General features: G+C 51.9%; 56 protein-coding genes, 3 pseudogenes and 1 other annotated feature (2 of these 60 cut by a window edge). Of the genes and pseudogenes, 40 read left to right on the forward strand and 19 right to left on the reverse strand.

All coding sequences use genetic code 11. The features are described from left to right. The 4 genes and pseudogenes from ACQ29O_RS09550 to ACQ29O_RS09565 all read left to right on the forward strand — a co-directional run. On the forward strand, positions 1–54 hold the 3' end of the coding sequence (locus ACQ29O_RS09550) for a sugar kinase (protein ID WP_000343334.1). The gene continues 894 nt to the left of window position 1, outside the view; the window shows 54 of its 948 coding nt (coding positions 895–948); the start codon falls outside the window, past its left edge; it ends in the stop codon at positions 52–54. A gap of 9 nt (positions 55–63) precedes the next feature. After that, positions 64–1,047, forward strand: coding sequence for an NADH-dependent methylglyoxal reductase (ydjG, locus tag ACQ29O_RS09555; protein WP_000782139.1), 984 nt, complete (start codon positions 64–66; stop codon positions 1,045–1,047). 129 nt (positions 1,048–1,176) lie between these two features. Further along, positions 1,177–1,935, forward strand: coding sequence for a DeoR/GlpR family DNA-binding transcription regulator (locus ACQ29O_RS09560; RefSeq protein WP_000719104.1), 759 nt, complete (start codon positions 1,177–1,179; stop codon positions 1,933–1,935). Between the two features lie 135 nt (positions 1,936–2,070). Then, positions 2,071–3,429 (forward strand): annotated as a pseudogene (locus tag ACQ29O_RS09565) (MFS transporter). A 102-nt stretch (positions 3,430–3,531) separates the two neighbouring features. Here the strand turns inward: ACQ29O_RS09565 and pncA are convergent. The 3 genes from pncA to sppA form a co-directional block, all read right to left on the reverse strand. Then, entirely contained in the window at positions 3,532–4,188 is a 657-nt protein-coding gene (pncA, locus tag ACQ29O_RS09570) for a bifunctional nicotinamidase/pyrazinamidase (RefSeq protein ID WP_000184702.1), read from the reverse strand. Between the two features lie 26 nt (positions 4,189–4,214). After that, positions 4,215–5,231, reverse strand: a complete 1,017-nt coding sequence (ansA, locus tag ACQ29O_RS09575; RefSeq protein WP_001170138.1) for an asparaginase — start codon at positions 5,229–5,231, stop codon at positions 4,215–4,217. A 95-nt stretch (positions 5,232–5,326) separates the two neighbouring features. Beyond that, positions 5,327–7,183: a signal peptide peptidase SppA gene (gene sppA, locus ACQ29O_RS09580; protein ID WP_001259874.1), complete on the reverse strand. Its 1,857-nt coding sequence runs from the start codon at positions 7,181–7,183 to the stop codon at positions 5,327–5,329. Positions 7,184–7,356: 173 nt separating this feature from the next. On the opposite strand from sppA, the gene ACQ29O_RS09585 reads away from it, so the two are divergent. The 3 genes from ACQ29O_RS09585 (at position 7,357) to topB (ending at position 11,023) form a co-directional block, all read left to right on the forward strand. Continuing rightward, positions 7,357–7,908: an NAD(P)H nitroreductase gene (locus ACQ29O_RS09585; RefSeq protein WP_000339319.1), complete on the forward strand. Its 552-nt coding sequence runs from the start codon at positions 7,357–7,359 to the stop codon at positions 7,906–7,908. Positions 7,909–8,025: 117 nt separating this feature from the next. Beyond that, positions 8,026–9,069: a selenide, water dikinase SelD gene (selD, locus tag ACQ29O_RS09590; RefSeq protein ID WP_001294900.1), complete on the forward strand. Its 1,044-nt coding sequence runs from the start codon at positions 8,026–8,028 to the stop codon at positions 9,067–9,069. Between the two features lie 4 nt (positions 9,070–9,073). Next, positions 9,074–11,023 (forward strand): DNA topoisomerase III, encoded by a 1,950-nt coding sequence (topB, locus tag ACQ29O_RS09595; RefSeq protein ID WP_001235873.1) that lies wholly within the window; start codon positions 9,074–9,076, stop codon positions 11,021–11,023. Between the two features lie 29 nt (positions 11,024–11,052). Here topB and gdhA read toward each other — a convergent pair whose 3' ends face one another. Next, entirely contained in the window at positions 11,053–12,396 is a 1,344-nt protein-coding gene (gene gdhA, locus ACQ29O_RS09600; protein WP_000372865.1) for an NADP-specific glutamate dehydrogenase, read from the reverse strand. A 240-nt stretch (positions 12,397–12,636) separates the two neighbouring features. Here gdhA and ACQ29O_RS09605 point away from each other — a divergent pair, with 240 nt between their 5' ends. Further along, complete coding sequence (locus ACQ29O_RS09605) at positions 12,637–12,900, forward strand: YnjH family protein (protein WP_014341063.1); 264 nt, start codon at positions 12,637–12,639, stop codon at positions 12,898–12,900. Here ACQ29O_RS09605 and ACQ29O_RS09610 read toward each other — a convergent pair. Both ACQ29O_RS09610 and xthA read right to left on the reverse strand, forming a co-directional pair. Continuing rightward, positions 12,860–13,276 carry a pyrimidine (deoxy)nucleoside triphosphate diphosphatase gene (locus tag ACQ29O_RS09610; RefSeq protein WP_000592133.1) on the reverse strand — a complete coding sequence of 139 codons (417 nt, stop codon included), beginning with the start codon at positions 13,274–13,276 and terminating at the stop codon, positions 12,860–12,862. The genes ACQ29O_RS09605 and ACQ29O_RS09610 overlap by 41 nt on opposite strands. Before the next feature lie 72 nt (positions 13,277–13,348). After that, positions 13,349–14,155, reverse strand: coding sequence for an exodeoxyribonuclease III (xthA, locus tag ACQ29O_RS09615; protein WP_253336033.1), 807 nt, complete (start codon positions 14,153–14,155; stop codon positions 13,349–13,351). A 445-nt stretch (positions 14,156–14,600) separates the two neighbouring features. Here xthA and astC point away from each other — a divergent pair, with 445 nt between their 5' ends. From astC to spy, 6 genes and pseudogenes are all read left to right on the forward strand, one after another. Continuing rightward, the gene (astC, locus tag ACQ29O_RS09620) at positions 14,601–15,827 is read left to right on the forward strand and encodes a succinylornithine/acetylornithine transaminase (RefSeq protein WP_000059502.1); all 1,227 of its coding nucleotides are present in this window, start codon (positions 14,601–14,603) and stop codon (positions 15,825–15,827) included. An 11-nt stretch (positions 15,828–15,838) separates the two neighbouring features. Then, positions 15,839–16,279, forward strand: a pseudogene (locus ACQ29O_RS09625) (arginine N-succinyltransferase); the annotation flags it as partial. Then, a complete protein-coding gene (gene astD / locus ACQ29O_RS09630; protein ID WP_020936948.1) occupies positions 16,276–17,754 on the forward strand; it encodes a succinylglutamate-semialdehyde dehydrogenase in 1,479 nt (492 codons plus the stop codon). The pseudogene ACQ29O_RS09625 and the gene astD, both read left to right, overlap by 4 nt. Beyond that, a complete protein-coding gene (astB, locus tag ACQ29O_RS09635) occupies positions 17,751–19,094 on the forward strand; it encodes an N-succinylarginine dihydrolase (protein WP_000123939.1) in 1,344 nt (447 codons plus the stop codon). Before astD ends, astB begins: the two co-directional genes overlap by 4 nt. Next, complete coding sequence (gene astE / locus ACQ29O_RS09640; protein ID WP_000368441.1) at positions 19,087–20,055, forward strand: succinylglutamate desuccinylase; 969 nt, start codon at positions 19,087–19,089, stop codon at positions 20,053–20,055. Before astB ends, astE begins: the two co-directional genes overlap by 8 nt. 335 nt (positions 20,056–20,390) lie before the next feature. Beyond that, positions 20,391–20,876 carry an ATP-independent periplasmic protein-refolding chaperone Spy gene (gene spy / locus ACQ29O_RS09645; RefSeq protein ID WP_001229004.1) on the forward strand — a complete coding sequence of 162 codons (486 nt, stop codon included), beginning with the start codon at positions 20,391–20,393 and terminating at the stop codon, positions 20,874–20,876. A 74-nt stretch (positions 20,877–20,950) separates the two neighbouring features. Here spy and cho read toward each other — a convergent pair whose 3' ends face one another. Continuing rightward, positions 20,951–21,832 carry an excinuclease Cho gene (gene cho / locus ACQ29O_RS09650; RefSeq protein ID WP_014341065.1) on the reverse strand — a complete coding sequence of 294 codons (882 nt, stop codon included), beginning with the start codon at positions 21,830–21,832 and terminating at the stop codon, positions 20,951–20,953. 120 nt (positions 21,833–21,952) lie between these two features. Then, positions 21,953–22,780 (reverse strand): ammonia-dependent NAD(+) synthetase, encoded by an 828-nt coding sequence (gene nadE, locus ACQ29O_RS09655; RefSeq protein WP_000174981.1) that lies wholly within the window; start codon positions 22,778–22,780, stop codon positions 21,953–21,955. A gap of 218 nt (positions 22,781–22,998) precedes the next feature. Between nadE and osmE the strand changes: the two genes are divergently transcribed. From osmE to chbG, 7 genes are all read left to right on the forward strand, one after another. Continuing rightward, positions 22,999–23,340: an osmotically-inducible lipoprotein OsmE gene (gene osmE / locus ACQ29O_RS09660; protein WP_001039301.1), complete on the forward strand. Its 342-nt coding sequence runs from the start codon at positions 22,999–23,001 to the stop codon at positions 23,338–23,340. Between the two features lie 300 nt (positions 23,341–23,640). Continuing rightward, a complete protein-coding gene (gene chbB, locus ACQ29O_RS09665; RefSeq protein ID WP_000412161.1) occupies positions 23,641–23,961 on the forward strand; it encodes a PTS N,N'-diacetylchitobiose transporter subunit IIB in 321 nt (106 codons plus the stop codon). A gap of 82 nt (positions 23,962–24,043) precedes the next feature. Beyond that, positions 24,044–25,402, forward strand: coding sequence for a PTS N,N'-diacetylchitobiose transporter subunit IIC (gene chbC / locus ACQ29O_RS09670; protein WP_000073069.1), 1,359 nt, complete (start codon positions 24,044–24,046; stop codon positions 25,400–25,402). A gap of 50 nt (positions 25,403–25,452) precedes the next feature. Continuing rightward, positions 25,453–25,800, forward strand: a complete 348-nt coding sequence (chbA, locus tag ACQ29O_RS09675; protein WP_000459883.1) for a PTS N,N'-diacetylchitobiose transporter subunit IIA — start codon at positions 25,453–25,455, stop codon at positions 25,798–25,800. A 10-nt stretch (positions 25,801–25,810) separates the two neighbouring features. Further along, positions 25,811–26,653 carry a transcriptional regulator ChbR gene (gene chbR / locus ACQ29O_RS09680; protein ID WP_000983393.1) on the forward strand — a complete coding sequence of 281 codons (843 nt, stop codon included), beginning with the start codon at positions 25,811–25,813 and terminating at the stop codon, positions 26,651–26,653. 124 nt (positions 26,654–26,777) lie between these two features. After that, the gene (locus ACQ29O_RS09685) at positions 26,778–28,133 is read left to right on the forward strand and encodes a 6-phospho-beta-glucosidase (protein WP_000078780.1); all 1,356 of its coding nucleotides are present in this window, start codon (positions 26,778–26,780) and stop codon (positions 28,131–28,133) included. A gap of 12 nt (positions 28,134–28,145) precedes the next feature. Further along, positions 28,146–28,904, forward strand: a complete 759-nt coding sequence (gene chbG / locus ACQ29O_RS09690; RefSeq protein WP_000442726.1) for a chitin disaccharide deacetylase — start codon at positions 28,146–28,148, stop codon at positions 28,902–28,904. 43 nt (positions 28,905–28,947) lie between these two features. Here the strand turns inward: chbG and katE are convergent, their stop codons facing one another. After that, positions 28,948–31,200 (reverse strand): catalase HPII, encoded by a 2,253-nt coding sequence (gene katE / locus ACQ29O_RS09695; protein ID WP_000019111.1) that lies wholly within the window; start codon positions 31,198–31,200, stop codon positions 28,948–28,950. 364 nt (positions 31,201–31,564) lie between these two features. Here katE and cedA point away from each other — a divergent pair, with 364 nt between their 5' ends. Next, positions 31,565–31,807 carry a cell division activator CedA gene (gene cedA / locus ACQ29O_RS09700; protein WP_000977510.1) on the forward strand — a complete coding sequence of 81 codons (243 nt, stop codon included), beginning with the start codon at positions 31,565–31,567 and terminating at the stop codon, positions 31,805–31,807. A 102-nt stretch (positions 31,808–31,909) separates the two neighbouring features. On the opposite strand, the gene tcyP is transcribed toward cedA, so the two are convergent. From tcyP to hxpB, 3 genes are all read right to left on the reverse strand, one after another. After that, on the reverse strand, positions 31,910–33,301 hold the full coding sequence (tcyP, locus tag ACQ29O_RS09705) for a cystine/sulfocysteine:cation symporter (protein ID WP_001010660.1): 1,392 nt from the start codon (positions 33,299–33,301) through the stop codon (positions 31,910–31,912). 136 nt (positions 33,302–33,437) lie between these two features. Then, entirely contained in the window at positions 33,438–34,037 is a 600-nt protein-coding gene (locus ACQ29O_RS09710) for a metal-dependent hydrolase (protein ID WP_000505804.1), read from the reverse strand. 137 nt (positions 34,038–34,174) lie between these two features. Next, positions 34,175–34,843 carry a hexitol phosphatase HxpB gene (gene hxpB, locus ACQ29O_RS09715; RefSeq protein ID WP_000106845.1) on the reverse strand — a complete coding sequence of 223 codons (669 nt, stop codon included), beginning with the start codon at positions 34,841–34,843 and terminating at the stop codon, positions 34,175–34,177. 148 nt (positions 34,844–34,991) lie between these two features. On the opposite strand from hxpB, the gene ACQ29O_RS09720 reads away from it, so the two are divergent. After that, positions 34,992–35,528, forward strand: coding sequence for a YniB family protein (locus tag ACQ29O_RS09720; RefSeq protein ID WP_000222154.1), 537 nt, complete (start codon positions 34,992–34,994; stop codon positions 35,526–35,528). Positions 35,529–35,570: 42 nt separating this feature from the next. Here the strand turns inward: ACQ29O_RS09720 and ACQ29O_RS09725 are convergent, their stop codons facing one another. The 3 genes from ACQ29O_RS09725 to pfkB form a co-directional block, all read right to left on the reverse strand. Next, positions 35,571–36,431: a fructosamine kinase family protein gene (locus ACQ29O_RS09725; protein WP_000267688.1), complete on the reverse strand. Its 861-nt coding sequence runs from the start codon at positions 36,429–36,431 to the stop codon at positions 35,571–35,573. A gap of 106 nt (positions 36,432–36,537) precedes the next feature. Further along, entirely contained in the window at positions 36,538–36,828 is a 291-nt protein-coding gene (gene ghoS, locus ACQ29O_RS09730; protein ID WP_020936950.1) for a type V toxin-antitoxin system endoribonuclease antitoxin GhoS, read from the reverse strand. Positions 36,829–36,923: 95 nt separating this feature from the next. Then, positions 36,924–37,856, reverse strand: a complete 933-nt coding sequence (gene pfkB, locus ACQ29O_RS09735) for a 6-phosphofructokinase II (RefSeq protein WP_000251707.1) — start codon at positions 37,854–37,856, stop codon at positions 36,924–36,926. Positions 37,857–38,144: 288 nt separating this feature from the next. On the opposite strand from pfkB, the gene ACQ29O_RS09740 reads away from it, so the two are divergent. Continuing rightward, positions 38,145–38,903, forward strand: a complete 759-nt coding sequence (locus ACQ29O_RS09740; RefSeq protein ID WP_000770981.1) for a DUF481 domain-containing protein — start codon at positions 38,145–38,147, stop codon at positions 38,901–38,903. Between the two features lie 48 nt (positions 38,904–38,951). On the opposite strand, the gene ACQ29O_RS09745 is transcribed toward ACQ29O_RS09740, so the two are convergent. Next, the gene (locus ACQ29O_RS09745) at positions 38,952–39,911 is read right to left on the reverse strand and encodes a lipid A deacylase LpxR family protein (protein ID WP_001046438.1); all 960 of its coding nucleotides are present in this window, start codon (positions 39,909–39,911) and stop codon (positions 38,952–38,954) included. 142 nt (positions 39,912–40,053) lie between these two features. Here ACQ29O_RS09745 and ACQ29O_RS09750 point away from each other — a divergent pair. The 16 genes and pseudogenes from ACQ29O_RS09750 to selO all read left to right on the forward strand — a co-directional run bounded on the left by ACQ29O_RS09750 (position 40,054) and on the right by selO (position 54,291). Next, positions 40,054–40,343: pseudogene (locus tag ACQ29O_RS09750) on the forward strand (hypothetical protein). A 20-nt stretch (positions 40,344–40,363) separates the two neighbouring features. Continuing rightward, entirely contained in the window at positions 40,364–41,218 is an 855-nt protein-coding gene (locus tag ACQ29O_RS09755; RefSeq protein WP_001044085.1) for a DNA/RNA non-specific endonuclease, read from the forward strand. Between the two features lie 259 nt (positions 41,219–41,477). Next, positions 41,478–43,406: a threonine--tRNA ligase gene (thrS, locus tag ACQ29O_RS09760; RefSeq protein ID WP_001144217.1), complete on the forward strand. Its 1,929-nt coding sequence runs from the start codon at positions 41,478–41,480 to the stop codon at positions 43,404–43,406. Positions 43,407–43,409: 3 nt separating this feature from the next. Then, on the forward strand, positions 43,410–43,952 hold the full coding sequence (gene infC / locus ACQ29O_RS09765; protein WP_031606433.1) for a translation initiation factor IF-3: 543 nt from the start codon (positions 43,410–43,412) through the stop codon (positions 43,950–43,952). 95 nt (positions 43,953–44,047) lie between these two features. Next, positions 44,048–44,245 (forward strand): 50S ribosomal protein L35, encoded by a 198-nt coding sequence (rpmI, locus tag ACQ29O_RS09770; RefSeq protein ID WP_001124225.1) that lies wholly within the window; start codon positions 44,048–44,050, stop codon positions 44,243–44,245. Between the two features lie 50 nt (positions 44,246–44,295). Then, entirely contained in the window at positions 44,296–44,652 is a 357-nt protein-coding gene (gene rplT, locus ACQ29O_RS09775) for a 50S ribosomal protein L20 (protein ID WP_000124850.1), read from the forward strand. 115 nt (positions 44,653–44,767) lie between these two features. Further along, positions 44,768–44,891 (forward strand) — a sequence feature (Phe leader region). Further along, entirely contained in the window at positions 44,773–44,817 is a 45-nt protein-coding gene (gene pheM, locus ACQ29O_RS09780) for a pheST operon leader peptide PheM (protein WP_001386830.1), read from the forward strand. Its footprint overlaps the feature before it by 45 nt. 62 nt (positions 44,892–44,953) lie before the next feature. Next, the gene (pheS, locus tag ACQ29O_RS09785; protein ID WP_000018570.1) at positions 44,954–45,937 is read left to right on the forward strand and encodes a phenylalanine--tRNA ligase subunit alpha; all 984 of its coding nucleotides are present in this window, start codon (positions 44,954–44,956) and stop codon (positions 45,935–45,937) included. A 15-nt stretch (positions 45,938–45,952) separates the two neighbouring features. Next, positions 45,953–48,340: a phenylalanine--tRNA ligase subunit beta gene (pheT, locus tag ACQ29O_RS09790; RefSeq protein WP_000777153.1), complete on the forward strand. Its 2,388-nt coding sequence runs from the start codon at positions 45,953–45,955 to the stop codon at positions 48,338–48,340. Positions 48,341–48,344: 4 nt separating this feature from the next. Next, on the forward strand, positions 48,345–48,644 hold the full coding sequence (gene ihfA / locus ACQ29O_RS09795; RefSeq protein WP_001229266.1) for an integration host factor subunit alpha: 300 nt from the start codon (positions 48,345–48,347) through the stop codon (positions 48,642–48,644). A gap of 202 nt (positions 48,645–48,846) precedes the next feature. Next, positions 48,847–49,827 (forward strand): vitamin B12 ABC transporter permease BtuC, encoded by a 981-nt coding sequence (btuC, locus tag ACQ29O_RS09800; protein ID WP_000954982.1) that lies wholly within the window; start codon positions 48,847–48,849, stop codon positions 49,825–49,827. A 91-nt stretch (positions 49,828–49,918) separates the two neighbouring features. Beyond that, positions 49,919–50,470: a glutathione peroxidase gene (locus ACQ29O_RS09805; protein WP_001181567.1), complete on the forward strand. Its 552-nt coding sequence runs from the start codon at positions 49,919–49,921 to the stop codon at positions 50,468–50,470. Next, the gene (btuD, locus tag ACQ29O_RS09810; RefSeq protein ID WP_000080608.1) at positions 50,470–51,219 is read left to right on the forward strand and encodes a vitamin B12 ABC transporter ATP-binding protein BtuD; all 750 of its coding nucleotides are present in this window, start codon (positions 50,470–50,472) and stop codon (positions 51,217–51,219) included. Before ACQ29O_RS09805 ends, btuD begins: the two co-directional genes overlap by 1 nt. Before the next feature lie 76 nt (positions 51,220–51,295). Then, complete coding sequence (locus tag ACQ29O_RS09815) at positions 51,296–51,760, forward strand: C40 family peptidase (RefSeq protein ID WP_001213256.1); 465 nt, start codon at positions 51,296–51,298, stop codon at positions 51,758–51,760. Between the two features lie 313 nt (positions 51,761–52,073). Further along, complete coding sequence (gene ydiV / locus ACQ29O_RS09820) at positions 52,074–52,787, forward strand: anti-FlhDC factor YdiV (RefSeq protein WP_000561990.1); 714 nt, start codon at positions 52,074–52,076, stop codon at positions 52,785–52,787. A gap of 61 nt (positions 52,788–52,848) precedes the next feature. After that, a complete protein-coding gene (selO, locus tag ACQ29O_RS09825) occupies positions 52,849–54,291 on the forward strand; it encodes a protein adenylyltransferase SelO (protein WP_000175681.1) in 1,443 nt (480 codons plus the stop codon). Positions 54,292–54,325: 34 nt separating this feature from the next. Here selO and hemP read toward each other — a convergent pair whose 3' ends face one another. From hemP to ppsR, 3 genes are all read right to left on the reverse strand, one after another. Continuing rightward, a complete protein-coding gene (gene hemP, locus ACQ29O_RS09830; RefSeq protein WP_000089115.1) occupies positions 54,326–54,517 on the reverse strand; it encodes a hemin uptake protein HemP in 192 nt (63 codons plus the stop codon). Positions 54,518–54,673: 156 nt separating this feature from the next. Next, entirely contained in the window at positions 54,674–55,720 is a 1,047-nt protein-coding gene (gene aroH, locus ACQ29O_RS09835; RefSeq protein ID WP_001082196.1) for a 3-deoxy-7-phosphoheptulonate synthase AroH, read from the reverse strand. A gap of 155 nt (positions 55,721–55,875) precedes the next feature. Next, positions 55,876–56,666, reverse strand: the 3' portion of a protein-coding gene (ppsR, locus tag ACQ29O_RS09840) for a posphoenolpyruvate synthetase regulatory kinase/phosphorylase PpsR (protein ID WP_000370991.1). Its footprint extends 43 nt past the window's final position; 791 of the gene's 834 nt are visible here — the last part of the coding sequence; its start codon lies beyond the right edge, outside the window; its stop codon occupies positions 55,876–55,878.

Below are 56,666 nucleotides of genomic sequence, written 5' to 3' on the forward strand. Positions count from 1 at the left end.
GGCGTGAAAAACAGAATGCTAGTGGAACAACTCCTGAATGAATACGAAGGGTAATAGCGGCAGATGAAAATGATACCTTTAGGTAATACAGATATAGCGCTTTCCCGTATGGGACTCGGCACCTGGGCTATCGGCGGCGGTCCGGCATGGAATGGCAACCTCGATATGCAGGTCTGCATCGATACTATCGTTGAGGCGCACCGTTGTGGTATTAACCTGATTGATACGGCGCCGGGCTATAACTTTGGCAATAGCGAAGTGATTGTCGGCCAGGCGCTGAAAAAATTACCGCGTAACGAGATGGTGGTGGAGACCAAATGCGGGATCGTCTGGGAGCGGGAAGGGAGTCTGTTCAATAAAGTCGGCGATCGCCAGCTCTATAAAAATCTTTCTCCGGACTCTATTCGTAAAGAAGTCGATGCCAGTCTCCAGCGACTAGGGATTGATTATATCGATATCTATATGACCCACTGGCAGTCGGTACCGCCGTTTTTTACGCCGATTGCGGAAACCGTTGGCGTGCTCAATGCTCTGAAAGCAGAGGGGAAAATCCGTTCTATCGGGGCGGCGAATGTAGATGTCAGCCATATCCGCGAATACCTTAAACATGGCGAGCTGGACATCATACAGGCGAAATACAGCATTCTTGACCGGGCGCTGGAAACGGAGCTGCTGCCGCTATGCCGCGAGCACGGCATCGTGGTACAGGTTTATTCGCCACTGGAGCAGGGATTGTTAACCGGCACCATTACCCGTGACTATGTTCCCGGTGGGGCGCGCGCGAATAAACTCTGGTTCCAGCGTGAGAATATGTTGCGGGTTATTGATATGCTGGAGCAGTGGCAGCCATTGTGCGACAAATACCATTGCGCCGTCCCGACGCTGGCGCTGGCGTGGATATTGCGACAAAGCGAGCTGATTTCGATACTGAGCGGCGCCACGTCGCCGGAGCAGGTACGAGAGAATATCGCTGCGCTGTCCATCACCTTAACGGATGACGATGCGTTATTGATGAGACAAATGGCGGAAGCGCTGGACAATCCATAAGCAATACATTACACCTCTTTTTTGGCGAAATGCAGATAAAATCTGTTATTCAAACGGCTTATTTTGAAAGTAAACATAGTCTGTGAGATACTCAACGTTTATCATGACGTCGAAAACAGAGGTGTAATCGTGGCGGCGAAAGACAGGATTCAGGCGATCAAACAAATGGTCGCTAATGATAAAAAAGTAACAGTCTCTAACTTGAGTTCAATTTTTCAGGTAACCGAAGAGACAATTCGACGCGATCTGGAAAAACTCGAAGATGAAGGCTTTTTGACTCGAACTTATGGCGGTGCGGTATTAAATTCGGCGGTGCTGGCTGACAATATCCATTTTTATAAGCGTGCAAAATCGTTCTATGAAGAGAAGCAAATTATAGCCCGTAATACGCTTCCGTTTATTAAAAACAAAACAACGATGGCCGCCGACTCCAGCAGTACGGTAATGGAATTGCTAAAACTCCTGAAAGACCGAAACGATCTTACTTTGTTAACTAACTCAGCGGAAGCTTTCCATGAACTGGCGCAATCGGACATTAATCTTGTTTCTACGGGCGGTGAGTTAAATAAAAATACGCTATCGCTGCAGGGGCGTATCACTAAAGAAATAATCAGCCGTTATCATGTTGATATTATGGTAATGAGTTGTAAAGGGCTGGATATGGCGAGCGGGGCGCTTGATTCTAACGAGGCGGAAGCTGAAATCAAAAAAACGATGATTCGCCAGGCCACAGAGGTGGCGTTATTGGTGGACCACTCAAAATTTGATCGTAAAGCGTTCGTGCGGTTGGTCGATTTTAGTCATATCCATTACCTGATAACGAATAAAACGCCAGGTGATGAATGGATCGCATTTTGCGATAAAAATAATATCCAGCTTGTCTATTAATCGATAGATTATCCTTGCCTGGATTGTTTTCGCCTGGATTATGCCAAAAAAAACGGCAGATGATAGCAAGTGCGGCAAATACCCCTTTGCCGCGAGACAATAATTTATTATTTTGCTGCGTTAGAGGCCATCCAGATGGAAGACAATGATCATATCGGCGCCAGACTAGACCGCTTACCGTTATCCCGGTTTCATTTTCGTATTTTTGGAATAATTAGTTTTGGCCTGCTATTAACGGGGTTTTTGAGTTATTCAGGAAATGTGGTTCTGGCCAAATTGATAAACAATGGCTGGTCGAATAATTATCTTAATGCCGCGTTCACATCGGCACTGATGCTTGGCTATTTTATTGGTTCGCTTACCGGCGGTTTTATTGGGGATTACCTGGGGCGTCGAAAAGCGTTTCGCATTAATTTGTTGCTTGTGGGCATCTCCGCAACGGCTGCCGCATTTGTTCCCAATATGTACTGGCTGATTTTCTTTCGTTGTCTGATGGGGACAGGCATGGGGGCATTGATTATGGTTGGATATGCTTCTTTTACCGAGTTTATCCCTCCCATTGTACGAGGAAAATGGTCCGCGCGTCTCTCTTTTGTAGGGAACTGGTCACCGATGCTGTCTGCGGGAATTGGCGTAGTGGTCATTGCGTTTTTAAGCTGGCGGATGATGTTTCTTCTTGGTGGGATAGGGATGCTGCTGGCGTGGTCTCTTTAGGGGAAGTACTTTATCGAATCGCCCAGGTGGTTAGCAGGTAAAGGGCGGCAACGCGAGGCTGAACAGCAGCTTCTCATGATTGAATCGCAAATAGAAAAAGAAAAAAGTATTGTTTTGCCGCCGCATCAGGAAAGCAATAAATCCACGGAATCGCGCTTTGAAAACGGTACATTCTGGCTCTTATTCAAAGGACAAATGTTGCGGCGCACGTTAGTGGCGATCACTGTATTGATTGCGATGAACATTTCGCTTTATACCATTACGGTATGGATCCCGACAATTTTTGTTAATTCAGGAATTGATGTTACAAAATCCATTTTCATGACCGCCATCATTATGATTGGTGCGCCGGTGGGCATATTTATCGCCGCGCTCATTATTGATCATTTCCCCAGACGGTTATTTGGTTCGCTGTTGCTTATCGTTATTGCGGTAGTAGGATATTTTTACTCAATACAGACTGAGGAATGGGCCATTCTGGTTTATGGACTAGTCATGATTTCCTTTCTGTATATGTACGTCTGCTTCGCCTCGGCGGTTTACGTTCCCGAATTATGGCCTACGCACCTTAGACTACGTGGATCGGGTTTTGTGAATGCGGTAGGGCGGATCGTCGCTGTCTTTACCCCCTACGGCGTGGCGGTTTTACTGACCCGGTATGGATCTGTCGCCGTTTTTGTTGTGCTGGGTATGCTGCTGGCGGCGTGCGCGCTGATATTATTTTGTTTTGGCATTGAAACGAGAAGAGTTTCGTTAGAAGCGCTCTCCAGCCTGCGTTGAGCTTTGCCTGGTAGCGGCGCTGACGTGACGTATCCGGCCCAAAGATCTATGCAATGGTCTCACCGTTGCGTGATGTATTGACCGGATACGATACCTGCTCCGCTACCTGGCGACAGCTTGGCCCTGCGTCTCTTCCCAGTCTGCCAGCGTATACAGCGTCGCGCCTGCCGACGCCATCTCCATAAACGCGTGTGCGCTATCCTGCGGGTGAATATTCACGCCGCGACAGCCATCGGTGATAACGTTAACGGCATAGCCCAACTCTAGCGCATCCAGCACCGTAAATTTTACGCAGTAATCGGTCGCCAACCCCATCACGATAAGCTCGGTAACGTCATGCTCGCGAAGCCAGGTATCAAGGGTAGTTTTCTGCCGATGTTCGTTGTCAAAAAACGCGCTGTAGCTATCAATCAGCGGGTTCTCACCCTTATAGATGCAGGCGTCAATCGCATGTTGGTTAAGCAGGGGATGTAACGCCGCGCCGTCGGTATGTTGAACGCAGTGATCCGGCCAGAGCGTTTGCGGCAGCCCGTCCAGCTCTCCCTGACTATAGGGTTCCGCCTGATGCTGGCTGGCGAAGCTGCCATGCTGCGCGGGATGCCAGTCCTGGCTGGCCAGCACCGGAATCTGCCGGGGCTGGCACCAGTCAATAAGAGCGTTGGCGATGTCGATGGTACTGTCGCCTTCCGCTACAGCCAGCGCGCCGCCGGCGCAAAAGTCATTTTGCAAGTCGACCAGTAATAAGGCCCGGTTTGTCATTATCTTCTCCTTGTCGTCGGGATTTTTTAATCATCCGGCGTCAATTCACCACGCAAGTTTTGCGCCATCGCGCTACGAATCGCCTGAGTGTCCAGACCCTGGCTTAACAAATAATGCAGTTTGGTTAAGGTAGCTTCGACGGTCATATCGGCACCGCCAATCACGCCAGCGTGCGCCAGCGCATTACCGGTAGCGTACCCGCCCATATTGACTCTCCCTGACATGCATTGCGTCAGGTTAACCACCACGATGCCGCGCGAACTGGCCTCTTTCAGCTCCTGTAAAAACGCTTTATTTTGCGGCGCGTTGCCTACGCCATAAGAGCGCAGAATCAGCGCTTTTACCGGCTGACGCAGAAAGTTACGTACTACCTCGGCGGAAATCCCCGGATAAATCGTCACTACGCCTATCGGCTGCGGCGTAATAGGGTGAACGATTAATTCACCAGAACCGTAGGGCGCGGGAGGCGTATTTAAACGGCGAATGTGAATTCCTGCTTCCAGCAAGGGCGGCAGATTAGGAGAGGCAAAAGCGTCAAAACCATCCGCATGTGCTTTGGTCGTGCGATTGCCGCGGAACAGACGATTATTAAAAAACAGCGTTACTTCATTAACAGGGTAGTTGGCGGCGACATAAAGCGCATTCAGCAAATTAATTTGCCCGTCGGAGCGCAGCTCAGCCAGCGGAATTTGTGACCCTGTCACAATAACCGGTTTACCCAGATTTTCCAGCATGAAAGAGAGCGCCGATGCGGTATACGCCATCGTGTCGGTGCCGTGCAGAATAACAAAACCGTCATACTCATCGTAGTGCGCTTTGATATCTGCAGCGATATGCTGCCAGTCTTCCGGCGTCATATCTGATGAATCCATCAGCGGGGCATATTCATGGATGGTAAAATCCGGCATCTCCGGGCGGTGGAATTCCGGCATCAGCGCCAGCTGGCGCTGAAGGTGCCCGGACACCGGGATATACCCTTTATCTGAGCGCTGCATACCGATAGTACCGCCGGTATAGGCAACGTAAATTGATTTCTTTTGCATGATAATGTTCAGTCGTGTCGCGAAGGACGTATTAATGATTATCGGATGGCGGCTATGAGCAGACGCCGCCATCCGGTATGGCTATTGATGAAGCATTAGCGAACGTTCGCGCAAGTCAAACAGAACGCATAACGGTTTTGGGGATCGTTAAATGCCGCCAGTTTATCCCCCTCGGCCTTCACCGTGTTGGCGGCGGAAACGAGCGGCGCCGGGAGCATAGCCTGAATGGCCTCCGGCAGCATGGCGCGTACTGATCCGGTCATACTGTCCATGACCATATCAAGGACCGTCGGTTCGTCCTGATAGTAATCAAGATGCCACTGTTTCAGTTTCGCCAGCTCCGCCGCTTTGGCGACGGCGTCGTCAAAGTCGCCGAGACTGTCCACCAGACCATTGGCTTTCGCGTCTTCTCCGGTCCAGACATGGCCTTGTGCGATTTTATCAATTTGCTCCGGCGTACGCTTACGCGCGTCTGCCACCAGCGTGATAAAGCGTTTGTAGCCGTACTCAATACTGAGTTGCATCATCTGCTGCACTTCCGGTGACAGTGCTTTGGTCATCGAAATATCCGCCAGCGGCGAGGTGGAAACGCCGTCGCTGTGTACGCCAATCGACGACAGGCTGTTTTCTACCGTATTGATGACGCCGAAGATGCCAATTGAACCCGTCAGCGTGCTGGGGCTGGCCACGATATAGTTTGCCGGCGTAGAGATCCAGTAACCGCCGGAGGCCGCCATGCCGCCCATTGAGACCACCACCGGTTTGCCAGCCGCTCTTGCTGCCGCCAGTTCGGCGCGGATAACTTCGGAGGCGTTGACGCTCCCGCCTGGGCTATTGACGCGCAGCACAATCGCTTTCACTTTAGGATCAAGGCGTGCGTCGCGGATCTGCGATGCCGTAGTGTCGCCGCCGACATTCCCTGGCGTTTCTTCGCCATCCATAATCGCGCCATTGGCGAAAATAACCGCAATAGTACCGCCGGTATCCGCAGGCGTTTTCAGCGAATAATCGTAATAGCTGATCGCGCGATAGTTATTTTCGGTTTTGCTCCAGCCAAACTGCTTCGTCAGCGCTTTTTCAACATCTGCGCTGGAGGCGAGGGCGTCCACCAGTTTATGGTCGAGCGCATATTTGGCGGTGTCGCCGCCCACGCTGGTTAACCCGTCGATAATAGCCTGCGCGCCGGGGAACAGTTGTTGCGGCGAAATCTGGCGATTGGCAGAAACGGTATGCAGGTAGTTCTGCCACAGTTCGCCTATCCAGCGGCTGTCGGCCTCGCGGGCGGCGGGCGACATATCGTCGCGGATAAACGGCTCGACGGCGGATTTATAGGTGCCGACCCGGAAAACGTGGGTAGAGACTTTCAGTTTATCCAGCAGCGTTTTGTAGTACAGGCCATTCGTAGCGAAGCCGTGAAGATCTACCTGACCCTGTGGGGAAAGCCAAATTTTATTGGCGAAACTGGCGAGGTAATACTGACCCTGGCTGTAGTTTTCACCCACGGCGAAAACCGGTTTGCCGCTATCGCGGAATTCGCGCAGCGCTTTACCGATATAGCGCATTGACGGCTGATCGGCACCGGTGAAGTTTTTCAGATCCAGAACGATACCCGTGATGTTACGGTCATCTTTCGCCTGACGAATAGCGTTGACGATGTCAAACAGGGAGTTTTCCTGCAGACGGTCGGAGCTGGCGCCAAATAACTGGCGACCCAGCGCGCCCAGACGATGATTGGTGGAGGGTTTATCCACAATGACGCCGGAAATATCCAGCAGCAGAGCGCCGCGCGCCGTTTGTTCACTGTTGCTGCCGTTACCGATCTGCATCCAGATCCCAACGCCCACCAGGACCAGAAAAATAAAGAACAGGTTGAGTACCATTTCACGGACGAAGTTCAACACTCGCCACGTCCATTTAAAAAATCCGGCAATAAATCGCCACAGGGTTCGCATGTATTCTCCCTATCTGAGTAACAACGCTTATACCTTGGTGAGGATAAAGCATTAAGATGTGGCTATCGTAATGACCCATCAGGCAGTTGTCAGCAGGAATCACTGCCTGCGCTGTAACAAAATCCGCTCCCGTGTTAATTTTGTGAATAAATATCATTGCTGGAGTTAATCAAATGGATGCACTAGAACTGCTGGTCAACCGTCGTAGCGCCTCTCGTCTCGCAGAACCGGCGCCTGTCGGAGAGCAATTACAGAACATTCTGCGGGCGGGAATGCGTGTTCCCGATCATAAATCTCTACAGCCGTGGCGTTTTTTTGTGATTGAAGGAGAGGGGCGCGACCGCTTCAGCGCCGTGCTTGAACGAGGCGCTGTCGCTGCCGGAGGCGATGAGAAAGCGATCGAAAAAGCGCGTAATTCGCCGTTTCGCGCGCCGCTGATCATTACCGTGGTGGCGAAATGCGAAGAAAACCATAAGGTTCCCGTGTGGGAGCAGGAGATGTCTGCCGGATGCGCGGTGATGGCGATGCAAATGGCGGCGATTGCGCAAGGGTTTAATGGTATCTGGCGTAGCGGCGCATTAACGGAGAGCGGTATCGTGCGGGAAGCCTTTGAGTGCCGCCCGCAGGATAAAATTGTTGGTTTTCTCTATCTCGGCACGCCGCAGCTCAAAGCGTCAACGACGATCAGTACCCCCGACCCCACGCCGTTTGTGCGTTATTTCTGACGCTGAGGGATAAAACTGTCTGGATTCTGAGCAAAGGCGCGGTAATTCAGACAGTGATACTTACCACATCAGGGAATGAGCGCTACCATAGCGCGAATGCAATGACAGGAGATGTCCATGAGCGAGCAAGCCATTCGTTTAACGCAATACAGCCACGGCGCTGGTTGCGGTTGTAAAATTTCCCCTAAAGTGCTGGAGACTATCCTGCATAGCGAGCAGGCGAAGTTCGTCGACCCGAACCTGCTGGTGGGTAATGAAACCCGCGATGATGCGGCGGTTTACGATCTGGGTAATGGCACCAGTATTATCAGCACCACCGACTTCTTTATGCCGATAGTCGACAACCCGTTTGATTTTGGCCGCATTGCGGCAACAAACGCCATCAGCGATATTTTTGCGATGGGCGGCAAACCGATTATGGCGATCGCGATCCTTGGCTGGCCGATTAATACCCTGTCGCCCGATATTGCGCGTGAAGTGACCGAGGGGGGGCGTTTTGCCTGCCGTCAGGCCGGTATCGCGCTGGCGGGCGGACACTCTATTGACGCCCCGGAGCCGATCTTTGGTCTCGCGGTCACAGGCGTAGTGCCGACCGAACGGGTGAAGAAAAACAGTACCGCGCAGGCGGGATGCAAACTCTTTCTGACCAAACCGTTGGGGATTGGCGTGTTGACCACCGCCGAGAAAAAATCGCTGCTTAAACCTGAACATCAGGGGCTGGCGACGGAAGTCATGTGTCGGATGAACGTTGCTGGCGCGGCGTTTGCCAATATCGACGGCGTAAAAGCCATGACTGACGTTACCGGTTTTGGCCTGCTGGGGCACCTGAGCGAGATGTGCCAGGGCGCAGGCGTGCAGGCGCTGCTTTGCTATCAGGACATCCCTAAACTGCCGGGCGTGGAAGAGTATATTGCTCTGGGCGCCGTACCGGGCGGCACAGAGCGCAACTTCGCCAGCTATGGTCATCTGATGGGCGACATGTCGCGTGAAGTTCGTAGCCTGCTGTGCGATCCGCAAACGTCAGGCGGTCTGCTGTTGGCGGTAACGCCGGACGCCGAAGACGATGTTAAAGCCACCGCGGCGGAATTTGGTATCGATCTGACCGCGATTGGCGAACTGGTCGAGGCCCGCGGCGGTCGCGCTATGGTTGAGATTCGTTAACCTGATGCGGTTGTTTATTGCCGAAAAACCGAGTCTGGGGCGCGCCATTGCGGATGTGCTGCCAAAACCGCACCGTAAAGGCGATGGTTTTATTGAGTGCGGAAACGGGCAGGTCGTCACCTGGTGTATTGGTCATTTGCTGGAACAGGCGCAGCCGGATGCGTATGACAGCCGTTATGCGCGCTGGAATCTGGCTGACCTGCCTATCGTGCCGGAAAAATGGCAGCTTCAGCCTCGTCCTTCCGTCACCAAACAGCTCAATGTGATTAAGCGCTTTTTGCATCAAGCCGGTGAAATTATTCACGCCGGCGACCCGGATCGCGAAGGACAGCTTCTGGTTGATGAAGTGCTGGATTATCTCCAGCTTCCTGCCGAAAAGCGCCAGCAGGTGCGGCGTTGTCTGATAAACGACCTTAACCCGCAGGCGGTCGAGCGTGCTATTGACAGGCTGCGGGCGAACAGCGACTTCGTGCCGCTGTGCGTCTCCGCTCTGGCGCGAGCGCGAGCGGACTGGCTGTATGGCATTAATATGACCCGTGCTTACACGATCCTGGGCCGTAATGCCGGCTATCAGGGCGTGTTATCCGTGGGACGCGTGCAGACGCCTGTACTGGGGCTGGTGGTGCGGCGAGACGAAGAGATTGAGAACTTCGTCGCCAAAGACTTCTTTGAAGTAAAGGCGCACATCGTTACGCCTGCCGACGAGCGTTTTACCGCTATCTGGCAGCCGAGCGAGGCGTGCGAACCTTATCAGGATGAAGAGGGGCGCTTGCTTCATCGTCCGCTGGCGGAGCATGTAGTGAACCGAATCAACGGTCAGCCCGCGCTGGTAACCAGTTATAATGATAAACGGGAATCAGAATCCGCGCCGCTGCCGTTTTCGCTCTCGACGCTACAGATTGAAGCCGCCAAACGCTTTGGCCTGAGCGCGCAAAACGTGCTTGATATTTGTCAGAAGCTATATGAAACCCACAAACTGATTACCTATCCGCGTTCCGACTGCCGTTATCTGCCGGAAGAACACTTTGCCGGACGGCAGGCGGTCATGAACGCGATTAGCGTCCACGCCCCGGATTTACTGCCGCAGTCTGTGGTTAATCCTGACACGCGCAATCGCTGCTGGGATGACAAAAAAGTGGATGCGCACCACGCGATTATCCCGACGGCGCGCAGTTCTTCTGTCCATTTGACGGAAAACGAAGCGAAAGTGTACACCCTGATTGCGCGTCAGTATCTGATGCAGTTCTGCCCGGACGCGGTGTTTCGTAAATGTGTTATTGAACTGGAAATCGCCAAAGGAAAATTTGTCGCCAAAGCGCGTTTTCTGGCGGAGGCCGGTTGGCGGACGTTACTGGGCAGTAAAGAGCGCGACGAGGAAAACGACGGTACGCCGCTGCCGGTTGTCGCCAAAGGTGATGAGTTGCTGTGTGAAAAGGGGGAAGTGGTCGAGCGCCAAACCCAGCCGCCGCGTCATTTCACCGATGCGACATTGCTTTCCGCGATGACCGGAATTGCCCGCTTCGTGCAGGATAAAGATCTGAAAAAGATCCTGCGCGCGACCGATGGGCTGGGGACGGAAGCCACGCGCGCCGGGATTATCGAGCTGCTGTTCAAACGTAGCTTTCTGACCAAAAAAGGGCGCTACATTCATTCTACCGATGCTGGTAAAGCGTTAATACATTCGCTGCCGGAAATGGCGGCCCGTCCAGATATGACCGCGCACTGGGAATCTGTTTTGACGCAAATCAGCGAAAAGCAGTGCCGTTACCAGGATTTTATGCAACCGCTGGTCGGCACGTTATATCAGCTGATCGATCAGGCTAAGCGCACGCCGGTGAAGCGTTTCAGAGGGATAGTCGCGCCAGGCGGTGGAGAAAAGAAAAAGAGCGCGCCGCGTAAGCGAGCGGGCAAAAAAAGCCCGCCTGCTGAGGAGACAGGCCGTCAGACCGAATAAGCGCAAAGCTATCTGGCCTGACGACGGGATTAAATGACGCCCTGCGCCAGCATGGCGTCGGCGACTTTCACGAAACCGGCGATGTTGGCGCCCTGAACGTAGTTGGTATGCTTATTATCGCCGCCGTACTCGACACAGGCGTGGTGGATATCCAGCATAATGTGATGCAGACGGGCGTCCACTTTCTCGGCTTTCCAGCTCAACCGCGCGGCGTTCTGCGCCATTTCCAGCCCTGATGTCGCCACGCCGCCCGCGTTGGCGGCTTTACCCGGCGCAAACAGTACGCCCGCTTCAAGGAAGAGATCGGTCGCTTCAATCGTGGTTGGCATATTTGCCCCTTCCGCCACGGCTTTCACGCCATTGGCAATCAGTACGCGCGCGGCGTCAACGTCCAGTTCGTTCTGCGTCGCGCATGGCAGGGCGATATCCACCGGTACGCTCCAGGGCTGCTGGCCTTCCAGATAGGTTAAGCCAAACTCACGGGCGTAGTCAGCGACGCGACCGTCACGGCTGGCTTTAATTTCACACAGACGCGCCAGCTTCTCTGGCGTGAAGCCACTTTCATCGACCACCGTCCCGCTCGAATCCGACGCGGTAACCACGCGCGCGCCAAAGGCCATCGCTTTCTCAATGGCGTATTGCGCTACGTTGCCGGAGCCGGACACGGCGACGCGCATCCCTTCAAAACCGAGACCATGACGTTTAAGCATCGCTTCGGTGAAGTAGACCAGGCCATAGCCCGTCGCCTCCGGACGAATCAGGCTGCCGCCGAAGGAAAGCCCTTTGCCGGTGAAGACGCAGGCGCTGTTATTGGAAAGCTTGCGCATCATTCCCGCCATAAAGCCCACTTCGCGCCCGCCCACGCCGATATCCCCGGCAGGCACGTCGGTATCCGGCCCTAAATGGCGATACAGTTCAGTCATCAGCGCCTGGCAGAAACGCATCACTTCGCCTTCGCTTTTCCCTTTCGGATCGAAATCGCTGCCGCCTTTACCGCCGCCCATCGGCAACGTGGTGAGGGCATTTTTAAAGGTTTGCTCAAAGCCGAGGAACTTAAGGATGGAAAGGTTTACCGAAGGATGGAAGCGCATACCGCCTTTATAGGGGCCGATAGCAGAGTTGAACTGCACGCGCCAGGCGCGATTTACCTGCACCTGGTTTTTGTCGTCCAGCCACACTACGCGAAACTGAATTACGCGCTCTGGTTCAACCAAACGTTCCAGTAAAGACATGTGGCGGTAACGGGGGTTTTGTTCAAGAAACGGCCACAGGGTGGTCATGACTTCACGGACGGCTTGCGCGAACTCGGTTTGATGCGGGTCGCGCTTTTGTACATGGTTGAGGAACGATTCCAGAGAACATGTCTGATCCATAGATATAAAAACCTCTTATATATTAATGTGGTTGTATTTGCGTTTTATCAGAATATGTATTTGCAGTTTTCGACTATACCATCAGCAATGTGACGGTAAGCAAGAAAAAAATGACGCTGCTAAGTAAATTCATAACGGGGCGAGGGTCATAACTAAAAGCGATGACAAAAGAGGATTAAAGTTTTCACGGCGGCTTACCGTTATACTGAGAATATACTTAGAAAAATAAGGAACTCCTATGTGCCGAAGCCTCGTGGTCGCCGTGATGGCGATAATGCGCTGGCAAACCAGAACAGTCGTCCTGATATTCAGGTGAATGTCCCGCCGGAAGTTTTCAGCACGCGCGGTCAGTCGTCCCAGCCCTGCATTCAGTGCTGCGTTTACCAGGATCAGAATTACTCCGAAGGCGCGGTAATAAAAGTGGAAGGCGTCGTGCTCCAGTGCCAGCGTGACGAAAAAACCATCAGCACGAATCCGTTAGTCTGGCGTCGCGTAAAGCCATAAACGCCTGCAATAGCGGAATATCCGCCGGGGCGAGGGGGTATTCCAGCGCCTCTTCCGGCGTACACCAGGCTAATGCCTGATGTTCCAGCGCACGTATCAGACCGTTAAACGCAGGCACATGCCAGGCGTGCAAATGAATCCGTCGGCCAGACACGTCGCGTTGATGGCTGGCGATATAGACGCCGGGCGTGGCGTCAATCCCTAACTCTTCGCGTAGCTCGCGGATAAGCGCCTGCGGTTGGGTTTCGCCGGGTTCGACTTTACCGCCGGCAAACTCCCATAAACCGGCTTGATCCGCATGAGCTGGGCGCTGGGCCAGCAGAATTTTGCCGTCGCATTCAATGATGGCGGCAACAACATCGAGTTTTTTTATCATTGTCGTTAAGGTCGTTATTCCTGCCGGGAAGCGTCGCGCTATCCCGGCCTTACGGTTAATCAGATAGCGGAATCAAACACGAAACGTCGCCCAGACCGGCGCATGGTCGGAGGGTTTTTCCATACTGCGAATGTCGTAGTCTATACCGGTTTCTGCGCAACGTTCCGCCAGCGGAGCGCTTGCCAGCAAGAGGTCAATGCGCAGTCCGCGATTATCCACGAAACCTTTTGAGCGGTAATCAAACCACGAAAATTTATCCATCGTTTGCGGATTCGCCTGACGGAACGTGTCCACTAATCCCCACTTCAGTAACCGTGACATCCATTCACGCTCCTCCGGCAGGAAGGAGCATTTACCGGTACGCAGCCAGCGTTTGCGGTTCTCTTCGCCGATGCCAATATCCAGATCGGTCGGGCTGATATTCATGTCGCCCATAATTAATACCGGATTATCGCACTTGAGTTCCGTTTCAAGATAGTTTTGCAAGTTCTGGTAAAACTGCGCTTTCGCGGGGAACTTCAACGGATGATCCCGGTTTTCCCCCTGCGGGAAATAGCCGTTAATGACGGTGATATTACCCAGCGGCGAGGGGATTTCCGCCATGATAATGCGGCGTTGCGCCTCTTCGCCATCATCCGGGAAACCGCGTCTGACGGAAATGGGCGTGGCTTTTGTTAGCAGCGCGACGCCGTAATGGCCCTTTTGTCCATGATAGAAAACGTTATAGCCCAGCTTCGCGAGCTCTTCGAGCGGGAACATTTCGTCGTGGACTTTTGTCTCCTGTAGACCGATCACATCGGGCTGGTGTTTTTCGACAATCGCTTCAAGCTGATGGGGACGGGCGCGCAGGCCGTTGATATTAAAAGAGACAAATTTCATAGTCACTGCCACTTTGCAAGGTGAATCGTGTTGGGATGGTAACAGAAATTTTACCGGGTAACTGCCACTCATCGTCAGATTCGGCCAATGGAAGCGTATGGTGTTTTCTATAGCGCGAAAATGGCACGGTTTGCGTGCAGATGCGCCAGAACGGGGCGGTAATTTCCAGTAAATTTCGTATAAGATCACAATTCCAGAATTATATTTGGCAACTGAATAATATTTCGCTTTTTCCTCTTTTTAGCCACCGATTATGCGGAAATATTCACTTTTCATGCAGTAAAAGTGAATATCGCTACGCTGTAACCCATTGATTTACCGTTTATCACTTCTGTTTATGCAATGTTAACGCTGGCTGGCACGAATGTTGCAATCTACATTTACAGCGCAAACACTCATATTAATTAACATATAAATAACTTTATTTTTACCAAAAGAGGTCGCTATGTCTCTGTCAGTTACGCGCGAAAACTTTGATGAATGGATGGTGCCGGTATATGTTCCCGCGCCTTTTATTCCTGTACGCGGAGAAGGCTCACGCCTGTGGGATCAGCAGGGGAAAGAGTACATTGATTTTGCTGGCGGGATCGCGGTCAACGCATTGGGACATGCGCATCCGGCGCTGCGCGAGGCGTTAAATGAACAGGCGAATCGCTTCTGGCATACCGGGAACGGTTACACCAATGAACCGGCGCTGCGACTGGCGAAAAAACTGATCGACGCGACCTTCGCCGAACGCGTTTTCTTTTGTAATTCAGGCGCTGAAGCAAATGAAGCAGCATTAAAACTGGCGCGCAAATATGCCCACGATCGTGTCGGCAATCATAAAAGCGGCATTGTAGCCTTTAAAAACGCGTTCCATGGTCGCACGCTCTTTACCGTCAGCGCTGGCGGTCAACCCACCTATTCACAGGACTTTGCGCCGCTGCCGCCGGATATTCGTCATGCAGCCTATAACGATCTGAACTCCGCCAGCGCGCTCATTGATGACAATACCTGCGCCGTAATCGTAGAGCCTGTGCAGGGCGAGGGCGGCGTGATCCCCGCCACGAAAGCTTTTTTGCAGGGGCTGCGTGAATTGTGCGACCGGCATCAGGCGTTACTGATTTTTGATGAGGTGCAGACGGGCGTCGGACGTACCGGCGAACTGTATGCATATATGCATTATGGCGTTACGCCTGATATCCTGACGACTGCTAAAGCGTTGGGTGGGGGCTTCCCGATCGGCGCGATGCTGACCACGCAAGACTATGCCAGCGTTATGACGCCAGGCACGCATGGCACCACCTACGGCGGTAATCCGCTGGCGACGGCAGTTGCCGGAAAAGTACTGGATATCATCAATACGCCGGAGATGCAAAACGGCGTCAGACAGCGCCACGATGCGTTTATTGAGCGCCTAAATACCATTAATGCACGTTTTGGCATGTTCAGTGAAATTCGCGGTCTGGGGCTACTGCTTGGTTGTGTGCTACAGACGGAGTTTGCCGGAAAAGCCAAACTCATCGCCCAGGAAGCGGCAAAAGCAGGCGTGATGGTGCTCATCGCCGGCGGCGACGTGGTGCGTTTTGCGCTAGCGTTAAATGTTAGCGACGAGGAGATAGCCACCGGGCTTGATCGTTTTGCCCTGGCGTGCGAACGCCTTCAGACGGGAGGCGCATCATGCGGGTGATTCGTCCTGTCGAACATGCGGATATCGCCGCGCTGATGCCCAAACATCCTATTTATACCCACTTCTTATCTGAAGAGGCACAGGCCGTGATTGGCGAAGTCCACCCGCAAACGGCGCCAGCCCGCGTGGTGCTGGAAAAGGAAGGTTTTCGCTATCGCCACTATATCGACATCTTCGACGGTGGGCCGACGCTGGAGTGTGATATTGACCGCGTGCGGGCCATTCGTAAAAGCCGACTGGTGGAAGTCGCGGAAGGGCAACCCGCGCCTGGCGACTATCCGGCATGTCTGGTCGCCAATGAAAACTATCACCACTTTCGGGCCGCGCTGGTGCGTGCCGATCCGCAGACTTCACGGCTTGTACTTACCGCCGCGCAGTTGGATGCGCTGAAATGTCGCGCGGGCGACCACGTTCGGCTGGTACGCCTTTGCGCTGAGGAGAAAACCGTATGACGCTATGGATAAACGGCGACTGGATAACCGGTCAGGGCGAACGCCGCCGCAAAACGAACCCGGTGAGTGCGGAGATACTTTGGCAGGGGAATGACGCTAATGCGGCACAGGTCGCCGAGGCCTGCCAGGTGGCGCGCGCGGCGTTTCCTCGTTGGGCCAGACAGCCTTTTGCGGCACGACAGGCTATCGTAGAGAAATTTGCCGCCCTGCTGGAGGCGCATAAAGCCGAGCTCACGGAGGTCATCGCGCGTGAAACCGGTAAACCGCGCTGGGAGGCGGCAACGGAAGTGACGGCGATGATCAATAAGATTGCCATCTCGATTAAGGCTTACCATGCCAGAACAGGCGAACAAAAAAGCGAACTTGTCGATGGCGCCGCGACGTTGCGCCATCGTCCTCACGGTGTGCTGGCGGTATTAGGCCCTTATAACTTTCCCGGCCATTTACCGAATGGCCATATTGTGCCCGCGTTGCTGGCAGGCAATACGCTGATCTTCAAACCTAGAGAGCTAACGCCATGGACCGGGGAAACGGTAATAAAACTCTGGGAACGGGCGGGGCTACCGGCAGGCGTTCTTAATCTGGTGCAGGGCGGCCGGGAGACCGGACAAGAGCTAAGTTCGCTCGACGATCTCGACGGACTGCTGTTTACCGGCAGCGCCAGTACCGGATATCAGCTTCATCGCCAGCTATCCGGCCAGCCGGAAAAAATACTGGCCCTTGAAATGGGCGGAAACAATCCGCTCATTATTGAGAATGTGGCAAATACAGATGCGGCGGTACATCTGACGCTGCAATCGGCGTTTATTACCGCCGGACAGCGCTGTACCTGCGCGCGACGCCTTCTGGTAAAACAGGGTGCGCAGGGAGATGCATTTCTGGCGCGGCTGGTTGACGTCGCCGGACGTCTGCAGCCCGGCAGATGGGACGACGATCCGCAGCCGTTTATCGGGGGACTGATTTCAGCGCAGGCGGCACAGCATGTGATGAAGGCCTGGCGTCAACGAGAGGCATTAGGCGGTCGCACGCTACTGGCGCCGCGGAAGGTCAAAGAGGGAACCTCTCTGCTGACGCCTGGCATCATTGAGCTGACGGGCGTCGCGGATGTGCCGGATGAAGAGGTGTTTGGTCCGCTGCTGAACGTCTGGCGTTATGCGCATTTCGATGAGGCGATTCGTCTGGCGAATAATACCCGTTTTGGTCTGTCGTGTGGGTTGGTGTCGACGGATCGCGCGCAGTTCGAACAGCTCTTGCTGGAGGCGCGGGCAGGGATCGTTAACTGGAATAAACCGCTCACCGGGGCAGCGAGTACCGCGCCGTTTGGTGGTATCGGCGCGTCTGGCAACCATCGGCCCAGCGCCTGGTATGCCGCCGATTATTGCGCCTGGCCGATGTCCAGTCTGGAATCTCCCGAACTGACGTTGCCTGCGACATTAAGCCCCGGCCTCGACTTTTCTCGCAGGGAGGCGGTATGACGGCGCATGAAGTTAATTTTGACGGGCTGGTGGGGCTTACGCACCATTATGCCGGGCTATCCTTCGGCAATGAGGCATCGACCCGCCACCGTTTTCAGGTGTCGAATCCTCGTCTGGCGGTAAAGCAGGGGCTGCTAAAGATGAAAGCTCTGGCGGATGCCGGCTTTCTCCAGGAGGTGATCCCGCCGCATGAGCGGCCTTTTATTCCGGCGTTGCGTCAGCTCGGCTTCACGGGTAGCGATGAGCAGATTCTGGATAAGGTTGCGCGTCAGGCGCCACGCTGGCTTTCCAGCGTGAGTTCCGCGTCGCCAATGTGGGTTGCGAATGCGGCGACGGTTTGCCCATCGGCAGACGCGCTGGACGGGAAAGTCCACCTGACGGTGGCGAATTTAAACAATAAATTTCATCGCGCTCTTGAGGCGCCTGTGACCGAAGCGCTGCTACGCGCCATATTTCGCGATGAAAACCAGTTTTCAGTGCATAGCGCGTTACCGCAGGTCGCATTATTGGGAGATGAAGGCGCGGCGAATCATAACCGTCTTGGCGGCGAGTATGGTTCGGCAGGCGTGCAGCTTTTTGTCTATGGGCGCGAAGAGGAGAATGAAATACGACCCGCTCGTTATCCGGCGCGCCAGAGCCGCGAAGCCAGCGAGGCCGTGGCGCGTCTTAACCAGGTGAATCCGCAACAGGTTATCTTCGCTCAGCAGAACCCGGAGGTCATCGATCAAGGCGTATTCCATAATGATGTCATCGCCGTTTCGAATCGACAGGTATTGTTTTGTCACGAAGCGGCGTTTGCCCGGCAGAAAGTGCTCATTAATCAGTTGCGTACGCGCGTTGACGGTTTTATGGCGATAGAGGTGCCCGCCGAAGAGGTTTCTGTATCAGATGCTGTGGCGACCTACCTGTTTAATAGTCAGTTGCTAAGCCGTGACGACGGCTCAATGCTGTTAGTGTTGCCGCGGGAATGTCAGGACCATGCCGGCGTCTGGCGCTATCTGAATAAGCTGGTGGCGGAGGATAACCCCATCATCGCGATACAGGTGTTTGATTTGCGAGAAAGTATGGCCAACGGCGGCGGCCCGGCCTGTCTGCGATTACGCGTGGTGTTAACAGAAGAAGAACGACGGGCGGTGAATCCAGCGGTAATGATGAATGACGCTCTGTTTACGGCCCTTAACGCGTGGGCGGATCGTTATTATCGCGATCGCCTGACCGCCGCCGATCTGGCCGATCCGTTATTATTGCGAGAAGGCCGGGAGGCGCTGGATGTGTTAACGCGTCTGCTGGATTTGGGGTCGGTTTATCCTTTCCAGCAAACGGGGGCGGCTGATGGATAACTTTCTGGCGTTGACGCTAAGCGGCACGACACCACGGGTGAGGCAGGGGAAGGGCGCGGGTTTTCGCTGGCGCTGGTTAAGCCATGGTCTGCTTGAACTCACGCCCGATGCGCCGGTCGACCGCGCGTTAATTCTTTCTGCGGGGATACACGGCAATGAAACCGCGCCGGTCGAGATGCTGGATAAGCTGCTGTCGGCGCTGTATTCAGGCAGCTTGACGTTAACGTGGCGAGTGCTGGTGGTACTCGGCAATCCGCAGGCGCTGGCGGCGGGAATACGCTATTGTCACAGCGATATGAACCGTATGTTTGGCGGGCGTTGGCAGTCCTTTGCCGAAAGCGATGAAACGCGGCGGGCGCGTGAGCTGGAGCTAAGTCTGGATACCTTCTTTTCATCTGGCCAGGCGCGGGTACGCTGGCATCTGGATCTGCATACCGCCATTCGTGGCTCGCATCATTTGCGTTTTGGCGTATTGCCGCAGCGCGACCGCCCGTGGGAGACAGATTTTCTGGCGTGGCTGGGCGCGGCAGGACTAGAGGCGTTGGTATTTCATCAGGCGCCCGGCGGTACGTTTACGCACTTTAGCTCTGAACATTTCGGCGCGCTTTCCTGTACGCTGGAGTTGGGAAAGGCGTTGCCGTTTAGGCAAAACGATCTGACGCAGTTCAACGTAACCTCGCAGGCGTTGTCGGCGTTGCTGAGCGGTGTCGAAACGTCAACCTCGTTTTCGCCGCCGCTACGCTATCGGGTGGTGTCGCAAATCACGCGTCACAGCGACAAGTTCGCGCTTTATATGGATGCGCAAACGCTGAATTTTACTGCCTTTGCGAAGGGAACGTTGCTGGCCGAGGAGGGGGATAAGCGCGTGACGGTGACGCATGACGTTGAATATGTTCTCTTTCCTAATCCCTCTGTCGCCTGCGGATTGCGGGCTGGATTAATGCTGGAAAGACTGCCCTGATAAATGTCCCTGTAAGCTCACGTTAGGATTACAGGGATGATTTGGGACACAGTTTCATGCTATTACGGATTATTCCTGGAGAATTGCTTTATTAATAAGCGTTGCTGCGTTATAGTTCTGCATAATTTCTGCTATATCATGCTGTTGTATATTTCTCTTTCAACTCTGCGCAATTTATTCTTTTTTTCTTCACAATTGGCGAAAAAGTGTTTTTTATACTTTCATTGTTTTACCGTTGTTATGACTAATTGACGCTAAGACGGTTAAAGTTAATCACGACAACACGGCGCTGTTTTAAATATGCCGTAAAAATAACTGAAAGGAAGGATGGAAATATGCGTAAACTGACTGCTCTATTTGTTGCCTCTACCCTGGCGATGGGGGCTGCGAATCTGGCTCATGCCGCTGAGACTACCACCGCCGCGCCAGCGGATGCGAAGCCAATGATGCAGTATAAAGGTAAATTTGGCCCACATCACGATATGATGTTTAAAAACCTGAACCTGACAGACGCGCAGAAGCAACAAATTCGCGACATTATAAAAGCGCAGCGCGAGCAAATGAAACGTCCGCTGCTGGAAGAGCGTCGCGCCATGCATGATATTATTGCCAGCGATACCTTCGATAAAGCCAAAGCCGAAGCGCAAATTACGAAAATGGAAGCGCAGCGCAAGGCCAATATGCTGGCGCATATGGAAACCCAGAATAAAATTTATAACGTTCTGACGCCGGAGCAGAAAAAGCAATATAACGCTAATTTTGAGAAGCGTCTGACAGAACGCCCGGCGCAAGAAGGTAAAATGCCTGCTGCGGCAGAATAACTTTCCGCATAATTTAAGACCGCCGGTCTTGTCGACAGCACAATCGTTGAGGTGGACAGGATCGGCGGTTTTCTTTATGACTGGCGACAGTCGGTGTGCAGTTCAATGATCTCATATTGACCTGACATTAACGGTTTACAGAGAATCTTATAGCCGTCCTGATCAAAGCCCGCAGGGGTGCGCACCAGCGTGGCGGCCTCATCCAGCGAGGGGGCCGCCCCCAGCCATAACCAGTTGTTGATAATGTGGAACTGGGTCATTTGTGGACGGCTCTCTTTTAACGCGATAGCGCCTTTCCAGGGCCAGCAAACCACACGTAACCGTTCCAGCGAGGCCTGCAGACGAAGAAAATGCGCCTGCGGGGTTTCTTGCCCACAACACGCGCCAGCGCAGCGCTTCAGAGCGAAACGAAAACAGGCGCGCCCACGGCTTACCGGTTCAAGCCCCAGCAGGCCATAACACAATTTTTGTTCATCGGCGAGGTTCTGTAAGCTTTGCAGCGCCGCCCGACGGTTGGCGAAGAGGCCAAACAGGTTTGGCTCATGGGAAAAATCGACGCTGCGGGCGGAAACGACCTCAATTTTTTGTTCGCTCAACTGTAGCGAGCAAAGCTGGCGATTACGACGTAACCGCTTGTTAAACAGCGGCTGTTGTTCTTTGATCAGCCGTGCCTCCAGCAGCAACGCGCCCATTTCCCCAGCGGTGCAGATCCAGCTTATCCGCCGCGCCTGTCGCAGCATAGCGGCCTCGTCAGGCGTTCGCAGATGTGAGAGCACCCGGCTGCGAATATTCACGCTTTTACCGATATAAAGCGGCAGCGTATCGCTTTCGCTATGAAATACATAGACGCCCGGTAAGGCTGGCGCTTCGCTGAGGAAAGGACGTAAATGTTCTGGATATTCGTAAATGGCCGCCGCTTCAAACTCAAGGCGGGGGGCTGATTGACGCCGTACCACAGTGATCTCCGTTAACTGGTTATTCATCCAGTATAACAGCGGATGGGTGATTAAAAAAGAGGCTGGGAAGAGAGGAGGCCGGATAGACGAGCGATATCCGGCACAACAGTAGAAGTACGCTTACCTTTTCCAAAAGTCGTCGAATACCGTAATCGGTAAACGGCGCTTATGTTCAGTTTTTACATACCAGCCTTCGATAGTTTTAGCGATGGCGGGGTCCAGCGTTTTGCCTTCCAGGTAATCGTCAATATTGTCATACGTTACGCCCAGCGCGGCTTCATCAGGCAGTGAAGGGCGGTCGTCTTCCAAATCGGCGGTGGGGACTTTTTTATACAGATGCTCAGGACAGCCCAGCGCTGCGAGAAGCTGTTTGCCCTGGCGTTTGTTAAGGCGATGAAGCGGGTTAATATCGGTACCGCCGTCGCCATATTTGGTGAAGAACCCAGTTATCGCTTCCGCCGCATGGTCGGTGCCCACCACGACGCCGTGAGTCATACCGGCGATGCTATATTGCGCTTTCATTCGCTCACGCGCTTTTTCATTGCCGCGAACAAAATCGCTCAGCTCAATTCCCGCTTCGCGCAGCGCCTGTTCGCTGGCGAGGACGGCGCCTTTAATATTGACGGTGAGTACTCTGTCCGGCTGAATAAAAGCAATGGCGTCCTGGCAATCCTGTTCATCGGCCTGTACGCCATAAGGCAGACGAACGGCGATAAACTGCAGCGCATTATCACCGGTCTCTTCTCGCAATTCGGCGATAGCCATCTGGCTGAGTTTCCCGGCCAGCGTCGAATCCTGCCCGCCGCTGATGCCTAACACCAGCGATTTCAAAAAGGGATAGGTTTTCAGGTACGCTTTAAGAAAATCCACGCTGCGGCGAATTTCTTCTTCAGGGTTGATATGCGGTTTCGCGCCAAGCGCCTGGATTATCTCTTGCTGCAGAGTCATTTAACCCCCTTCGACATTAAAAAAATGAATCTTTACCCTGTTAAAGCTAACCCTTCGCCGCTGAAACAACAAGGTTTGGCGGGCTAAGCGGTGTTTAAAACAACATGTCGCTGCGTTAGAGAATTTTCCGAAAGACTTTTTGTGGCGGGTCGCGGCTTGAAAAATATTCTGATGTATTCCAGGCTTACATAACACGCTGATAAACAAGAGGACGGAAAATGAACAAGAACGTAGCAGGAATTTTAAGCGCAGCGGCGGTAATGACTATGCTGGCAGGCTGTACGGCGTATGATCGTACAAAAGACCAATTTGTTGAGCCTGTCGTTAAAGATGTTAAAAAAGGAATGAGCAGGGCGCAAGTTGCGCAGATTGCGGGCAAACCGTCATCTGAAGTGAGTATGATTCATGCGCGCGGTACCTGTCAGACCTACATCCTGGGTCAACGTGATGGTAAAGCGGAAACCTACTTTGTTGCGCTGGATGATACCGGGCACGTGATTAACTCCGGCTACCAGACCTGTGCGGAGTACGACACTGACCCACAGGCGCCGAAGCAGTAACAACTGTACATTGCCTGAACATTCAAGGAAACCGGCCTGCGAGCCGGTTTTTTTGTGCCTGCCATAACCTTATTTATTATCGCGAATTATTTGCCCGAAATGTGAGGGGGGTCATAACGCCAGGTCAATGAGAGACAATTTAGTGGGTCAAGGAAATACCATCCGGCGGTCCGATCCCGTATACTCATTTCAGCCACCTAAAAAAGTAAATCCGGTTACGCAAGTCGCCCAGAGTATGGATGCAGGTTGAGGCTTGCGGCGTATCTGGTTGACAGATAATCGCACATGAGGAAGGTTTTTATGGAAAAGAAACACATTTATCTGTTTTGTTCTGCGGGCATGTCAACATCGTTACTGGTATCAAAAATGCGCGCTCAGGCTGAAAAATATGAAGTGCCGGTGATTATTGAAGCATTCCCTGAAACCCTGGCCGGTGAAAAAGGCCCGGCAGCGGACGTCGTGTTATTAGGCCCGCAAATTGCTTATATGCTCCCCGAAATTCAGCGTTTATTACCCGGTAAACCGGTAGAAGTCATTGATTCAATGTTGTACGGCAAGGTAGATGGCTTAGGCGTGCTTAAAGCTGCGGTAGCGGCAATTAAAAAAGCCGCCGCGAATTAATTATTTTTTAATTTTTCCCGTCAAAGAGTTATTTCATACACTAACCGCAATATTTTATTGCGGTATTTAAGGGTATTTTTCTATGAGTAACGTCATTGCTTCACTTGAAAAGGTACTCCTTCCTTTTGCTGTAAAAATAGGAAAGCAGCCACACGTTAATGCAATCAAGAACGGCTTTATTCGTTTAATGCCATTAACCCTTGCGGGGGCGATGTTTGTATTAATTAATAACGTTTTCCTGAGCTTTGGGGAGGGGTCGTTTTTTTATTCCATGGGCATTCGGCTTGATGCCTCAACCATTGAAACACTTAATGGATTGAAAGGCATCGGCGGGAACGTCTATAACGGCACATTGGGCATTATGTCTCTCACGGCGCCATTTTTTATCGGCATGGCGCTGGCGGAAGAGCGCAAGGTTGATGCGCTGGCCGCCGGATTGCTTTCCGTGGCGGCATTTATGACCGTAACGCCGTATAGTGTCGGCGAGGCCTATGCCGTAGGCGCTAACTGGCTGGGCGGCGCGAATATTATCTCCGGTATTATTATTGGCCTGGTGGTCGCGGAGATGTTTACATTTATTGTCCGGCGCAACTGGGTGATTAAACTACCGGACAGCGTACCGGCTTCGGTGTCTCGTTCATTCTCAGCATTAATTCCCGGCTTTATTATTCTCTCTATTATGGGGATTATTGCCTGGGCGCTGTCTAATTACGGTTCTAACTTCCATCAGATTATTATGGACACTATCTCTACGCCGCTGGCATCGCTGGGTAGCGTGGTAGGGTGGGCATATGTCATTTTTGTACCGCTGCTGTGGTTCTTTGGTATTCATGGTTCGCTGGCGCTGACCGCGCTGGACAGCGGCATCATGACGCCCTGGGCGCTGGAAAACATCTCTATTTACCAGCAGTATGGCTCCGTCGATGCGGCACTGGAAGCCGGTAAAACGTTCCATATCTGGGCGAAACCGATGCTGGATTCTTATATCTTCCTCGGTGGTAGCGGAGCAACGCTGGGTCTGATCATCGCTATCTTCCTGGCATCCCGTCGCGCGGACTATCGCCAGGTGGCAAAACTGGCGCTGCCGTCAGGTATCTTCCAGATTAACGAACCCATCCTGTTTGGCCTGCCGATTATTATGAACCCGGTGATGTTTATCCCCTTCATTCTGGTTCAGCCGATTCTGGCGGCGATTACGCTGGTGGCTTACTATTTGGGTATTATTCCGCCGATTACCAATATTGCGCCGTGGACCATGCCAACCGGGTTGGGGGCGTTCTTTAACACCAACGGCAGTGTCGCCGCGTTGCTGGTTGCGCTATTTAACCTGGCGGTCGCTACCCTGATTTATCTCCCCTTCGTGGTGGTGGCTAACAAAGCGCAGAACGCCATCGAGCAGGAAGAAAGCGAAGAAGATATCGCTAACGCACTGAAATTCTAAACTCCGCGCCGGCATGGGATGCCATGCCGGGCTGAATCAGAGGAAAGACTATGTTTGATCTTGAAAATGTTGTAGATAACCAGACAGCGGCTGAGGAACTCGAAGAAGTCGTTATGGGGCTTATCATCAATTCTGGTCAGGCGCGCAGCCTGGCATATGGCGCGCTCAGAAAAGCGAAAGAAGGCGATTTTGAGGCGGCGAAAGCGATGATGGACCAGTCGCGCATAGCGCTCAATGAAGCGCATCTTGTGCAGACAAAACTCATCGAAGGCGATCAGGGCGAAGGCAAAATGAAAGTCAGTCTGGTCCTGGTTCACGCTCAGGATCATTTGATGACCTCAATGCTGGCTCGTGAACTGATCGCCGAGTTGATTGAGCTCCATGAGAAACTGAAATAACAGGGGGCGGATGATGCAGCTACAGGTTAACGCAACGGAAATCAAAACGGTTTATGAGCAGCAGCTCTTCAATGGCAAAAATTTCCATGTGTTTATCTATAACAAGACGGAAAGCGTCACCGGGCTGCATCAGCACGACTACTATGAATTTACCCTGGTATTAACCGGACGTTATTACCAGGAGATTAACGGGAAGCGTGTGCTGCTGGAACGTGGAGATTTTGTTTTTATCCCGGTGGGGTCGAATCACCAAAGTTTCTATGAGTTTGGCGCAACGCGTATTCTGAACGTAGGAATTAGTAAACGTTTTTTTGAACAGCATTATCTTCCGTTACTGCCGTTTTGTTTTGTGGCATCGCAGGTATACAGGGCGAATAGCACCTTCCTTACCTATATTGAAACGGTGATTGCGTCGTTGAATTTTCGCGGCAATGGGCTCGACGAATTTATCGAAGTGGTGACATTTTATATTATAAACCGCTTACGCCATTACCGCGAAGAGCAGGTTTATGATGATATTCCACAATGGCTGAAAGCAACCGTGGAGATAATGCATGATAAAACGCAGTTTGGCGAACATGCGCTAGAAAATATGGTGCGCCTGTCGGCAAAATCCCAGGAGTATCTGACGCGCGCCACCCGACGTTATTACAGCAAAACGCCGATGCAAATCATTAATGAGATTCGCATTAATTTTGCCAAGAAACAGTTGGAAATGACCAACTATTCGGTTACGGATATTGCTTATGAAGCCGGGTATAGCAGTCCAAGTCTGTTTATTAAAACGTTTAAGAAGATGACCTCATTTACGCCGAATAGTTATCGGAAGCGATTGACGGAAATTAATGAGTAACGGTTTGCATTGCTCGATTAATTACATTTCACGCTTGCCCCAATAGCGCGGGGAACGTCACGCTATTTCTTACGAGCGGGCATAGCGTAATACATATCAGTGTCATACACTGAAGGGAGATATTATGAGCCAGAAATTAAAAGTCGTCACTATTGGTGGCGGGAGCAGCTACACCCCTGAATTACTTGAAGGCTTTATTAAGCGCTACCATGAATTACCTGTTACCGAATTATGGCTGGTTGACGTTGAAGACGGGAAAGAGAAGCTGGGCATTATTTATGATCTCTGCCAGCGAATGATTGATAAAGCAGGCGTTCCGCTAAAATTGTATAAAACGCTGGATCGCCGGGAAGCGCTGAAAGACGCTAATTTTGTCACTACCCAGCTACGCGTTGGTCAACTCAAAGCCCGTGAACTGGACGAGCGTATCCCGCTTAGCCACGGCTATCTGGGGCAAGAAACCAACGGCGCTGGCGGTTTATTTAAAGGGTTGCGTACCATTCCGGTTATTTTTGACATCATTAAGGATGTTGAAGAATTATGTCCGAATGCGTGGGTCATTAACTTTACTAACCCGGCGGGGATGGTGACGGAAGCGGTTTATCGTCATACCAACTTTAAAAAGTTCATTGGCGTATGTAATATTCCTGTCGGCATGAAAATGTTTATTCATGACGTGCTGGCGCTGAATGAGACTGACGATCTTTCCATTGACCTGTTTGGTCTAAACCATATGGTCTTTATTAAAGATGTGCTGGTGAATGGCACCTCACGGTTCGCAGAATTACTGGATGGCGTGGCGTCCGGTCAGTTGAAAGCGTCAACCGTAAAAAATATCTTTGATCTGCCGTTTAGTGAAGGATTGATTCGCTCGCTGAACATGCTGCCGTGCTCTTATTTGTTGTATTACTTCAAGCAAAAAGAGATGTTGGCGATTGAAATGGGCGAATATTACAAAGGCGGCGCGCGCGCTCAGGTCGTACAAAAAGTGGAGAAACAACTCTTCGACTTGTACAAAAATCCTGAGCTAAACGTGAAGCCGAAAGAGCTTGAGCAACGCGGCGGCGCTTATTATTCCGATGCCGCTTGTGAGGTCATTAACGCTATTTATAATGACAAGCAGACTGAGCATTACGTTAATATTCCACATCATGGGCATGTCGAGAATATCCCGGCGGACTGGGCGGTGGAAATGACCTGCATTCTGGGACGCAATGGCGCGACGCCGCACCCGCGTATCACCCGTTTTGACGAAAAAGTGCTGGGGCTTATCCACACTATTAAAGGATTTGAGGTCGCGGCCAGCAATGCGGCGCTGAGCGGAAACTTTAATGATGTGCTGCTGGCGCTTAACCTGAGTCCGCTGGTGCATTCCGACCGCGACGCAGAAGTCCTGGCGCGTGAGCTCATTCTGGCGCATGAAAAATGGCTGCCTAATTTTGCCGCTTGCATCGAAGCGCTTAAAGGTAAGCACCACTGACAGAGGTAGGCTATGGAACGCGTGTTGATTGTGAATGCCGATGATTTTGGCCTGAGTAAAGGGCAAAATTACGGCATTGTTGAAGCATATCGCAACGGCGTTGTGACCTCCACGACGGCGCTGGTCAATGGCGAGGCTATTGACCATGCGGCGCAGCTTAGCCGCGAGCTGCCTGCGCTTGGGGTGGGAATGCATTTTGTTTTGACGTTAGGCAAACCGGTGTCAGAGATGCCGGGCCTGACGCGAGACGGCCTGTTGGGGAAATGGATCTGGCAAATGGCGGAGGAGGATACGCTTCCGCTGGATGAAATTGCGCATGAACTGGCGTGTCAGTATCAGCGTTTCATCGACGTATTTGGCCGCGAGCCAACGCATCTCGACAGTCACCATCATGTGCATATGTTCCCGCAAATTTTCCCCATCGTCGCCCACTTTGCGGCGCAGCGCGGGATTGCGTTACGTATTGACCGCCAGACGGTGTTGAACGCCGACGATCTGCCGTCGGATTTGCGCAGCACTCAAGGATTTAGTAGTGAATTTTACGGCGAGGAGATCACCGAAGCGTGCTTTTTACGCATTCTGGATGCCTCGGCGCATCGAGGAGAAGCCTCTCTGGAGGTGATGTGTCATCCGGCGTTTGTGGATAACATTATTCGCCAGAGCGCCTATTGTTACCCCCGCTTAACTGAACTGGAGGTGTTGACGTCTGCGTCACTCAAGGCAGCGATTGCGGAACGTGGATATCGTCCTGGCTGTTTTCTTGATATTTAGCTCCTGAGTTTGCGGCGCAAGAATGCGCCGCATTTTTTGCCGTTTATGCAGGAATCGCGTTAATTTTCCCCGCACGCGACCAGACACGGTGTGCCGCCATCAGCGTCAGCAGAGTGTCCATAAAGTGGTGGTCAACGTTATCTGCCTCAACAAGTCCTTCTTCCCCCTGGCTATCAATGTTTAAAAGCGCCTTAAACCGTCGGGCGTCGCCTGCCAGTGCGATGGGCTTCAGATGTTTGTAGGCTTCCAGAAGGTAGTAACGAGCATCGCCGCAACTCTCGATATCGGCAATATTGCCGCACGGTACTATTACCGCATCGACCGTTAGCGACGGCGCGCCGGCAAAGGTTGCCGCAATAGTTAATGTTGAACCGTCATCAGCAGTTACTTCACCCATCCGTGAATAGAGCAGTTTTGCGTGGACGCCTTTGGCTTTTAAAGCCTGCAAAATGGTCAACAGTTCGGCGGCGTTAACCTTGTCGTTCAGCAGAATAGCGACCACTCGGCCTTTAACATCGCCGTCCGGCACCGCATACAGGCTGAGCGCCGGATCTTTTTTCAGACCGTTGACATCAGGAGGCGGGGCAATTTGCGTTTGCTCATGGGTGAGTGCAAAACCGAGATTATGCGCGACGCCCTGAGCCAGCGTGACATCAATATGCGCTAACTGATCGACCACCCGCTCCCGAATATACGCGCGGGCGACTTTACCCAGTTCAAAGCTGAACGCGTCAATAATATGCTGCTGTTCTATCGGCGTCTGACTGAGCCAGAACAGGCGAGGATGCGAGTAATATTCACCGAAAGAGGGGCTGCGTTCGCGTATTTTATTGCCATCCACGCGTTCCTGGTATGATTCGAAGCCGCCGCGTTTTGGCGCTGGCGGCGTTTCGCGCGGCCAGTTGTCATTAATGGAGTTCGGTTCATAGTTCGCCGGATTGGTGTCGATATCCATCCGGTGCATACCGTCACGCTGGAAGTTATGGTAGGGGCAGGTAGGGCGGTTAATCGGAATTTCGTGGAAGTTTGGCCCGCCCAGACGACTGATTTGCGTGTCGGTATAAGAGAACAGACGCCCCTGTAACAGTGGATCGTTGGTAAAATCAATGCCGGGAACAATATGCCCTGGATGAAATGCCGCCTGTTCGTTTTCAGCGAAAAAGTTATCCGGATTACGGTTTAACACCATTTTGCCGACGCGTTGTACTGGCACCAACTCTTCCGGAATCAGTTTGGTCGGATCGAGCAGATCAAAATCGAATTTAAATTCATCCTCTTCGGCAATGAGTTGTAGGCCCAGCTCGTATTCCGGGAAATCGCCCGCTTCGATGGCCTCCCACAGATCCCGGCGGTGAAAATCCGGATCGCGACCGGTCAGTTTTTGTGACTCATCCCATACCAGCGAGGCTTTACCCGCCAACGGTTTCCAGTGGAAACGGACAAAGGTCGCTTTCCCTTGCGCATTGATCAGACGGAAGGTGTGAATGCCGAACCCTTCCATCGTCCGATAACTGCGTGGAATGCCGCGATCCGACATTGCCCACATGACGTTGTGCAGCGTCTCAGGCTGTAAGGAAACATAGTCCCAGAAGGTGTCGTGCGCGCTCTGTCCTTGCGGAATGGCCCAATGTGGTTCGGGCTTAACGGCGTGCACAAAATCCGGAAACTTATGCGCATCCTGGATAAAAAAGATCGGCGTGTTATTACCGACGAGATCGAAAATTCCCTCTTCGGTATAAAATTTGGTCGCAAAACCGCGGATATCACGTACGGTATCAGCAGACCCCGCGCCGCCCTGTACTGTCGAAAAGCGAACAAAGACCGGGGTAATTTTCTGTGGATCGCACAGAAACGCGGCTTTCGTGATGTCGCTCAGGTCTTTATATGACTGAAAATAGCCGTACGCTGCTGATCCGCGGGCGTGAACGATCCTCTCCGGGATACGCTCATGGTCAAAGTGGGTAATTTTTTCGCGCAGGATAAAATCTTCCAACAGCGTAGGGCCACGGCTGCCGGCGCGAAGAGAATTTTGATCGTCGGCGATGCGCACGCCCTGATTGGTGGTCAGCGCATAATTTTCGCTGCCTTTACGAAAGGCGTCGAGGGCGGTGAGCTTATCATTCGCGGTCTCGGGCGCTTTTAAGCTGCCGGGGGCCGTTGGTTGCGCGCCCGGCGGCGTCGGTTCTGGCGTTGGGCGATGTGAACCGTCTGACGGCGCCAGGGAGTCCAGGCCGGGCTGTGATTCACGGGTATCATGCACGGGGGACTGATGGGGGGATTTCTCATTATGCGACATTGAACTCGTCTCCTGCTTTCATCACTGAAATGGGCGTGGTAGTAGTCAAAATCACTCTAACTATAGAACATTTCAGCAATTATGCCGGGGGAGAGCGGAACGGCAGACAAGGCTCAATAGGGAAATCGCACGCGCGGAACAGGACGTCGGGGGCGAAGATCGGCTAAAATAGTGTTTTTCTGATTTTTAGCCTTAGAGCCTATCCCAGTAGGCGTTATTGGCGCAGCCAGTTTGGACACGGACAGCGCGCAAAAACCGGAGCGTACACGTAGTACGTGAGGATTTTGAGCACTGCCCAGGACCAAAATGGCAAGTAAAATAGCCCTAATGGGATAGGCTCTTAGCCTCTTTTAGTGAAGCATTAATGATGAAACCTCTTCGCCAGCAAAATCGCCAGATTATTAGCTATATTCCGCGTGTTGAACCCGCGCCGCCGGAACATGCGATAAAAATGGATACGTTTCGCGACGTCTGGATACTGCGCGGTAAATATGTTGCCTTTGTTCTGACGGGGGAGTCATTTCAACGGTCGCCCGCCTTTAGCGTGCCAGAATCGGCGCAACGTTGGGCGAATCAGGTTCGCCAGGAAAACGAAATCGCTGACTAAGAAAAAAACAAAACGCCGGTACTGGAGACCGGCGTTTTTAGTGACAGACATTTTGAGTTGCCGATCGTCGTGTCTCAGACGATGTGAACTCCCGATAATGTATTATCGATGCGCCAGTTCAGCGTCTTCTTCGCTATCGAGAATGGTTTTATCGGTCTGCTTCAGCCACTGGCTGGTCAGCGTACCCGCGGTCATTGAGCCGCTCACGTTCAGTGCGGTACGGCCCATATCAATCAACGGTTCGACGGAGATTAACAGCGCGACCAGCGTGACCGGTAAGCCCATGGCAGGCAGCACAATCAGCGCGGCGAAGGTCGCGCCGCCGCCAACGCCGGCAACACCCGCCGAACTTACGGTAACGATACCCACCAGCGTGGCTATCCATACGGGGTCTAAGGGGTTGATGCCGACCGTCGGCGCAACCATTACCGCTAACATTGCAGGATAAAGACCGGCACAACCGTTTTGGCCGATGGTCGCGCCAAAAGAGGCAGCAAAGCTGGCGATGGACTCCGGCACGCCCAGGCGGCGGGTTTGCGCTTCGACATTAAGTGGAATGGAGGCGGCGCTGGAGCGGCTGGTAAAGGCAAATGTCAGCACCGGCCACACCTTGCGGAAATATTTCAGCGGGCTAATCCCGTTCACGCCCAATAGTATGCCGTGAACCACAAACATTATCGCCAGACCAAGATATGACGCTACCACGAAGCTTCCAAGCTTAATGATGTCCTGCAGATTAGAGCCGGCAACCACTTTCGTCATCAGCGCCAGTACGCCGTAAGGCGTAAGTTGCATTACCAGACGCACCAGCTTCATCACCCAGCTTTGCAGGGTATCGATAGCAACAAGCACACGCTCGCCTTTTGGCGCATCATCTTTCAGCAGTTTAAGCGCGGCCACGCCCAGGAATGCGGCGAAAATCACCACGCTGATAATAGACGTAGGATTTGCGCCAGTCAGATCCGCAAACGGATTTTTCGGTACAAAAGACAGCACCAGTTGCGGCACGCTGAGATCGGCCACTTCGCCGACATAGCTCGTCTCAATGGCATTCAGACGCGCGGTTTCCGCGCCGCCCTGAACCAGACCTTCCGCCGTCAGTCCGAACAGATTGGTGACCAGCACGCCCACCAGCGCTGCGATAAGGGTAGTAAACAGCAGCGTGCCGATAGTCAGAAAACTGATTTTCCCCAATTGAGAGGCGTTATGCAGTCGTGCCACGGCGCTTAAAATAGAGGCGAATACCAGCGGCATCACAATCATTTGTAGCAATTGCACATAGCCGTTGCCGACAATATTGAACCACTGAATGGAGTCTTTTAACACCTGACTGTCAGCGCCATAAATGGTGTGCAGGGCCAGACCAAAGACCACGCCCATCACAAGGCCGACAAGCACTTTTTTAGCCAGACTCCACTGTTTATGACGGGCCTGCGCCAGTACAAACAGCAGAATGACGAACACCGCAATGTTCGCAATTAATGGAAAATTCATCCCCGTTCTCCTGATTTTTTTATTATGAAGCGCTGTGTTTTAGCGATTCTGTTCGCGCAAGATTAGCAGAACTGTGAGCTGGCTCTTATATTCAAATGGAATGGTTTATACCAAAAATGATTTTGGCGTTGATTTACTAATCAATCTGGTGATTTATAAAACGATTGAACTGCATTTGCAGGATAGTAATCATCTGCGAAGACCAGCGTATGACGTTGTTTTCCGGCATGGACTGTGGCATCCACACCGCCCAGGCAAACAACGCCATGCATAAAAATCGCTCCAGTTGATTGCCTTTGCGCGGCGCCAGAATAGGCAGGCGGAAACGCCAGCGGCACGGCCACAGTAAGGGAACGCCTGCGGGGGTGAGCATATCCGCGACGATATGGCTTAAATAGCCAAGTACCATGCCTTGCAGCGCATCCGCCGGGATAATCCACGTATCCGGTACCTTGAGATAAAAGGTCGCCAGTAGGGCAAAGACCGCCAGCAGACTATGGGTAAACCCCCGGTGACCGAACGCGCGGGCGATCGGTTTCGATACCCATTTCAGGCGCTGACCAAGAAAAGATTTGGGGTGGTCGATATCCGGCAGCAGACAGGTCAAAATAGCCGAAGGAATAATATGCCACCAGTCGCCGTGCGCAAGGACGGGCGTTAACTCGGCATTCTTGGCGAAAACCGCGCTGGCTATAGAAAAAAGAAGATGTCCTTCCGCCGTCATGATAAAACCCATTAAACTGTCAATTCATACAGTATAGGGTTTTTATACAGTAGGCGGAAGTGGTGACGTTGTAACTCTTTGTCTCTGTCAAAGCCGCTTGCCGTCTGGCTCAGCGGCTAATTGCCCGTTGACTTTGTTTCGGAAACATCTTAACCGAGTAGATGCGCCGCCGTCAGCTCTGTCAGTGAGTTAAGTTTGACATTCGCCAGCGCAAAGCGCGGATCAGGCTGGTTTTCTTCTGCTGGCACCACAATGGCGTGCATTCGCGCCGCCTTTGCCGCGATTAGACCATTCACCGAATCCTCCAGCGCCACGCAGGTTAATGGATCAACACCTAATTTGGCCGCACAATCCAGATAGACCTGCGGATGCGGTTTGCTGTAGGGCAATTTTTCCGCAGAGGCCAGCGCGTCAAAACTGTCGCGCAGTTCAAACATGGTGAGCACTTTTTCCAGCATATGCAGCGGCGATGCCGAGGCAAGCCCCACTAATAGCCCCTGCGCTTTACACAGCGCCACGGCCTCGCGCACACCCGGTAAAAGAGGGCGCGTCTCTTCGATAAGCGTAATCGCGCGGGCAATAACACGGTTTGTCACTTCCTGGCGATCGGGGCCGTTCCACGGTTGCTGCGCAAACCAGAGATCGACAACCATATCAATGCGTAGCCCAAGCGTGTCTGGCAGTTCATGGCGCCGAGTAATATCTACGCCTAAACTTGCCATCACGTCCAGTTCAGCGCGATCCCAGAGCGGTTCGGAATCGATCAGTAGTCCATCCATATCGAAAATTGCAGCAAGAATTTGACGTGGGGTTGACATCACAACCTCTCCTGTTGAGATTAAAAAATAACGAATTAAGCGTTCATTATGACCATGTTCTTAGTATATCGCCCTTAAAGATCAGGCGAAAACGGGAATCAACAGGTAGACTTAGGCCAAAACGACGCGTCTTTATCAAGGGGAACTCATGACGTATCAACAAGCTGGACGCATTGCAATCCTAAAAAGAGTTGTTGGGTGGGTTATTTTTATTCCGGCACTGCTTTCCACGCTCATCTCAGTCCTTAAATTTATGTATGCGCACAGTGAAAAGCAGGAGGGGATAAATGCGGTATTGCTGGATTTTACCCACGTAATGATAGACATGATGTGCGTGAATACGCCGTTTCTGAATGTTTTTTGGTACAACTCGCCGACGCCGAATTTTCAGGGAAGCCTGAATATCGGTTTCTGGCTCATTTTTATTCTGATTTTTGTCGGGTTGGCGATGCAGGATTCCGGCGCCAGAATGAGCCGCCAGTCACGTTTTTTGCGTGAAGGCGTGGAAGATCAGTTGATCCTGGAAAAAGCAAAAGGCGCGGAAGGGCTAACGCGTGAGCAGATAGAGTCACGTATCGTGGTGCCGCACCATACCATCTTTTTACAGTTTTTCCCGCTCTATATTTTGCCGGTCATTATTATCGTGCTCGGCTACTTTTTCTTTTCCTTGTTAGGCTTCATGTAAACTGAAAAATGCCGGATAGCCCGTATCCGGCATGGGCTGTACCTATACCGCAAGCAGCCGATCCATCGCTTTTTGCGCAGTGGCCAGGTGCTGACCGCCAAACAGCCTTGCCCGATTAAGCAGGGTGTAGAGCTGGTAAATCGGCTGCCTGTCGAGAAAATCCAGCGGTAGCGGCGAAACGGACTGATAGCCGTCATAAATCTGCGGTGGCTGATCGGTATGCAGCGGCAGCATCGCCAGATCGCATTCTCTGTCGCCCCAATAGCAGGCTGGATCGAAGATATAGGGGCCGTCAGGGCCAAGCGCGCAGTTCGCCGACCATAGATCGCCATGCAAAAGAGAAGGCTGCGGTTGATGCGACGCCAGACGTTGCTGAACATGTTCAACAATGGCGTCAATATTACCAAAAGTAATGCCTTTTTCCGCGGCGAGTTCAAGTTGCCAGCCAATGCGCTGTTCGGCGAAAAAAGTCGACCAACGGCGTTGCCAAGTATTCGGCTGCGGCGTGGTAGAGAGCGCGTTGTCAAAATCGAGGCCGAATTGAGGTTGGTCGCTCCATTGGTGCAGGCGCGCCAGCTGTTGCCCAAGAATAAACGCATTATGGGCATCCAGCGGGCGGGGCGAGAGGTAGTCCATGACTAAAAAGCTGTAATCCCGATCCGAACCTACCGCCCATACCTTAGGCACAACAACGGTTTTACTGCGGGAGAGCAGCTCCAGCTGATCGGCTTCAGCGGTAAAACCGCGAAGCATTTCTCGTTCATCGCACTTTACGAAAAAATCATGGCCTGAATAACGTAAATGCCATGCGGCATGAACTTCTCCGCCAGGCAGTTCATTACGCAGTTCGATTTCGCCTTCACCGACTTGCTCGCTTAAAAGACGACTGATAGCTTGCCACATAATGTCTCTCCCCACGTTGTCTGCCAGATCATAAGGTTAGCGCAAAAATGCGGTTAAAAAATACGAACTAACGCACATCGCGGACGCGCCGCGGCGGGAATGGCACTTATTGTGCGTTTTTACTCCACGCCTCCCAGGTCGCCACGGTAATGTCGACATCCTTATCTAATGCGCTTTTCGCAAGTCCGGCGACAAGCGCTTTGATTTCATCAGCGCTCTGAGCGCTAACAAAGCCAAACGTATTGGTGCCGAGCTCATGCACATTCCCTTCATCGTCCGTTAATGTCAGCAAAAAACCGCTGTGCGTCAGATGATTATTGAGTTCGTTAATCTCGGTCAGGGAATCTTCATGGAAGGTTACGGTAATAACATAACGGGTAATATCGCCACTGGCCATCGTTCACCTCGTTGGGAGCAACTGTGTTTTTAACAGCGGCGGATGCGCCGCCCGTTACCGATTTTCCGGTATCCCCCTCGCCGAGGGGGATACGATTATTGCGCGGAAAGATAGGCGTATATTTTTTGGGTATCGTCACGGGAACACAGACGCGTACCTTGATTGAGCGTAGCGGCGCTGCCTGCCGCCACACCAAAGCGCACCATCTCTTCCAGCGACGCGTCTTGCGCCAGTTTTAACGTCATCGCGCCCACCATACTGTCGCCTGCGCCGACAGTACTTTGACTTTTCACCGGGGGAGGAACAACCTGGATGCAATTCTCACTGTCTATGCCCAGCGCCCCTTGCGGCCCCAGAGAGACCACTACCCGGCGAGCCTTGCCGCTTTGCACTAATTCCTGGGCCGCTTTACGCACATCATCAGGCTGCGTCAGATCGCGATTAACCAACGCGCTCAATTCTTTCAGGTTAGGTTTCACCAGTTCGATATCGCCAAGCGCCAGCGCGGCGGTGAGCGCGTCGCCAGAGCTATCAATAATGCAGCGAATGCCTTGCTTCTGTGCGGCGGAAATCAGTTGCGTGAGTTTCTCGACCTTAACGCCGGGCGGAAGGCTGCCGCTGATAACCAGAATTGCCCCGGATTCAATTTCCAGTACCTGTTCTTCAAGCTGGCGAAATTCGTCATCGTCCAGCGTGGCGCCGGGCATAACAAAACGATACTGTTCGCCGCTGGACTCGACGTGGACGTGCAGGTTCTGACGCGTCCAGTCTTTCGCATCGACGGTAGACACGGGGACATTTTCGTCAGCCAGTAGTGCGACCAGATGTTCGCCGGTAGCGCCGCCAGCCGGGAAAATTGCGGTCGCGGTGCCGCCAAGATGCGCAATGGCGCGAGCGACATTAATACCCCCGCCGCCGGGTTCGAATACCGGCGCGGAGCACCGCAGTTTACCTTCGGGATAAATTTGCGGCGTGATTGTTGCGCTATCGAGAGAGGGCGCAAGCGTCAACGTATAGATACGTACCATCGTTACCTCCTGTTAGGCTGATTTCAGTCTGGCACTTAATCCCCGGAAAGTGAAGGAATTAACAATATGATTTTCCGGATCTTTATTTAAAGAAGTACGATGTAAAGTTATATAAATAAATGAATGCTTCGGGAGGGTTCTTATTCAAAAAATGAAATAGTAATTGATTGCTATGTTATTCGGGGCTTCTTATAATTCGCTACCTTTCCAGGGGCGTTTGTCATTGATCCCTATGAAAGTTTCCGGGACCGTCGTGGTCTCTTTTTTAGTTGTACGGACTCTATATAAATGAAGCTTTTGAAGGCAGTACCCGCTGTAGTTATGCTGGCGGGTGGCGTGTTCGCGTCTCTGTATGCCGCCGCCGATGATTCCGTTTTTACTGTCATGGATGATCCCTCCACCGCGAAAAAACCTTTTGAAGGTAATCTGAATGCGGGCTACCTTGCTCAGTCAGGCAATACTAAAAGTTCTTCCTTAACGGCTGACACGGCGATGACCTGGTATGGACAACGTACTGCCTGGTCATTATGGGGCAATGCCAGCAATACCTCCTCTAATGATGAACGCTCTTCAGAAAAATATGCGGTAGGCGCGCGTAACCGTTTTAATATGACGGATTATGATTATACCTTTGGCCAGGCCAGTTGGCTGACAGACCGTTTCAACGGTTATCGTCAGCGCGACGTACTGACCGCCGGTTACGGGCGGCAGTTCCTTAATGGTCCAGTGCACAGCTTCCGTTTTGAATTTGGTCCAGGGGTTCGCTATGACGAACATACGGACGATACCACTGAAACGCAGCCGTTGGGTTATGCTTCCGGCAGCTATGCCTGGCAGTTAACTGACAATGCTAAGTTTACACAGGGGGTGTCAGTATTTGGCGCAGAAGACACCACACTAAATTCGGAAACAGCCCTCAATGTCGCCATTAACGAACATTTTGGTCTAAAGGTGGGGTATAATTTAACGTGGAACTCGCAGCCGCCTGAATCAGCGCCTGAACATACCGATCGTCGCACTACGGTAACGCTGGGCTATAAGATGTAATATTGTACCGGGTTACGTTACGTAACCCGGTTATTCCGTGGTGACGCCTCAGAAGAAGAAGGTGATGTCTCCGTTGATATAAGAATAGTCGTCTCCGGTGCGAAATTCCGACGTGACTTTGTTTAAAGAAAGAGAAAATGCGACGGGAGAATAGCCGATGGTGGCACCGACGCGATATTCATCCACGGTTTTATTAATATCCACCGTTTCCATTTTTGTTTGCAGCGTTTTCCCCTGTAACGTGTAGTTTTTATCAACTTCCCTGCGCTCAACGCCAGCAAATACTTTATAGATCAATCCCTCTTTTTGAGTGTGTATTAACCCTCGGCGGGACAATAACCCAAACCCATTATCAGAGTTGAAGGTCTTATCATTTCCCAGCGCAACGGTTGCGCCGTACCCCAAATACTGGAAGAGATTGCCGCCGACAGCAGAGACTTCTGGATAGAAGCCCACATTGACACCCAGAATATCAATAGCTGGCGTAAGGGAGACCATTCCTTTTGCCGTGTAACCATAACGGTTTTCAATTTGATCCTGCCAGGCAGGGTATTTTTCTGCGCCTATTATTCGATGCGCCCGATTCTGAACCTCCTGACCGCCTGCGTCAGGACCAATAACGCCGATATCGGTACCTAAACGATAACGTAACCAATTGGTGGCTAATGAATTCCACTCCAGTCCGGTATGAAGAAAGGCGCTGAACGCGCGGTCGCCTTTGACGGCTTCAGGCTTTCTCTTATTGGCGCCTGATGGAGAATAAATATCTTGCGCGATATGAAAAGAGAGTTGACTGGCGTCAGTGAGATCGTGGCTGTAGCCTAAAAAGAGCCCGGCAGTATAATCACCCCGGTCTGCAGCCGGGTGCCCATAAAGGGCATTTAAGGATGGTTGAAATATACCTGCATCATCATTCGCCACTGAAATAGCAAGGCTACTGGCATTGGCCATTGTGGTCGTACTGAGTATGGCGGCAATCATCGTTGCGCAATAGCTGTATTTGTTCACTTTTTACCCCTGAATATGAAAGTGAATACTCTTATTTTTACAAAGTAATAAGCACAGCCGCATGATGCGCAGTGCTTATTGAATCTTTAAATATAACTAAACTCCTGCCAGCAGCGAGTCATTGAGAGGATACGTTGCCTTAATGTTGAAAAATGGTGTTAAAAAACACGCGCCAGATATTATTGAATATCCATTTTTCATTCGCTATCTGAGTGCGAGAAATTATTGGCTTCACGATTATGCATATAATACGATGTTTTTTGGTATCAATATGAATATCACGTTGTATTCTTTTGAGCTCATTTTCTATGATGTCTTCGATTTTTATCTGTTATTAATTTTTACCGTGATAGTGTTGTCTTTAATGATGAGCGCATCTAACGGCTGGTAGGGTAATATAACAAATTATTGCCATCTGAATTATTAGGGTAGTTATTATTAAGGAAGAAAAAGTGAATAAAACCATTAATCTGCTAAAATTACTGCCCGTAGTATTATTAAGCGCATGTACTACATCGTATCCTCCCCAGGATATAATATCGGCACCCGAGTTACCCCATCGTAACGTACTCGTTCAGCAACCTGATAACTGTAGCGTTGGCTGTCCTCAAGGAGGAAGTCAACAAACAATCTATCGCCATGTCTATACGCTCAATAATAATAGCGCCACGAAATTTGCCAACTGGGTTGCCTATAGCGTGACAAAGACCAGCCAGGCAAGCGGTCGCCCGCGGAACTGGGCGCAGGACCCCGATTTACCGCCCTCGGATACGTTGGCCCCTTCGGCCTATAAAAATGCCCATACGCTATTAAAAGTCGACAGGGGACACCAGGCGCCGTTGGCAGGATTGGGCGGCGTTTCGGACTGGCCGTCGTTAAATTATTTATCGAATATTACGCCGCAGAAATCCGCCCTGAACCAGGGAGCATGGGCTGCACTGGAAAACCGGGTGCGCGAACTTGCCAAACAGGCTGATGTATCTGTAGTGCACGTAGTGACCGGCCCCCTTTTTGAGCGGCATATCGCCACATTGCCAGAAGATGCGACGGTAGAAATTCCCAGCGGGTACTGGAAGGTTTTATTCACCGGAACGGCGCCGTCAAAAAGTGAAGGAAATTACGCTGCGTTTATTATGGATCAGAATACGCCCCGTTCGGCGAATTTTTGCGACTATCAGGTTACCGTGGAGGCTATCGAACATAAAACGAAGCCAGTGCTGACGCTGTGGTCTGCCTTGCCTGAAGCGGTAGCCAGCGAGGTGAAAACGACAAAGGGGAGTCTGGCGCAGAAGTTAGGTTGTCGATGAGAAGCACTATACGGCGCGTAGAAAGATAATGGAGAAACCCTGTCAAGGGTCTTGATTTGCTACAGAGTGATGCAATCTCCCTTTTTTTAGTGTTACCATCGTCATGCCGGACGAAAATAGCGATTTTCGTCTGTGTCGAAGGTTGTGCGCCAATTTAGCAATGGTTGGCTAGATGGATACACAACTCACTGTCAATAAATTCATTTTCTCTTTGTATGTGATCTTGCGTATGGGTCACCACTGCAAATAAGGATATTACATGCCTGTTATTACTCTTCCTGATGGCAGCCAACGCCATTATGACCACCCTGTAAGCCCGATGGATGTTGCTCTGGACATTGGTCCTGGCCTGGCGAAAGCCACCATTGCGGGCCGTGTGAATGGCGAGCTGGTTGATGCTTCCGATCTGATTGAAAATGATGCGACGCTTGCCATCATCACCGCAAAAGATGAAGAGGGTCTGGAGATCATTCGTCACTCTTGCGCGCATCTGTTAGGTCACGCAATCAAGCAACTTTGGCCGCACACGAAAATGGCGATCGGCCCGGTTGTCGACAACGGTTTTTACTATGACGTTGATCTTGACCGCACGCTAACTCAGGAAGATGTCGAAGCGCTCGAAAAGCGGATGCATGAGCTCGCCGAGAAAAATTACGACGTTATCAAGAAAAAGGTGAGCTGGCATGACGCGCGCGAAACCTTCGTGAAGCGCGGCGAGACTTACAAAGTCGCTATTCTTGATGAAAATATCGCCCATGATGATAAGCCAGGCTTGTACCATCATGAAGAATATGTCGACATGTGTCGTGGTCCGCACGTGCCGAATATGCGTTTCTGCCATCACTTTAAACTGATGAAAACTGCTGGCGCATACTGGCGCGGTGACAGCAATAATAAGATGCTGCAGCGTATTTACGGTACGGCATGGGCAGATAAAAAAGCCCTGAACGCTTATCTGCAGCGCCTGGAAGAGGCCGCAAAACGCGACCACCGTAAAATTGGTAAGCAGCTCGACCTGTATCATATGCAGGAAGAAGCGCCGGGCATGGTGTTCTGGCATAACGACGGCTGGACTATCTTCCGCGAGCTGGAAGTCTTTGTTCGTTCTAAACTCAAAGAGTACCAGTATCAAGAAGTTAAAGGCCCGTTCATGATGGACCGTGTGCTGTGGGAAAAAACCGGGCACTGGGACAACTATAAAGATGCGATGTTCACCACATCCTCAGAAAACCGCGAATATTGCATCAAGCCGATGAACTGCCCGGGCCACGTTCAGATCTTTAACCAGGGTCTGAAATCCTATCGTGATTTGCCGCTGCGTATGGCGGAATTCGGTAGCTGCCACCGTAACGAGCCATCAGGCGCGCTGCATGGTCTGATGCGCGTACGCGGCTTTACGCAGGATGATGCGCATATCTTCTGCACCGAAGAGCAGATTCGCGATGAAGTTAACGCTTGTATTCGTATGGTCTACGATATGTACAGCACCTTTGGCTTCGAGAAGATCGTCGTCAAGCTTTCCACTCGTCCTGACAAGCGTATCGGCAGCGATGAGATGTGGGATCGTGCTGAGGCGGATCTGGCGGTTGCGCTGGAAGAAAATAATATCCCGTTTGAGTATCAACTGGGTGAAGGCGCATTCTACGGTCCGAAAATTGAGTTTACCTTATATGACTGCCTCGATCGTGCATGGCAGTGCGGTACAGTACAGCTGGACTTCTCCTTACCGTCTCGTCTGAGCGCCTCCTATGTAGGCGAAGACAACGAGCGCAAGGTGCCGGTAATGATTCACCGTGCGATTCTTGGGTCGATGGAACGCTTCATCGGTATCCTGACCGAAGAGTTCGCTGGTTTCTTCCCGACATGGCTCGCGCCTGTTCAGGTAGTCGTGATGAATATTACCGATTCGCAGTCTGAATACGTTAACGAATTGACGCAGAAACTACAAAATGCGGGCATTCGTGTAAAAGCAGACTTGAGAAATGAGAAGATTGGCTTTAAAATCCGCGAGCACACTTTACGTCGTGTCCCTTATATGTTGGTCTGTGGTGATAAAGAGGTGGAAGCAGGCAAAGTTGCCGTTCGCACCCGCCGCGGTAAAGACCTGGGCAGTCTGGACGTAAATGACGTGATTGAGAAGCTGCAACAAGAGATTCGCAGCCGCAGTCTTCAACAACTGGAGGAATAAAGTATTAAAGGCGGAAAACGAGTTCAAACGGTGCGTCCGAATCGTATTAATAGCGAAATTCGCGCGCAAGAAGTTCGCTTAACAGGTCTGGAAGGCGAGCAGCTTGGTATTGTGAGTCTGAGAGAAGCTCTGGAAAAAGCTGAAGAAGCCGGAGTAGACTTAGTCGAAATCAGCCCTAACGCCGAGCCGCCGGTTTGTCGTATAATGGATTACGGCAAATTCCTCTATGAAAAGAGTAAGTCTTCTAAGGAACAGAAGAAAAAGCAAAAAGTTATCCAGGTGAAGGAAATTAAATTCCGTCCTGGGACAGATGAAGGCGACTATCAGGTAAAACTCCGCAGCCTGATTCGCTTTCTCGAAGAGGGCGATAAGGCCAAAATCACGCTGCGTTTCCGCGGTCGTGAAATGGCCCACCAGCAAATCGGTATGGAAGTGCTTAATCGCGTGAAAGACGATTTGCAAGAACTGGCAGTGGTCGAATCCTTCCCAACGAAGATCGAAGGCCGTCAGATGATCATGGTGCTTGCTCCTAAGAAGAAACAGTAAGGCCTTCAAGTAACAACTCTGTGAAGCCTTCGGGCTTCACAGGTTTTGTTCGCCTATGTTTCGTTTATTAACAATGCGAAGTGGAAGTTATTAAAATGCCAAAAATTAAGACCGTACGCGGTGCTGCTAAGCGCTTCAAAAAAACCGGTAAAGGTGGTTTTAAGCACAAGCACGCTAACCTGCGTCACATTCTGACCAAAAAAGCGACTAAACGTAAACGTCACCTGCGTCCGAAAGCCATGGTTTCTAAAGGCGATCTGGGCCTAGTTATCGCGTGCCTGCCGTACGCATAAGCCGTTAACGTTTTTAACTTTTTAATTAGAATAGATACAGGAGAGCACATATGGCTCGCGTAAAACGTGGTGTAATTGCACGCGCACGTCACAAGAAAATTTTGAAACAAGCCAAAGGCTACTACGGTGCGCGTTCTCGCGTATACCGCGTTGCCTTCCAGGCAGTTATCAAAGCTGGTCAGTATGCTTACCGTGACCGTCGTCAACGTAAGCGTCAGTTCCGTCAACTGTGGATTGCGCGTATCAACGCAGCAGCACGTCAGAACGGTATTTCTTACAGCAAATTCATCAACGGCCTGAAAAAAGCCTCTGTTGAAATCGACCGTAAGATCCTGGCTGATATCGCCGTATTCGACAAAGTCGCGTTCACCGCGCTGGTTGAAAAAGCGAAAGCAGCTCTGGCATAAGCCAGTGAAAAGAGGGAGCCTGGCTCCCTCTCTTTTATTTACTGTTCAGTGAGTTGACAATTGACCTGTAACCCTTTTCAATAAAGGATATTCGGTTTTACCACATAAGGTAACGCAAGCATGAACGCTGCTATTTTCCGTTTCTTTTTTTACTTTAGCACCTGATCCCAGGAGGCTAGCGCGTGAAAAACGAAACGAAAAACAGCGCAAAAAAGCCTCCTGATGGAGGCTTTTTTTGTATCTGAAATCGAGAGATTACGTCCAATGAACCGGTGTCTTCACCGACACAATGAGGAAAACCATGTCACATCTCGCAGAGCTGGTTGCCAATGCAGCGGCCGCCATTAACCAGGCGTCAGATGTTGCCGCGTTAGACAATGTACGCGTCGAATATTTGGGCAAGAAAGGGCATTTAACCCTTCAGATGACGACCCTACGCGATCTGCCGCCGGAAGAGCGTCCGGCAGCCGGGGCAGTCATTAACGCCGCGAAAGAGCAGGTACAACAGGCGCTTAACGCGCGTAAAGCCGAGCTGGAAAGCGCAGCGCTTAACGCCCGTCTGGCCGCTGAAACCATCGATATCTCCCTGCCGGGGCGCCGTATTGAGAACGGCGGTCTGCATCCGGTCACGCGTACCATTGACCGTATTGAAAGTTTCTTCGGTGAGCTTGGTTTTACCGTGGCGACTGGCCCGGAAATCGAAGATGACTACCATAACTTCGATGCGTTAAACATTCCGGGTCATCATCCGGCCCGCGCCGATCATGATACCTTCTGGTTTGACGCGACCCGTCTGCTGCGGACCCAGACGTCTGGCGTCCAGATCCGGACGATGAAAGCGCAGCAACCGCCGATCCGTATTATTGCGCCGGGCCGTGTATACCGTAATGACTACGACCAGACGCATACTCCGATGTTCCATCAGATGGAAGGTCTGATTGTTGATACCAACATCAGCTTCACCAACCTCAAAGGTACGCTGCACGACTTCCTGCGTAATTTCTTTGAGGAGGATCTGCAGATTCGCTTCCGTCCTTCTTATTTTCCGTTTACCGAACCTTCTGCAGAAGTGGATGTGATGGGGAAAAACGGCAAATGGCTGGAAGTGCTGGGCTGCGGGATGGTGCATCCGAATGTGCTGCGCAATGTCGGTATCGATCCGGAAATCTATTCTGGCTTCGCTTTTGGTATGGGGATGGAACGTCTGACCATGTTGCGTTATGGCGTCACCGACCTGCGTTCATTCTTCGAAAACGATCTGCGTTTCCTCAAACAGTTTAAATAAAGGCAGGATAAAACAATGAAACTCAGCGAACTGTGGTTACGCGAGTGGGTTAACCCGGCAATTGATAGCGATGCGTTGGCTAACCAGATTACGATGGCTGGCCTGGAAGTAGACGGCGTTGAGCCGGTCGCGGGAAGCTTCAATGGCGTTGTGGTTGGGGAAGTGGTTGAGTGCGCCCAGCATCCGAACGCTGACAAATTGCGTGTAACGAAAGTCAACGTCGGCGGAGAACGCCTGTTGGATATCGTCTGCGGCGCGCCAAACTGTCGTCAGGGGTTGAAAGTAGCGGTGGCCACCATTGGCGCTATTCTGCCGGGCGATTTCAAAATTAAAGCGGCAAAACTGCGCGGCGAACCGTCTGAAGGGATGCTGTGCTCCTTCTCCGAACTGGGGATTTCCGACGATCACAGCGGCATTATCGAACTGCCGGCGGATGCGCCGCTGGGTACCGATATCCGTGAATACCTGAAGCTTGACGACAATACCATCGAAATTAGCGTCACGCCGAACCGTGCGGATTGCTTAGGTATCATCGGCGTTGCGCGTGATGTGGCGGTACTGAACAAAGCGCCGCTCCAGGAGCCTGAAATGGTGCCGGTTACGGCAACCATCAGCGATACGCTGCCGATTACGGTAGAGGCCGCTGATGCGTGTCCTCGCTATCTTGGCCGGGTGGTAAAAGGCATCAATGTTAACGCGCCGACGCCGCTGTGGATGAAAGAGAAACTGCGTCGCTGCGGTATTCGCTCCATCGATGCGGTGGTTGACGTCACGAACTATGTGCTGCTCGAACTGGGTCAGCCAATGCATGCTTTCGATAAAGATCGCATTGATGGCGGTATTGTCGTGCGGATGGCAAAAGAGGGTGAAACCGTCGTCCTGCTGGACGGTAGCGAAGCGACGTTAAATGCGGACACGCTGGTGATCGCCGATCACCATAAGGCGCTGGGGATAGCCGGTATTTTTGGCGGCGAACATTCCGGCGTGAACGGCGAAACGCAAAATGTGCTGCTGGAGTGTGCGTACTTTAATCCGCTGTCTATCACCGGTCGCGCTCGCCGCCACGGTCTGCATACCGATGCGTCTCACCGCTACGAGCGCGGGGTGGACCCAGCGCTGCAATATAAAGCGATAGAGCGCGCTACTCGTCTGCTTCTTGATATCTGTGGCGGTGATGCGGGTCCGATAATTGATGTGAGCAACGAAGCAACGTTGCCGAAACGCGCCACCATTACGCTGCGTCGCAGTAAACTGGATCGCCTGATCGGGCATCATATTGCGGATGAGCAGGTCAGTGATATTCTGCGTCGTCTGGGCTGTGAAGTGACCGAAGGGCAGGACGAGTGGAAAGCCGTAGCGCCGACCTGGCGTTTCGATATGGAGATTGAAGAAGATCTGGTGGAAGAGGTGGCCCGCGTTTACGGCTATAACAATATTCCGGACGAGCCAATTCAGGCCGGTTTAATCATGGGGACGCACCGTGAAGCCGATCTGTCGTTGAAGCGGGTTAAAACCATGCTGAACGACAAAGGCTATCAGGAAGTGATTACCTATAGCTTTGTCGATCCTAAAGTACAACAGCTCATCCATCCAGGCGCAGAAGCGCTGCTGCTGCCAAACCCTATCTCCGTTGAGATGTCGGCGATGCGTCTGTCTCTGTGGAGCGGATTGTTGGCGACGGTGGTCTATAACCAAAACCGTCAGCAGAATCGCGTGCGTATTTTTGAAACCGGTTTACGTTTCGTTCCGGATACACAAGCCAATCTGGGTATTCGACAGGATCTGATGCTGGCTGGCGTGATTTGCGGTAACCGCTATGATGAGCACTGGAACCTGGCAAAAGAGACCGTTGATTTCTATGATTTGAAAGGCGCTCTGGAAGCAGTATTGGATTTAACCGGCAAACTGGGTGATATCCAGTTTAAGGCGGAGATGAATCCGGCTCTGCATCCGGGACAGTCTGCGGCGATTTATCTGAAAGATGAACGTATTGGTTTTATTGGGGTTGTTCACCCTGAACTGGAACGTAAACTGGATCTGAATGGTCGTACGCTGGTGTTTGAACTGGAATGGAATAAGCTCGCAGACCGTATCGTGCCGCAGGCGCGGGAGATTTCACGCTTCCCGGCCAACCGTCGCGATATTGCGGTTGTTGTTGCAGAAAACGTTCCCGCAGCGGATATTTTATCCGAATGTAAGAAAGTTGGCGTAAATCAGGTAGTTGGCGTAAACTTATTTGACGTGTACCGCGGTAAGGGTGTTGCGGAGGGTTATAAGAGCCTCGCTATCAGCCTGATCCTTCAGGATACCAACCGTACACTCGAAGAAGAGGAGATTGCCGCTACCGTCGCCAAATGTGTAGAGGCATTAAAAGAGCGATTCCAGGCATCATTGAGGGATTGAACCTATGGCGCTTACAAAAGCTGAAATGTCAGAATATCTGTTTGATAAGCTTGGGCTTAGCAAGCGGGATGCCAAAGAACTGGTTGAACTGTTTTTCGAAGAGATCCGTCGTGCTCTGGAAAACGGTGAGCAGGTGAAACTCTCTGGTTTTGGTAACTTCGATCTGCGTGATAAAAATCAACGTCCGGGGCGTAACCCGAAAACGGGTGAAGATATTCCTATTACAGCACGGCGCGTGGTGACCTTCAGACCCGGGCAGAAGTTAAAGAGCCGGGTCGAAAACGCTTCGCCCAAAGAAGAGTAATCAGATCTAGGCATAACATCCATCAGGGTGTATTGCGGCAGATACGCTGCCATCCCGAAAGTAGATCAGCGGGATGACAGCGTATCTGTCAGCCTGAAAGATGACCCGTATAACTAAAAAGGCCGCATTGCGGCCTTTTTTCTTTCAAGTAAAGGATACCCACCGTAAAATCACGCTACCTCTTTTCAGCTGAATGGATAACATGCTGACTTTTGCCCGCCAACAACAGCGACGAAACGTTCGCTGGCTTCTGAGCCTGTCACTGCTGGTGCTACTGGCTACACTTCTGAGCTTATGCGCAGGCGAACAGTGGATTGCCCCCGGTGACTGGTTAAGCGCCCGGGGGGAACTGTTTGTCTGGCAAATTCGCCTTCCCCGCACGCTTGCGGTATTGCTGGTTGGCGCTGCGCTGGCGCTATCTGGCGCCGTGATGCAGGCGCTGTTTGAAAACCCACTTGCTGAACCGGGTCTGCTCGGCGTTTCGAATGGGGCCGGTGTTGGGCTTATTGCCGCCGTCTTACTGGGGCAGGGGCAACTGCCAGGATGGGCGCTGGGACTGTGCGCTATAGCCGGCGCGCTCATTATTACGTTAATCCTGCTGCGTTTTGCGCGTCGCCATCTCTCTACCAGCCGCTTGTTGTTGGCGGGCGTCGCGCTGGGCATTATCTGTAGCGCGCTGATGACGTGGGCTATCTATTTTTCCACCTCTTTCGATCTGCGGCAATTAATGTACTGGATGATGGGAGGATTTGGCGGCGTTGACTGGCAGCAGAGCTGGCTAATGATTGCGCTCATCCCGGTACTGATCTGGATATGTTGCCAGTCGCAACCGCTGAATATGCTGGCGCTAGGGGAAACCTCGGCGCGGCAGCTTGGCCTGCCGCTGTGGTTCTGGCGCAATTTGTTGGTCATCGCCACCGGCTGGATGGTGGGCGTCAGCGTGGCGATGGCGGGGGCGATTGGTTTTATCGGTCTGGTTATTCCGCACATCCTGCGCTTATGTGGTTTAACCGATCACCGGGTTTTACTTCCCGGCTGCGCGCTGGCCGGGGCTATCGCCCTGCTATTGGCTGATGTGGTCGCCCGACTGGCGCTGGCGTCGGCTGAACTGCCTATCGGGGTGGTCACCGCCACATTGGGGGCACCAGTGTTTATCTGGCTGCTACTCAAATCCGCGCGTTAGCGCATCGGTAAACAACTGCTTTCATCATTCGCAGTCTATGATTAAAGGCTAACGATGAAACCCGCTATTCTACCGACATCAGGGAGACACCATGCAAAACTCGCTTCTTAATACTCACGTTACGACGATTGATGGAGAGGTCACTACACTTGAAAAATACGCCGGAAAAGTGCTGCTCATTGTAAACGTCGCCTCCAGATGTGGCCTGACTCCGCAATATGAACAGTTGGAAAATATCCAGAAGGCGTGGGCAGATCAGGGGTTTGTCGTGTTGGGTTTTCCCTGCAACCAGTTTATGGGGCAGGAGCCAGGCAGCGAAGAGGAGATTAAAACCTATTGTGCCAGCACCTGGGGCGTCACGTTCCCGATGTTCAGTAAAATTGATGTGAATGGCGACGCGCGCCATCCGCTGTATCAAAAACTGATAGCCGCTGCGCCAACGGCAGTCGCGCCGGAGAAGAGCGGCTTTTACGAACGGATGGTAAGCAAAGGGCGTACGCCACTCTATCCGGATGATATTCTGTGGAATTTTGAAAAATTTTTGGTAGGCCGGGATGGTCAGGTGGTACAGCGTTTTTCGCCGGATATGACGCCTGAAGATCCTATTGTGATGGAAAGCATAAAAATCACGTTGGCAAAATAATGTCTCAATTGATGCAATTAAAGGATGTCGCCGAGAGCACCCGCCTGGGGCCGCTTTCCGGCGAAGTAAGCGCAGGAGAGATCCTTCATCTTGTCGGGCCGAACGGTGCCGGGAAAAGCACGCTACTGGCGCGTATGGCGGGGTTAACCTCCGGCGAGGGGAGCATCAGGTTTGGCGGAGCGCCGCTGGAGGCATGGGCGACGGCAACGCTTGCCCAACACCGCGCTTATCTTGCGCAACAGCAAAATCCGCCGTTCGCCATGCCGGTCTGGCATTACCTGACATTGCATCAACCTGATAAAACGCGAACCGGGCAGCTTAACGAGGTGGCCGATATGCTTGGATTAGGCGACAAACTGGGGCGAAGCGTGAATCAGCTTTCCGGTGGCGAGTGGCAGCGTGTTCGCCTTGCTGCCGTTGTACTACAAATTCATCCCGACGCTAATCCGGTCGGTCAATTATTGCTGCTTGATGAGCCAATGAACAGTCTCGATGTTGCGCAACAAAACGCTCTGGATCGGGTATTACATCATTTATGTCAGGCAGGAATTGCGATTGTGATGAGTAGCCACGATCTGAACCACACGCTGCGCCATGCGCATAAAGCCTGGTTACTAAAGCGCGGTAAACTCATTGCCTGCGGCCGCCGGGAAGAGGTGCTCACCCCCTCTTATCTGGCGCAAGCCTACGGTCTGCGCTTTCGACGACTCGACGTCGAGGGGCATCCAACGCTCATTTCGGCCACTTAAGTAAAATCGTTTCTTGAAAAGCAGGTAATTTCGACGCTAAATTAATACCAAAATAAAAACAGAGGATTGTTGCGGCATGCGTTTTTGGCTTCTTGTTATCACAGCATTGTTCCTGGCAGGATGCAGTACTCATCGGGCACCGGCGCCAAATGCCAGATTATCAGACTCCATTACCGTCATTGCGGGTCTGAACGATCAGTTGCAGTCCTGGCGCGGTACGCCATACCGTTACGGCGGCATGAGTCGCAGAGGCGTGGACTGTTCCGGCTTTGTGGTGGTCACTATGCGCGACAAGTTTGATTTGCAGTTGCCTCGTGATACGCGTGAACAATCAAAAATCGGCACCAGAATCGATAAAGATGAATTGCTGCCCGGAGATTTGGTTTTCTTTAAAACCGGTTCGGGCGAAAGTGGTTTACATGTTGGTATTTACGATACAAATAATGAGTTTATTCATGCCTCTACCAGTCGTGGCGTGATGCGTTCATCGCTGGATAATGTGTACTGGCGAAAAAACTTCTGGCAGGCACGGCGAATTTAACCTCGCAGACGATATAAATTTTATAGTCTATTTTTAACATATCGCCGGTTGAACTTATGACATCTGTTGTCATCATATATAATGATATAACCGTAGCATTTACAAACGTACTTTTATTAAAAACGGGCGTGTTCACGCCCTGTGAAAAGTACAACATTGGATATTGGTTTATAATCAGAGTAAGTTAAAAAAAGGAACCGGTTCACCGGTAAACAAGAAAAATGATGACGCTTCAATTAGTATCTGAAGTTACGTCTGTTTCCGTCCGTAGTGACTGGATGGCGAATAGCGCCCTAACCATGGGACTGGCGTAATGATTGCTTCACTTGATGAGCTTTACCATTCCGAACTCTTTTTCCTTCCCGTCATGGATGAAAATGCTCGGCTTGTTGGTTTAGAGATTATTGCAACGTTTGCCGCTGAAGACGGCGCCGTGCGGATGCCGACTGAGTTGGTAGCGCCTCGTCTTTCGGTGGAGGAACAATACTGTCTGTTTGTTGAAAAACTGGCGTTGTTAGAAACCTGTCAGCACTTTTTTATTCAGCATAAACTTATTGCATGGCTTAATTTACTGCCCGCAATTAGTGACTTATTATTATTAGATAGCGAACTTTTTTCCCGGGCAGCGCGCTTTCCGTTTCTTGAATTAGCTATAAATGAGAACTATCCTGGGTTAAACCAGGGCAAAAACAATGAAACGTTAGCTAATCTGGCAATGCATTTCCCATTAATGCTGGCAAATTTTGGGGCAGGCGAGGCGTCGACTAAAGCTATTTTCGATGGGCTTTTCAAACGAGTCATGTTGGATAAAAATTTTATTCAGCAGCGAGCTGAAATGATCTCATTCGAACCATTCATGCACGCTATTGTTGCCCAGATCTCCTCCAGCTGCGAGTCGCTGATGATTGCCGGTATTGATAATGAGGCGATGTTTTCGCGCGCAGCGCCATTGGGATTTAGCGCATTCCAGGGCGGACTATGGCCTCCGGTGCCGGTAAGCCAGCTCATTAAACTCGTTCAGCGATAACCTTTCTGTTTGCCGGTGTTTAACCGGTGATTAACCGTCTACACTGAAGACAGGAGGCCCTATGACCCTGTCTTTTACTGCCCGTTGGCGCGATGAACTGCCAGCAACGTATACCGCGCTTTTACCCACACCGTTAAAAAATGCGCGACTGATTTGGTATAACGACAAACTGGCGCAGCAGTTAGCAATTCCCGCGTCGTTATTTGACGCTACCAATGGCGCTGGCGTTTGGGGCGGCGAAACCTTATTACCCGGTATGTCGCCTGTCGCGCAGGTATATAGCGGGCATCAGTTCGGCGTCTGGGCGGGACAACTCGGCGACGGACGCGGTATTTTGCTGGGCGAACAGCTCCTGGCGGATGGCTCGACCCTCGACTGGCATCTGAAAGGCGCCGGATTAACACCCTATTCGCGAATGGGGGATGGACGCGCCGTCCTGCGTTCAACCATACGAGAAAGCCTTGCCAGCGAAGCCATGCATTATCTGGGTATTCCCACTACGCGCGCGTTATCTATCGTAGCCAGCGATACGCCGGTTCAGCGAGAGACGCAGGAAACGGGCGCGATGTTAATGCGTCTGGCGCAAAGTCATATGCGTTTTGGTCATTTCGAACATTTCTACTACCGCCGTGAGCCGGAAAAAGTTCAGCAACTGGCTGATTTCGCTATTCGTCATTACTGGCCGCAATGGCAGGATGTCCCGGAAAAATATGCTTTGTGGTTTGAAGAGGTGGCGGCGCGTACCGGAAGACTCATCGCCGAGTGGCAAACCGTCGGTTTTTCGCACGGCGTTATGAATACGGATAACATGTCGATTCTGGGGCTGACCATCGACTATGGCCCCTTTGGTTTTCTCGACGACTACGATCCCGGCTTCATTGGTAACCATTCCGATCATCAGGGACGTTACCGCTTCGATAATCAACCGTTGGTGGCGCTGTGGAATTTACAACGTCTGGCGCAGACGTTAACCCCTTTTATTGAGATCGACGCGTTAAACAGAGCGCTGGATCGTTACCAGGACGCGTTGTTAACGCACTATGGGCAGCGAATGCGCCAGAAGCTGGGTTTCTTTACCGAGCAAAAAGACGATAACGCTTTACTGAATGAATTGTTTAGTCTGATGGCGCGCGAAGGGAGTGACTATACCCGTACATTTCGGATGTTAAGCCATACGGAGCAACAGAGCGCTTCCTCGCCGTTGCGGGATACGTTTATCGATCGCGCGGCGTTCGATGCCTGGTTCGATCGCTACCGGGCGCGATTGCGCACAGAGGCGGTGGATGACGCGCTGCGCCAGCAGCAGATGCAACGCGTGAATCCTGCGGTTGTGTTGCGCAACTGGCTGGCGCAACGCGCGATAGATGCGGCTGAACAAGGAGACATGGCGGAACTGCATCGGTTACATGAAGTTTTACGTCAACCTTTTACCGATCGAGATGATGACTATGCCAGCCGACCGCCGGAGTGGGGAAAGCGGCTGGAGGTCAGTTGTTCAAGTTAGCCTGACGCCAGCAGCATCGTCTGCTGGCGGAGCGTTATTTGGTTAACAGTAGCTTACCAGCCTGAGTTTTGCGCAACAGATACTCCTGACCGTTGTGATCGATGATGACTTTGCCGTCCGGACCTAATAGCGCCTGACTGTTGACGCGCCGTTCAGCGGCAGGGAGAAGCGTTTCATTGTCTATTTCCTTAGGGTGAGGCAGCTCGGTGTTATCCATACGCGATATGTTATTTATTAATAATCAAACTCACAATGATTATTATTATCAATAATTAATGCGATAACAGCAAGTGCTAATTCTGTGGAGTGATATACGCGCGGGGAGAGAAAAGGGCGGGTAACGCATCGAAGAAACGCCCATCCCGGCAGGATGGGCGAGCTATTAAAAGCGGCTGTCTACCGCTGCGGCAAGTTTTTCCAACAAAACTTCCGTATCTTCCCAGTTCAGGCAGGGATCGGTAATGGACTGACCATAGATTAATGGTTGACCGCTGATAATTTTTTGCGTGCCTTCCCGTAAAAAACTCTCGGCCATAATCCCGGCAATTGCCGTGGAGCCATTACGAATCTGCTGGCAAATATCATCACATACCTCCAGCTGGCGGCGATGCTGTTTTTGACAGTTGCCGTGGCTGAAGTCGACGACCAGATGTTCCGGCAGATCAAATTCATGCAACGTATCGCAGGCGGCGGCAATATCTTCAGCGTGGTAGTTCGGTTTTTTACCGCCGCGCATGATGATGTGCCCATACGGGTTGCCACTCGTCTGGTAGATGGTCATCTGTCCGTCTTTATCCGGCGAGAGAAACATATGGCTGGCGCGGGAGGCGCGAATAGCGTCAACGGCAATGCGAGTATTGCCATCCGTACCATTTTTAAAGCCGACCGGACAAGAGAGCGCAGAAGCCATTTCCCGATGGATTTGGCTTTCGGTGGTACGCGCGCCAATCGCTCCCCAACTGATCAGATCGGCAATAAACTGGCCAGTGACCATATCAAGAAATTCTGTGGCGGTCGGTACTCCCAGTTCGTTCACCTGCAATAGCAAGCGACGCGCCAGTTCAAGCCCATAATTGACGCGGTAACTTCCATTCAAGTCAGGATCGGAAATCAGGCCTTTCCATCCCACAACGGTGCGCGGTTTTTCAAAATAGGTGCGCATGACGATTTCCAGACGCGCCTGATGCTTTTGGCGTTGTGCCTGGAGCTGCGTCGCGTATTCCATGGCAGCATTCAGATCGTGAATCGAACAGGGGCCAATGACGACCAGTAGCCGTGGATCTTCACCATTTAAAATCTTTTCTATCCGGCGTCGGGAGTCGGTAACGTGACTGGCGACGGAGGACGATACAGGATACCGCTGCGCGAGTTCGGTCGGTGTTACCAGGCTATCGATACGCGCAGTACGGAGTTCGTCGGTTCTGTTCATTACAAGTCTCAGAAATTTGTTGCTTCAACGGCAGGACTACCGGGAAGTGATGGGCATCACGATAAACCAATCCCTGCTGATTTCAAGTGCGAGGCGTGTCACACCTCGCAGGCAGAACGGCATGATAACAAAAACCAACCCATTAAACTAGTTTGCTAGTACATCCTGCGGTTAAGCCCCATAATATCGAGAATCTTGGTGGCTATCTCTTCAACGGAATAATTAGTGCTGTTCAGGCAGGGGATCTGATTCTTACGATACAGCGCTTCGACCTCCGCCACTTCCATGCGGCACTGACGCAACGAGGCATAGCGACTGTTTTCACGGCGTTCTTCGCGAATTGCCGCCAGGCGTTCAGGGTCAATTGTCAGGCCGAACAGTTTATGTTGTAGCGGTTTTAACGATGTGGGCAGCGTCAAATTATCCATATCATCGGCGATGAAAGGGTAGTTAGCCGCACGAATACAGAATTGCATCGCCAGATAGAGGCTGGTGGGCGTTTTTCCACAGCGCGAAACGCCAAGTAAAATGACCTGAGCCTGATCGAGGTTGCGCAATGAAATGCCATCATCATGCGCCAGGGTATAATCGATAGCGGCAATACGGGCGTCATACTTGTTCAGGTTACCCGGATTAAGCCCATGAGTACGATGAGCGATCGGCGTCGGATCCAGTTTCATCTCCTGCTGAAGCGGCGCCACCAGCGCCTGGACGATATCCTGGCAGAAACCTTCGCTCTGTAAGATGATGGCGCGAATTTCAGGTAAAACAATCGAGTAAAACACCAGCGGGCGAACGCCGGTTTGCTGATAAATGGCGTCAATTTGGTCTTTGACGGCGCGGGCGCGACTTTCGTTTTCCACGAATGGCAGCGTGATGCTGCTGATCGTCACCGGAAACTGCGACATAACCGCGTGACCCAGGACCTCGGCGGTGATGGCGGTAC

Origin of the sequence: Salmonella sp. GDC200615 (assembly GCF_050574145.1) — a bacterium.
GTDB lineage: Bacteria > Pseudomonadota > Gammaproteobacteria > Enterobacterales > Enterobacteriaceae > Salmonella > Salmonella enterica.

Bases quoted from the DNA above. Each gene is read 5' to 3' on its own strand.
- ansA (WP_001170138.1), bottom strand. From the start codon at position 5,231: ATGCAAAAGAAATCAATTTACGTTGCCTATACCGGCGGTACTATCGGT.
- pheS (WP_000018570.1), top strand. From the start codon at position 44,954: ATGTCACATCTCGCAGAGCTGGTTGCCAATGCAGCGGCCGCCATTAAC.
- hxpB (WP_000106845.1), bottom strand. From the start codon at position 34,843: ATGTCAACCCCACGTCAAATTCTTGCTGCAATTTTCGATATGGATGGA.
- ACQ29O_RS09685 (WP_000078780.1), top strand. From the start codon at position 26,778: ATGAGCCAGAAATTAAAAGTCGTCACTATTGGTGGCGGGAGCAGCTAC.
- tcyP (WP_001010660.1), bottom strand. From the start codon at position 33,301: ATGAATTTTCCATTAATTGCGAACATTGCGGTGTTCGTCATTCTGCTG.
- ACQ29O_RS09805 (WP_001181567.1), top strand. From the start codon at position 49,919: ATGCAAAACTCGCTTCTTAATACTCACGTTACGACGATTGATGGAGAG.
- rplT (WP_000124850.1), top strand. From the start codon at position 44,296: ATGGCTCGCGTAAAACGTGGTGTAATTGCACGCGCACGTCACAAGAAA.
- nadE (WP_000174981.1), bottom strand. From the start codon at position 22,780: ATGACTCTGCAGCAAGAGATAATCCAGGCGCTTGGCGCGAAACCGCAT.
- sppA (WP_001259874.1), bottom strand. From the start codon at position 7,183: ATGCGAACCCTGTGGCGATTTATTGCCGGATTTTTTAAATGGACGTGG.
- aroH (WP_001082196.1), bottom strand. From the start codon at position 55,720: ATGAACAGAACCGACGAACTCCGTACTGCGCGTATCGATAGCCTGGTA.
- astC (WP_000059502.1), top strand. From the start codon at position 14,601: ATGTCTCTGTCAGTTACGCGCGAAAACTTTGATGAATGGATGGTGCCG.
- osmE (WP_001039301.1), top strand. From the start codon at position 22,999: ATGAACAAGAACGTAGCAGGAATTTTAAGCGCAGCGGCGGTAATGACT.
- gdhA (WP_000372865.1), bottom strand. From the start codon at position 12,396: ATGGATCAGACATGTTCTCTGGAATCGTTCCTCAACCATGTACAAAAG.
- ACQ29O_RS09585 (WP_000339319.1), top strand. From the start codon at position 7,357: ATGGATGCACTAGAACTGCTGGTCAACCGTCGTAGCGCCTCTCGTCTC.
- pfkB (WP_000251707.1), bottom strand. From the start codon at position 37,856: ATGGTACGTATCTATACGTTGACGCTTGCGCCCTCTCTCGATAGCGCA.
- katE (WP_000019111.1), bottom strand. From the start codon at position 31,200: ATGTCGCATAATGAGAAATCCCCCCATCAGTCCCCCGTGCATGATACC.
- xthA (WP_253336033.1), bottom strand. From the start codon at position 14,155: ATGAAATTTGTCTCTTTTAATATCAACGGCCTGCGCGCCCGTCCCCAT.
- ihfA (WP_001229266.1), top strand. From the start codon at position 48,345: ATGGCGCTTACAAAAGCTGAAATGTCAGAATATCTGTTTGATAAGCTT.
- selO (WP_000175681.1), top strand. From the start codon at position 52,849: ATGACCCTGTCTTTTACTGCCCGTTGGCGCGATGAACTGCCAGCAACG.
- ydjG (WP_000782139.1), top strand. From the start codon at position 64: ATGAAAATGATACCTTTAGGTAATACAGATATAGCGCTTTCCCGTATG.
- spy (WP_001229004.1), top strand. From the start codon at position 20,391: ATGCGTAAACTGACTGCTCTATTTGTTGCCTCTACCCTGGCGATGGGG.
- ACQ29O_RS09720 (WP_000222154.1), top strand. From the start codon at position 34,992: ATGACGTATCAACAAGCTGGACGCATTGCAATCCTAAAAAGAGTTGTT.
- rpmI (WP_001124225.1), top strand. From the start codon at position 44,048: ATGCCAAAAATTAAGACCGTACGCGGTGCTGCTAAGCGCTTCAAAAAA.
- thrS (WP_001144217.1), top strand. From the start codon at position 41,478: ATGCCTGTTATTACTCTTCCTGATGGCAGCCAACGCCATTATGACCAC.
- astB (WP_000123939.1), top strand. From the start codon at position 17,751: ATGACGGCGCATGAAGTTAATTTTGACGGGCTGGTGGGGCTTACGCAC.
- astD (WP_020936948.1), top strand. From the start codon at position 16,276: ATGACGCTATGGATAAACGGCGACTGGATAACCGGTCAGGGCGAACGC.
- chbA (WP_000459883.1), top strand. From the start codon at position 25,453: ATGTTTGATCTTGAAAATGTTGTAGATAACCAGACAGCGGCTGAGGAA.
- ACQ29O_RS09610 (WP_000592133.1), bottom strand. From the start codon at position 13,276: ATGATAAAAAAACTCGATGTTGTTGCCGCCATCATTGAATGCGACGGC.
- cedA (WP_000977510.1), top strand. From the start codon at position 31,565: ATGATGAAACCTCTTCGCCAGCAAAATCGCCAGATTATTAGCTATATT.
- btuD (WP_000080608.1), top strand. From the start codon at position 50,470: ATGTCTCAATTGATGCAATTAAAGGATGTCGCCGAGAGCACCCGCCTG.
- ghoS (WP_020936950.1), bottom strand. From the start codon at position 36,828: ATGGCCAGTGGCGATATTACCCGTTATGTTATTACCGTAACCTTCCAT.
- ACQ29O_RS09815 (WP_001213256.1), top strand. From the start codon at position 51,296: ATGCGTTTTTGGCTTCTTGTTATCACAGCATTGTTCCTGGCAGGATGC.
- pncA (WP_000184702.1), bottom strand. From the start codon at position 4,188: ATGACAAACCGGGCCTTATTACTGGTCGACTTGCAAAATGACTTTTGC.
- chbG (WP_000442726.1), top strand. From the start codon at position 28,146: ATGGAACGCGTGTTGATTGTGAATGCCGATGATTTTGGCCTGAGTAAA.
- chbR (WP_000983393.1), top strand. From the start codon at position 25,811: ATGATGCAGCTACAGGTTAACGCAACGGAAATCAAAACGGTTTATGAG.
- ydiV (WP_000561990.1), top strand. From the start codon at position 52,074: ATGATTGCTTCACTTGATGAGCTTTACCATTCCGAACTCTTTTTCCTT.
- pheT (WP_000777153.1), top strand. From the start codon at position 45,953: ATGAAACTCAGCGAACTGTGGTTACGCGAGTGGGTTAACCCGGCAATT.
- selD (WP_001294900.1), top strand. From the start codon at position 8,026: ATGAGCGAGCAAGCCATTCGTTTAACGCAATACAGCCACGGCGCTGGT.
- topB (WP_001235873.1), top strand. From the start codon at position 9,074: ATGCGGTTGTTTATTGCCGAAAAACCGAGTCTGGGGCGCGCCATTGCG.
- btuC (WP_000954982.1), top strand. From the start codon at position 48,847: ATGCTGACTTTTGCCCGCCAACAACAGCGACGAAACGTTCGCTGGCTT.
- chbB (WP_000412161.1), top strand. From the start codon at position 23,641: ATGGAAAAGAAACACATTTATCTGTTTTGTTCTGCGGGCATGTCAACA.
- ACQ29O_RS09725 (WP_000267688.1), bottom strand. From the start codon at position 36,431: ATGTGGCAAGCTATCAGTCGTCTTTTAAGCGAGCAAGTCGGTGAAGGC.
- ACQ29O_RS09710 (WP_000505804.1), bottom strand. From the start codon at position 34,037: ATGGGTTTTATCATGACGGCGGAAGGACATCTTCTTTTTTCTATAGCC.
- chbC (WP_000073069.1), top strand. From the start codon at position 24,044: ATGAGTAACGTCATTGCTTCACTTGAAAAGGTACTCCTTCCTTTTGCT.
- ACQ29O_RS09740 (WP_000770981.1), top strand. From the start codon at position 38,145: ATGAAGCTTTTGAAGGCAGTACCCGCTGTAGTTATGCTGGCGGGTGGC.
- astE (WP_000368441.1), top strand. From the start codon at position 19,087: ATGGATAACTTTCTGGCGTTGACGCTAAGCGGCACGACACCACGGGTG.